The 55,735-nt window shown below is 70.9% G+C and carries 51 protein-coding genes and 1 tRNA gene (1 of these 52 cut by a window edge); 33 read left to right on the top strand and 19 right to left on the bottom strand.

Annotation, left to right across the window (positions count from 1 at the left end):
- Positions 1-253: 253 nt before the first annotated feature.
- The 3 genes from J2S22_RS21500 (at position 254) to J2S22_RS21510 (ending at position 2,806) form a co-directional block, all read left to right on the top strand.
- Positions 254-1,255, top strand: coding sequence for a hypothetical protein (locus J2S22_RS21500; protein WP_272776705.1), 1,002 nt, complete (start codon positions 254-256; stop codon positions 1,253-1,255).
- An 81-nt stretch (positions 1,256-1,336) separates the two neighbouring features.
- A complete protein-coding gene (locus J2S22_RS21505) occupies positions 1,337-1,771 on the top strand; it encodes a DUF1489 family protein (RefSeq protein ID WP_272776704.1) in 435 nt (144 codons plus the stop codon).
- 222 nt (positions 1,772-1,993) lie between these two features.
- A complete protein-coding gene (locus J2S22_RS21510) occupies positions 1,994-2,806 on the top strand; it encodes a hypothetical protein (protein WP_272776703.1) in 813 nt (270 codons plus the stop codon).
- Here the strand turns inward: J2S22_RS21510 and panC are convergent.
- Entirely contained in the window at positions 2,730-3,581 is an 852-nt protein-coding gene (panC, locus tag J2S22_RS21515) for a pantoate--beta-alanine ligase (RefSeq protein ID WP_272776702.1), read from the bottom strand. The two genes, J2S22_RS21510 and panC, sit on opposite strands and share 77 nt — an antisense overlap.
- 149 nt (positions 3,582-3,730) lie before the next feature.
- On the opposite strand from panC, the gene J2S22_RS21520 reads away from it, so the two are divergent.
- From J2S22_RS21520 to J2S22_RS21530, 3 genes are all read left to right on the top strand, one after another.
- The gene (locus J2S22_RS21520; RefSeq protein ID WP_272776701.1) at positions 3,731-4,738 is read left to right on the top strand and encodes a division plane positioning ATPase MipZ; all 1,008 of its coding nucleotides are present in this window, start codon (positions 3,731-3,733) and stop codon (positions 4,736-4,738) included.
- Between the two features lie 176 nt (positions 4,739-4,914).
- A complete protein-coding gene (locus tag J2S22_RS21525; protein ID WP_272776700.1) occupies positions 4,915-5,679 on the top strand; it encodes a vWA domain-containing protein in 765 nt (254 codons plus the stop codon).
- Positions 5,676-6,377 (top strand): DnaJ domain-containing protein, encoded by a 702-nt coding sequence (locus tag J2S22_RS21530; protein WP_272776699.1) that lies wholly within the window; start codon positions 5,676-5,678, stop codon positions 6,375-6,377. The genes J2S22_RS21525 and J2S22_RS21530 overlap by 4 nt, the downstream gene beginning before the upstream one ends.
- Positions 6,378-6,578: 201 nt before the next feature.
- Here J2S22_RS21530 and J2S22_RS21535 read toward each other — a convergent pair whose 3' ends face one another.
- Positions 6,579-8,414, bottom strand: coding sequence for a D-alanyl-D-alanine carboxypeptidase (locus tag J2S22_RS21535; RefSeq protein ID WP_272776698.1), 1,836 nt, complete (start codon positions 8,412-8,414; stop codon positions 6,579-6,581).
- 356 nt (positions 8,415-8,770) lie between these two features.
- Here J2S22_RS21535 and J2S22_RS21540 point away from each other — a divergent pair, with 356 nt between their 5' ends.
- Positions 8,771-9,130: a phasin family protein gene (locus tag J2S22_RS21540; protein ID WP_272776697.1), complete on the top strand. Its 360-nt coding sequence runs from the start codon at positions 8,771-8,773 to the stop codon at positions 9,128-9,130.
- Positions 9,131-9,338: 208 nt separating this feature from the next.
- On the opposite strand, the gene J2S22_RS21545 is transcribed toward J2S22_RS21540, so the two are convergent.
- Together J2S22_RS21545 and J2S22_RS21550 are read right to left on the bottom strand one after the other, a co-directional pair.
- On the bottom strand, positions 9,339-10,628 hold the full coding sequence (locus tag J2S22_RS21545) for a vWA domain-containing protein (RefSeq protein WP_272776696.1): 1,290 nt from the start codon (positions 10,626-10,628) through the stop codon (positions 9,339-9,341).
- A gap of 433 nt (positions 10,629-11,061) precedes the next feature.
- Positions 11,062-12,342, bottom strand: a complete 1,281-nt coding sequence (locus J2S22_RS21550) for a vWA domain-containing protein (protein ID WP_272776695.1) — start codon at positions 12,340-12,342, stop codon at positions 11,062-11,064.
- Between the two features lie 465 nt (positions 12,343-12,807).
- On the opposite strand from J2S22_RS21550, the gene clpS reads away from it, so the two are divergent.
- The 5 genes from clpS to J2S22_RS21575 all read left to right on the top strand — a co-directional run bounded on the left by clpS (position 12,808) and on the right by J2S22_RS21575 (position 18,286).
- Entirely contained in the window at positions 12,808-13,209 is a 402-nt protein-coding gene (gene clpS / locus J2S22_RS21555; RefSeq protein WP_370878234.1) for an ATP-dependent Clp protease adapter ClpS, read from the top strand.
- Between the two features lie 67 nt (positions 13,210-13,276).
- Positions 13,277-15,757 carry an ATP-dependent Clp protease ATP-binding subunit ClpA gene (clpA, locus tag J2S22_RS21560; protein WP_272776694.1) on the top strand — a complete coding sequence of 827 codons (2,481 nt, stop codon included), beginning with the start codon at positions 13,277-13,279 and terminating at the stop codon, positions 15,755-15,757.
- Between the two features lie 339 nt (positions 15,758-16,096).
- On the top strand, positions 16,097-16,834 hold the full coding sequence (locus J2S22_RS21565; protein ID WP_272776693.1) for an AzlC family ABC transporter permease: 738 nt from the start codon (positions 16,097-16,099) through the stop codon (positions 16,832-16,834).
- Entirely contained in the window at positions 16,831-17,166 is a 336-nt protein-coding gene (locus J2S22_RS21570; RefSeq protein WP_272776692.1) for an AzlD domain-containing protein, read from the top strand. Before J2S22_RS21565 ends, J2S22_RS21570 begins: the two co-directional genes overlap by 4 nt.
- Positions 17,167-17,257: 91 nt before the next feature.
- The gene (locus J2S22_RS21575) at positions 17,258-18,286 is read left to right on the top strand and encodes a lytic transglycosylase domain-containing protein (protein WP_272776691.1); all 1,029 of its coding nucleotides are present in this window, start codon (positions 17,258-17,260) and stop codon (positions 18,284-18,286) included.
- Here the strand turns inward: J2S22_RS21575 and J2S22_RS21580 are convergent.
- A complete protein-coding gene (locus J2S22_RS21580; protein ID WP_272776690.1) occupies positions 18,270-19,346 on the bottom strand; it encodes an AI-2E family transporter in 1,077 nt (358 codons plus the stop codon). The two genes, J2S22_RS21575 and J2S22_RS21580, sit on opposite strands and share 17 nt — an antisense overlap.
- A 159-nt stretch (positions 19,347-19,505) precedes the next feature.
- Here J2S22_RS21580 and J2S22_RS21585 point away from each other — a divergent pair, with 159 nt between their 5' ends.
- Both J2S22_RS21585 and J2S22_RS21590 read left to right on the top strand, forming a co-directional pair.
- Entirely contained in the window at positions 19,506-19,964 is a 459-nt protein-coding gene (locus J2S22_RS21585) for a YidB family protein (protein WP_272776689.1), read from the top strand.
- Positions 19,965-20,015: 51 nt separating this feature from the next.
- Positions 20,016-20,534: a peptidoglycan-binding domain-containing protein gene (locus J2S22_RS21590; RefSeq protein WP_272776688.1), complete on the top strand. Its 519-nt coding sequence runs from the start codon at positions 20,016-20,018 to the stop codon at positions 20,532-20,534.
- Between the two features lie 72 nt (positions 20,535-20,606).
- Here the strand turns inward: J2S22_RS21590 and J2S22_RS21595 are convergent, their stop codons facing one another.
- From J2S22_RS21595 to J2S22_RS21610, 4 genes are all read right to left on the bottom strand, one after another.
- A complete protein-coding gene (locus J2S22_RS21595) occupies positions 20,607-20,867 on the bottom strand; it encodes a hypothetical protein (RefSeq protein WP_272776804.1) in 261 nt (86 codons plus the stop codon).
- 134 nt (positions 20,868-21,001) lie between these two features.
- Positions 21,002-21,973, bottom strand: a complete 972-nt coding sequence (locus tag J2S22_RS21600) for an FkbM family methyltransferase (RefSeq protein ID WP_272776687.1) — start codon at positions 21,971-21,973, stop codon at positions 21,002-21,004.
- Positions 21,974-22,250: 277 nt separating this feature from the next.
- On the bottom strand, positions 22,251-22,751 hold the full coding sequence (locus tag J2S22_RS21605) for a copper chaperone PCu(A)C (RefSeq protein WP_307155870.1): 501 nt from the start codon (positions 22,749-22,751) through the stop codon (positions 22,251-22,253).
- Between the two features lie 88 nt (positions 22,752-22,839).
- Positions 22,840-23,220 carry a DUF2946 family protein gene (locus tag J2S22_RS21610; protein WP_272779968.1) on the bottom strand — a complete coding sequence of 127 codons (381 nt, stop codon included), beginning with the start codon at positions 23,218-23,220 and terminating at the stop codon, positions 22,840-22,842.
- Between the two features lie 833 nt (positions 23,221-24,053).
- Here J2S22_RS21610 and J2S22_RS21615 point away from each other — a divergent pair.
- The 4 genes from J2S22_RS21615 to glgA all read left to right on the top strand — a co-directional run bounded on the left by J2S22_RS21615 (position 24,054) and on the right by glgA (position 30,318).
- Positions 24,054-25,481 (top strand): bifunctional enoyl-CoA hydratase/phosphate acetyltransferase, encoded by a 1,428-nt coding sequence (locus tag J2S22_RS21615; protein ID WP_272779967.1) that lies wholly within the window; start codon positions 24,054-24,056, stop codon positions 25,479-25,481.
- Positions 25,482-25,497: 16 nt separating this feature from the next.
- Positions 25,498-26,697 (top strand): acetate/propionate family kinase, encoded by a 1,200-nt coding sequence (locus tag J2S22_RS21620; RefSeq protein ID WP_272779966.1) that lies wholly within the window; start codon positions 25,498-25,500, stop codon positions 26,695-26,697.
- Positions 26,698-27,000: 303 nt separating this feature from the next.
- Positions 27,001-29,010, top strand: coding sequence for an alpha-1,4-glucan--maltose-1-phosphate maltosyltransferase (locus tag J2S22_RS21625; RefSeq protein ID WP_272779965.1), 2,010 nt, complete (start codon positions 27,001-27,003; stop codon positions 29,008-29,010).
- Positions 29,011-29,073: 63 nt separating this feature from the next.
- On the top strand, positions 29,074-30,318 hold the full coding sequence (gene glgA / locus J2S22_RS21630; RefSeq protein WP_272779964.1) for a glycogen synthase: 1,245 nt from the start codon (positions 29,074-29,076) through the stop codon (positions 30,316-30,318).
- 215 nt (positions 30,319-30,533) lie between these two features.
- Here the strand turns inward: glgA and J2S22_RS21635 are convergent, their stop codons facing one another.
- Complete coding sequence (locus J2S22_RS21635; RefSeq protein WP_272779963.1) at positions 30,534-31,079, bottom strand: CBS domain-containing protein; 546 nt, start codon at positions 31,077-31,079, stop codon at positions 30,534-30,536.
- 111 nt (positions 31,080-31,190) lie between these two features.
- Entirely contained in the window at positions 31,191-32,480 is a 1,290-nt protein-coding gene (locus J2S22_RS21640) for a family 4 glycosyl hydrolase (RefSeq protein WP_272779962.1), read from the bottom strand.
- A gap of 350 nt (positions 32,481-32,830) precedes the next feature.
- Between J2S22_RS21640 and J2S22_RS21645 the strand changes: the two genes are divergently transcribed.
- The 3 genes from J2S22_RS21645 to J2S22_RS21655 all read left to right on the top strand — a co-directional run bounded on the left by J2S22_RS21645 (position 32,831) and on the right by J2S22_RS21655 (position 35,795).
- Positions 32,831-34,198: a GH1 family beta-glucosidase gene (locus tag J2S22_RS21645; RefSeq protein WP_272779961.1), complete on the top strand. Its 1,368-nt coding sequence runs from the start codon at positions 32,831-32,833 to the stop codon at positions 34,196-34,198.
- 19 nt (positions 34,199-34,217) lie between these two features.
- The gene (gene glk / locus J2S22_RS21650; protein ID WP_272779960.1) at positions 34,218-35,198 is read left to right on the top strand and encodes a glucokinase; all 981 of its coding nucleotides are present in this window, start codon (positions 34,218-34,220) and stop codon (positions 35,196-35,198) included.
- Positions 35,199-35,363: 165 nt separating this feature from the next.
- Complete coding sequence (locus tag J2S22_RS21655) at positions 35,364-35,795, top strand: cupin domain-containing protein (protein WP_272779959.1); 432 nt, start codon at positions 35,364-35,366, stop codon at positions 35,793-35,795.
- Here the strand turns inward: J2S22_RS21655 and J2S22_RS21660 are convergent.
- Both J2S22_RS21660 and J2S22_RS21665 read right to left on the bottom strand, forming a co-directional pair.
- Positions 35,792-36,982, bottom strand: a complete 1,191-nt coding sequence (locus tag J2S22_RS21660) for an SbmA/BacA-like family transporter (protein ID WP_272779958.1) — start codon at positions 36,980-36,982, stop codon at positions 35,792-35,794. The two genes, J2S22_RS21655 and J2S22_RS21660, sit on opposite strands and share 4 nt — an antisense overlap.
- Positions 36,983-37,070: 88 nt before the next feature.
- Positions 37,071-38,072, bottom strand: a complete 1,002-nt coding sequence (locus J2S22_RS21665) for an alpha/beta fold hydrolase (RefSeq protein ID WP_272840313.1) — start codon at positions 38,070-38,072, stop codon at positions 37,071-37,073.
- A 125-nt stretch (positions 38,073-38,197) separates the two neighbouring features.
- Between J2S22_RS21665 and J2S22_RS21670 the strand changes: the two genes are divergently transcribed.
- Positions 38,198-38,401 carry a hypothetical protein gene (locus J2S22_RS21670; protein ID WP_272779956.1) on the top strand — a complete coding sequence of 68 codons (204 nt, stop codon included), beginning with the start codon at positions 38,198-38,200 and terminating at the stop codon, positions 38,399-38,401.
- 15 nt (positions 38,402-38,416) lie between these two features.
- Here J2S22_RS21670 and J2S22_RS21675 read toward each other — a convergent pair whose 3' ends face one another.
- Positions 38,417-38,587: a hypothetical protein gene (locus J2S22_RS21675; protein ID WP_272779955.1), complete on the bottom strand. Its 171-nt coding sequence runs from the start codon at positions 38,585-38,587 to the stop codon at positions 38,417-38,419.
- Positions 38,588-38,906: 319 nt separating this feature from the next.
- On the opposite strand from J2S22_RS21675, the gene J2S22_RS21680 reads away from it, so the two are divergent.
- The 7 genes from J2S22_RS21680 to J2S22_RS21710 all read left to right on the top strand — a co-directional run bounded on the left by J2S22_RS21680 (position 38,907) and on the right by J2S22_RS21710 (position 47,252).
- Complete coding sequence (locus J2S22_RS21680) at positions 38,907-39,578, top strand: GntR family transcriptional regulator (RefSeq protein ID WP_272779954.1); 672 nt, start codon at positions 38,907-38,909, stop codon at positions 39,576-39,578.
- 85 nt (positions 39,579-39,663) lie between these two features.
- Positions 39,664-40,644, top strand: a complete 981-nt coding sequence (locus tag J2S22_RS21685) for a Bug family tripartite tricarboxylate transporter substrate binding protein (RefSeq protein WP_272779953.1) — start codon at positions 39,664-39,666, stop codon at positions 40,642-40,644.
- Positions 40,645-40,759: 115 nt separating this feature from the next.
- A complete protein-coding gene (locus J2S22_RS21690; RefSeq protein WP_272779952.1) occupies positions 40,760-42,469 on the top strand; it encodes an IlvD/Edd family dehydratase in 1,710 nt (569 codons plus the stop codon).
- Positions 42,470-42,776: 307 nt separating this feature from the next.
- Positions 42,777-43,070 (top strand): hypothetical protein, encoded by a 294-nt coding sequence (locus J2S22_RS21695; RefSeq protein ID WP_272779951.1) that lies wholly within the window; start codon positions 42,777-42,779, stop codon positions 43,068-43,070.
- 216 nt (positions 43,071-43,286) lie between these two features.
- Positions 43,287-45,797: a glycogen/starch/alpha-glucan phosphorylase gene (locus J2S22_RS21700; protein WP_272779950.1), complete on the top strand. Its 2,511-nt coding sequence runs from the start codon at positions 43,287-43,289 to the stop codon at positions 45,795-45,797.
- Complete coding sequence (locus J2S22_RS21705; RefSeq protein WP_272779949.1) at positions 45,794-47,056, top strand: ATP-dependent 6-phosphofructokinase; 1,263 nt, start codon at positions 45,794-45,796, stop codon at positions 47,054-47,056. Before J2S22_RS21700 ends, J2S22_RS21705 begins: the two co-directional genes overlap by 4 nt.
- Before the next feature lie 119 nt (positions 47,057-47,175).
- Positions 47,176-47,252, top strand: a tRNA-Arg gene (locus J2S22_RS21710).
- Between the two features lie 588 nt (positions 47,253-47,840).
- On the opposite strand, the gene J2S22_RS21715 is transcribed toward J2S22_RS21710, so the two are convergent.
- Positions 47,841-48,173: a hypothetical protein gene (locus J2S22_RS21715; protein ID WP_272779948.1), complete on the bottom strand. Its 333-nt coding sequence runs from the start codon at positions 48,171-48,173 to the stop codon at positions 47,841-47,843.
- A 99-nt stretch (positions 48,174-48,272) separates the two neighbouring features.
- Here J2S22_RS21715 and J2S22_RS21720 point away from each other — a divergent pair, with 99 nt between their 5' ends.
- Positions 48,273-48,722 (top strand): Bug family tripartite tricarboxylate transporter substrate binding protein, encoded by a 450-nt coding sequence (locus tag J2S22_RS21720; protein ID WP_272779947.1) that lies wholly within the window; start codon positions 48,273-48,275, stop codon positions 48,720-48,722.
- Positions 48,723-48,861: 139 nt separating this feature from the next.
- Here J2S22_RS21720 and J2S22_RS21725 read toward each other — a convergent pair whose 3' ends face one another.
- Complete coding sequence (locus J2S22_RS21725; protein ID WP_272779946.1) at positions 48,862-49,197, bottom strand: hypothetical protein; 336 nt, start codon at positions 49,195-49,197, stop codon at positions 48,862-48,864.
- Between the two features lie 234 nt (positions 49,198-49,431).
- Between J2S22_RS21725 and J2S22_RS21730 the strand changes: the two genes are divergently transcribed.
- Both J2S22_RS21730 and J2S22_RS21735 read left to right on the top strand, forming a co-directional pair.
- On the top strand, positions 49,432-50,148 hold the full coding sequence (locus tag J2S22_RS21730) for a PRC-barrel domain-containing protein (protein WP_272779945.1): 717 nt from the start codon (positions 49,432-49,434) through the stop codon (positions 50,146-50,148).
- 330 nt (positions 50,149-50,478) lie between these two features.
- A complete protein-coding gene (locus J2S22_RS21735; RefSeq protein WP_272779944.1) occupies positions 50,479-52,170 on the top strand; it encodes a methyl-accepting chemotaxis protein in 1,692 nt (563 codons plus the stop codon).
- A 46-nt stretch (positions 52,171-52,216) separates the two neighbouring features.
- Here the strand turns inward: J2S22_RS21735 and J2S22_RS21740 are convergent, their stop codons facing one another.
- Positions 52,217-53,260, bottom strand: a complete 1,044-nt coding sequence (locus tag J2S22_RS21740; RefSeq protein ID WP_272779943.1) for an aromatic ring-hydroxylating dioxygenase subunit alpha — start codon at positions 53,258-53,260, stop codon at positions 52,217-52,219.
- 28 nt (positions 53,261-53,288) lie between these two features.
- Entirely contained in the window at positions 53,289-54,485 is a 1,197-nt protein-coding gene (locus tag J2S22_RS21745) for an ABC transporter substrate-binding protein (protein ID WP_370878235.1), read from the bottom strand.
- Positions 54,486-54,676: 191 nt separating this feature from the next.
- Between J2S22_RS21745 and J2S22_RS21750 the strand changes: the two genes are divergently transcribed.
- Positions 54,677-55,411 (top strand): TetR/AcrR family transcriptional regulator, encoded by a 735-nt coding sequence (locus tag J2S22_RS21750; protein ID WP_272779942.1) that lies wholly within the window; start codon positions 54,677-54,679, stop codon positions 55,409-55,411.
- A 21-nt stretch (positions 55,412-55,432) separates the two neighbouring features.
- Here the strand turns inward: J2S22_RS21750 and J2S22_RS21755 are convergent, their stop codons facing one another.
- Positions 55,433-55,735, bottom strand: the 3' portion of a protein-coding gene (locus J2S22_RS21755) for a histidine phosphatase family protein (protein WP_272779941.1). 267 nt of this gene lie beyond the right edge of the window; 303 of the gene's 570 nt are visible here — the last part of the coding sequence; its start codon lies off the right edge, out of view — the gene reads right to left on this strand; it ends in the stop codon at positions 55,433-55,435.

The raw sequence follows: 55,735 nt of genomic DNA on the forward strand, positions 1-55,735 counted from the left end.
GGTCCACCCCCACGGCGCCGGGGGCGGCCCCCCCCCCCCCCCCGCCGGGGGGGGGGGGGCGCGGCGGGGGGGGCGGCGGCCCCCCCCCCCCCCCCCCGCCGCAATGCGGCATAAAATCGACAACTTTGCGGTTCGAAACCGGGATCGTCGCGTTTCGCGCGCCGGGCCCGGCGCGCGTCCGGTACGCCGCGGACCGCATGTGCCGCGGACCGCGTGCGCCATGTCCCATTCGGGCGTGCGCCGGGGAGGGAAGATGCTGGGATTCGATCCGGCCGGCGGAACGGCCTCGCTGCCCGTGTGGGCGGCCGGCGCGGTGGCTGCGGTCGCCGTGGTGGCCGCGGTGGCGGCCTGGCGGCGCAGCGGTGCCGGTGCGCTGGTGGCCGGGATCGCCGCCCTGACGGTCGCGGCCCTCGCCGCCATGGCGGCCGTGACGGCCGGCAGCATCGTGCACGAGCGGGTGCTGGAACGCCGGGCGCTGGAGAGCCGCGTCGCCGATCTCGCGGCGCGCGCCTTCGTGCCGGGCTCGCCGCTCGCCTGCCTGGACGGGCTCGCGGGGACGCCCGGCGAGGCCGCCTGCGAGGCGGCGCTGTTCGGCCGGCCCGAGCAGGCCGCGGCGGCGGTCGCCTATGTGGCGGCCCAGCTCGACCTCGTGATGGCCGCGGCTCCGGTAGCGGCCGGCGACCGCGCCGCCGCCCGCACGCTGGCGCCGCTCAAGCGGTCGCTCGCGGCCGACCGGTTCGGCCTCGTCGCCCATGTGCTGGCGGTGCGGGCGGGCTGCTCGCCGGAGGTGTGCGCTCCGCTGGCCCTGCTCGACGATCCCGACCGGGTGCGCGCGCATCTGCGCGAGCGCCCGTTCGATCTCGTTCTCGCCCGCCACGCCGCCGGCTGGCCGGCGGGCGGCGGAGCCGGTGACGAGGGCGGCGCCGCGACCGGCGCCACCGGGCCGGGGCTCGCCGGGACGTCGGCCGCCGGCAGCGCGGGCGCCTCGGGGCCGGGTTCGCCATCGGGGCCGAGCGGCCACCCGGTGTCGTCGCGCTACGACTTCCCGTCGGCCGCCTCGATCCCGCCGGTGAGCATCATGGCGCCGGAGCCGTCCACCCCGCCGCCGGCCGCCCCGCCGCGCGACCTGCCGGCCGCGGTGCCGGCCTCGCCCGGGTCGAAGCCGCAGGCTGCGCCGCCGGCCCGCCGGCCGCCGCCGGCGCGGTCCACCCAGCGCCACGCTCCGGCCGCTGGCGCGCCCGCCGGAGACGACTGACCGGCCGATCGCCGGCCGGTGTCCACAAGCGCGCCGGCAGGTCCGCTGGCCGGGCCGGGGGGAATGCGCTAGGACCGGCGCATGCCGCTTCACCTCCTCAAGCTCTGCGTCGGCTGCGACGGCATCGCCGATCTCGATGACTGGATCCGCGAGCGTCTCGCCAAGCGCCCGGCGGGCAGCCCGCGCGAGCATGTCCACGTCACCCGCATGGTCCCCAAGCGGGCCGACGAGCTGGTCGCCGGCGGCTCGCTCTACTGGGTGATCCGCGGCGAGATCGCCTGCCGCCAGGACCTGCTGCGCGTCGAGCCCTTCGTCGATCAGGAGGGGGTGGGGCGCTGCCGGCTGGTGCTGAAGCCGCAGGTGGTTCCGGTGGTGCCGCGCCCCTACCGGGCGTTCCAGGGCTGGCGCTATCTCGCCGCCGCCGAGGCGCCGCCCGATCTCGACCGTTCGGCCCCCGGCATGCTGGCGATGCCCGAGGAGATGCGGCGAGAGCTGCGGGCCCTGGGACTGCTCTGACGGTATTTCTTCCCGAACTTGTATTTCGGATGGAGGCCGAGCGCCAGCGCCCGGTCGAGCGGGGCATGATACCTTCGCGGGTACGTGAAATACTCTTCGAATTTGATCGGGACGACACGCCAACTCTTTTCCGTATCCAGTCATCTGCTGGAACATTCAGCCAAGCCGGGTCATGTGAGCCTACGTATTGTTCCTCGACTGTCCTCCGGCCCGGGATTGCCCATGTCGCATCGGAACGACCCGCCGCATACGCGGACCGCGGCCGAACGCCGCCACGACGTCCGCGTCGTGGTGAGCCTGCCGGGCCGCTACGTCCTCACGCGCCGGCGTGCCCTGGACGGCTCGAAGCCCGAGTTCGCCTGCCGGCTGGTCAACATCTCGCGGCACGGGATGGTGCTGGCCGGGCCGGTGATCGGCGCTCTCGAGGAGCCGGTCGCCGCCGGTTTCGACGAGTTCGGGAAGCTCGAGGGCAAGGTGCTGCGGCGGCTGTACGGCGGCTTTGCGATGAGCATCGTGGCCGATGCCGATCGGCTCGACCGGCTGGAGGCCAAGCTCGCCTGGCTCGACAAGCACCAGCGCGACGACACGCCCAATGCGCGCCAGCACAAGCGGATCGTGCCGGTGAACCCGCACTCCACGCTGATCCTCGCGGACGGGAGCGTGATGCCGTGCTTCGTCATCGACATGTCGGCCTCCGGCGTCGCCGTGTCGGCCGATCTGCGCCCGCCCATCGGGTCGTGTCGAGCAGCTGCTCATCAAGCCGCCGGCGCGGCCGCGCCCGGCCGCCTCCGACCTCGCCTTCCGCGAGATCGTGCTGATCGACGTCGAGGAGCCGCCGGCGAGCAGGCTTTGAGGAGGCCGGATCAGGCCTGTGGCCAGACGCACGGTGCCCGCGATACGCGGCCGGGAACCGGGACGGCGGCTTCGTCCGTCACGGCGCGCAGTGTCCCTTGGCGTTTCACACCGCCAGATTGTCGATCAGCCGCGTGGTGCCGAGCTTCGCCGCCACGAGCAGGCGGATCGGGCCGTCCTTGACGGACCTCACCGGCGCCAGCGTCTCGGCGTGGCGGGCCTCCAGATAGTCGACCGCGAAGCCGTCGCGGGCGAGCGCCTTGCGGCCGCTCTCCATCACCGCCTTGAGCGGCCGGCCGGCCGAGATCCGCGCGGCGCAGTCGGCGAGCACGCGATGCAGGGCCGGCGCGCGGGCGCGCTCCTCGGCCGACAGATACGCGTTGCGCGACGACAGCGCGAGCCCGTCCGGCTCGCGCACCGTCGGCACGCCGACGATCCGCACCCGCAGATCGAGGTCGGCGGCGAGCCGCGTGACCACCTTGAGCTGCTGATAGTCCTTCTGGCCGAACACCGCGATGTCGGGCCGCACCTGGCCGAACAGCTTGGCGACGACGGTGGCGACGCCGCCGAAGAAGTGCGGCCGGAACGCGTCCTCCAGGCCGGCGAGCGCCGGGCCTTCCGGCGACACCCGGGTGGCGAAGCCGTCCGGATACATCACCGCCGTGTCGGGCGCCCAGACGAGGTCGACGCCGGCCTCGGCGAGCGCCGCCACGTCGGCGGCGAGCCGGCGCGGATAGCTGGAGAAGTCCTCGGTCGGGGCGAACTGGGTCGGGTTGACGAAGACCGACACGACCACCCGCTCGGCCTTGCGGCGGGCCTGGCGCACCAGCGTCAGATGGCCGGCGTGCAGCGCCCCCATGGTCGGAACGAGCGCGACGCTCTCGCCCTCGGCGCGGAGATGCGCCAGGGCGCGGTCGAGAGCCTTGAGCGTGCGGGCGACGGGAAGACGGGTTTTCATGATCGCCGATCAGGGTTCGCGCGGGCGGTTCGCGGGCGCGGCCTCGGCGCCCGGCGGTCGTGATCTGTTCACGACTCCCGGTCGGCCGGAGAGATAACTTGACCCTGCCGGGCGATCAAAACAAAAATCCCCCCGGCACGGAGGCGTTTATGTGGTCTGATCCGGAACATCGGGAGTTGCGGCGGCGCGGGCCGATCTCGGCTCACGTGATCGTCGTCGGCAACGAGAAGGGCGGGTCCGGCAAGTCGACCACGGCCATGCATCTCGCCGTCGCGCTGATGAAGGCGGGCCAGCGGGTCGCCACCATCGACCTCGATTCGCGCCAGTCGACGCTCACCCATTACGTCGAGCGCCGCCGCCTGTGGGGCCACAAGATCAACCAGCCGCTCGACATCCCGCTGCACTTCTGTATCGCCCGCAGCGAGGGCGCGCGGGTCGACGAGAACGAGGCCGCCGAGTTCGGCCGCTTCGCCGACGCCATCACCGAGATCGAGCACCGTCACGACTTCCTGGTGATCGACACGCCGGGCGCCGACACGTTCCTGTCGCGGCTCGCCCATTCGATGGCCGACACGCTGGTGACGCCGCTCAACGATTCGTTCCTCGACTTCGACGTGCTCGCCGCCGTCGATCCGCAGACCTTCGAGATCACCGGGGCGAGCCACTATGCCGAGCTGGTGCGCGAGGCGCGCCGTCAGCGCCGCATCGTCGACGGCAAGGTGACCGACTGGGTGGTGGTGCGAAACCGCCTCTCGACGCTGGGCTCGCGCAACCGCAAGCTGGTCGCCGAGGGGCTCAACGTGCTGTCCGGCCGGTTCGGCTTCCGCTTCGTCGAGGGCTTCGCCGAGCGGGTGATCTACCGCGAGTTCTTCCCGCGCGGCCTCACCGCCATCGACGACATCGGCGAGCAGACGCTCGGCACCCGGCCGAGCCTGTCGCACGTGACGGCGCGGCTGGAGGTGCAGGGGCTGCTGTCGAGCCTGCGGCTGCCGCTCGACGACCGCGGCCGCAAGCGCGCCGAGGCGCGGGCCGAGTGGTTCATGAGCGCCTACCGGCCGCTCGACACCGACGATCTGCTCGACGACGGGCTCGGCGAGGAGAAGGGGCCCGTGACCCTGCCGCGGATGCCGGACCCGACCTCGCCGGTGACGCGCTGACGGTCCGCCGGCTGGCGACGGCAGGCCGACCGCCGGCCCCGACGCGGCGGCGTGTCGCCCCGAAAGGTCGGCCGCCGGCATTGCGTCCGGGCCGGTTCGCGGCCACTTCTAGGGCATGATCCGCCACAGGATTCCCGCTCCTTTCCGCCGCGGGTGCCGCAGCCACGGGTGTCGCGATGGCCAAGCCGCCTGAGCGCACCCCCGGCGACACCCCTCCGGTCGACCGCACCCAGGGCGACACCACACCCGCCACAGCCTCGTCGCGCGCCGAGATCGACGCCTTCGTGGCGCAGGTGCGGGCGCTCGGCGCCGCCCGCGAGCCGGGCGCCGCCGCCGGCCCGCGCGGCCGGCTGGTGTTCGCCCTCGACGCCACCATGAGCCGCCAGCCGACCTGGGACACGGCCTGCCGGCTGCAGGCCGACATGTTCGCCGAGACCGCGGCGATCGGCGGCCTCGACGTCCAGCTCGTCTATTTCCGCGGCCTGTCCGAGTGCCGCGCGTCGAAGTTCGTCTCCGACCCGCGGGCGCTGGGCGGCCTGATGGAGCGGATCGACTGCCGCGGCGGTCACACCCAGATCCGCAAGGTCCTGGCTCACGTCCGGCGCGAGACCGAGGCCGGCAAGGTGGCGGCGCTCGTCTATGTCGGCGACGCCATGGAGGAGCCGGTCGACGATCTGTGCGCCCGTGCCGGCGAGCTCGGCCTCGCCGGCGTCCCGTGCTTCATGTTCCAGGAGGGACACGACCCGGTTGCCGAGCAGGCCTTCCGCGAGATCGCCCGGTTGTCGGGCGGGGCGTGGTGCCGGTTCAGCTCCGGCTCGGCGCACGAGCTCGGGGAGCTGTTGCGGGCGGTCGCCGCCTATGCGAGCGGTGGCCGCCAGGCGCTGCACCGCCTCGTCGACCGGAACGCCTCGGCGGTGCGCCTGTTGGAGCAGCTTCGATGACGCTTCTGCTCGGTCTGGCCGTCCTGGTCATCCTGCTGGCGGCCGCCAAGGGCTTCGCCGGGGCCGACCCGCGCGGAGTGGCGAAGGGGGCCCGGATCGCCGGCGGCGTGGCGGCGCTCGGCGGCGCTGCCTTCCTGGTCGCCCGCGGCCAGATCGGCATCGGCCTGCCGCTCGGCCTCACCGGGCTGGGGCTGCTCGGCTGGCTGCCGTTCGGCGGCGCCACCTTCGGGCAGCGCACGCAGAAGACGCCGGGACAGGTGTCCCGGGTCCGCTCGACCTTCCTGGAGATGGAGCTCGATCACGACACCGGCGCGATGCGGGGCCGCGTCGTCGCCGGTCGGTTCGCCGGCGCCCCGCTCGACGGCCTCGACACGGCCACCCTGACGGGGCTGCTCGCCGACATGGACGAGGAGAGCCGGACCCTACTTGCAGCGTATCTGGACCGCCGCAGTCCCGGCTGGCGTGAACACGCGCAGGGTGGTTCGACAGCGGGGCAGGGCGGCGCTGCGAGTTCCGGCAAAATGACGGAACAGGAGGCCTATCAGATCCTTGGCCTTGAGCCGGGGGCGACTGCCGAGGACATCGGCCGGGCGCACCGCCTGCTCATGAAGAAACTGCATCCCGACCAGGGGGGGTCGACGTACCTCGCGGCCCGTGTGAACGAGGCCAAGGAGGTCCTGCTTCGCGGACATCGATAGAACTCCAACGCTTACGCAACGCGACTCGACGTGCACGCGCTCCGCGGCCGGACGGGCCGGAGAGCCAGGCCTCCAGAATCCCCTTTGCGGGTGGTATCGTTGCTCGACCGGCGTCCGCTCTGCCTCGAATCGGCTCCGCGGGCGCCGGCCTCCTGTCGATGGAAGTTTGTCCGCTATTTATTAAATGTCGGTTCGCGACCCTCAGTTCTTGATGGTCAGGCAGGCAAAATCATTGCGCTTGAGATACTTGCAGGCCGCCTCGGCGGAGTCCTTCTCGAACCCGGCGAAGCGGGCCCGGTAGAACGTCTTGTTGTCGCGGGTGACCGCCTCGGTGAAGGCGTCGGCATGGCCGAGCAGCGACTTGGCCTTGGCCTGGGCGGACGACAGGCGGTCGCGCGCCTCGCTCTCGGCCCCGAAGGCGCCGATCTGGATGATCCAGCCGCTGCGGGTCACCGGCTTGCGGGCCGGGTCGGCGGCGGGACGGCTGCTGCTGCTGGCGAGCGCGAAGGTGTTCTCTGTGTCGGCCGAGGCGACCGTGACCTCGGGGGCGGGCGCCGGCGCCGCGGCGGCCGGGGCCGGCGCAGCGGCCGGAGCCGGGGCGGCCGCGGCCTGGACCGGGGTCGGCACCTGACGGGCCGGCGCCGCCGCTTGGGCGGCGGCCGACGGGGTCGCGACCGCGACCTGGACCGGAGCGGCCGCGATCGCCGCGGCGGCGGCCGGACGGGCCGGCGCGGGCGCCGAAACGCGCGCCGGGGTCGGCGCCTGCAGGATGCGGGCGGCGGCGCGGGCGGCCGAGCGATCGTCCTGGGCCGGCACCACCGGCAGGTGGGCGAGCGGCGGCGTCAGCGAGGCGGTCTGCACGCCGGAGAGCTTCACCTTGATGGTCTTGACGGCGATCGGCTTGATCGGATCGGCGGCCGCGTGGGCCTTGGCCGGGTGGATCTTGCCCGGGGCCGGGCGGTCGATCTTGGCGGCGGCGACCGGGGCGCCCTTGGCCGGCATGGCCGGCGCGGCGGCCGCGGCGGTCGCCGGGGTGACCGGGACGCTGCCGGCCGAGGCGAGCATCATGCGCGGCGTCGCCGGCGTGGGCGTCGCCGCCGGTGCCGCGGCGGCGACCGGCACGTCGACGTCACGTGCCTCGGCGATCGGCGGCGCGGTGCGCCGGGTCGAGGCCTCGGCGATGTGCTTCTCGAGCAGGCTGCGCATGCGGGCGTCGCGGGCGCCGGCCGAGGCGCCGCCCAGCACCACCGCCACGAGGTGGCGGTTGTTGCGCTTCATCGACGAGACGAGGTTGAAGCCGGAGGCGCGGACATAGCCGGTCTTGATGCCGTCGACGCCCTGCACCGAGCCGAGCAGGCGGTTGTGGTTGCGGATCGTCTGGCCACGGAACGCGAAGGACGAGATCGAGAAGTAGCGGTAGTAGACCGGGAAGCGCTCCTGGATGGCGCGGCCGAGGATCGCCTGGTCGCGCGCCGAGGTGACCTGGCCGCTGTCGGGCAGGCCGGAGGCGTTGCGGTAGACGGTGCGGCTCATCCCGAGCGCCCGCGCCTTGCGGGTCATCAGCTTGGCGAAGTCGTCCTCGTCGCCGGCGATCGCCTCGGCGATCACCACGGCGGCGTCGTTGGCCGAGCGGGTGACGAGGCCGCGGATCGCCTCGTCGGCCGTGATCGTCTGTCCCGGCTTGAGGCCGAGCTTGGTGGGCGACTGGGCGGCCGCGTGGGCCGACACCTTGAGGGGCGTGTCGGCCTTGATCTTGCCCGCCTCCATCCGCTCGAAGAGCATGTAGAGGGTCATGATCTTGGTGAGCGAGGCGGGATGCCGGATGGCGTCCGGCTCGGCCGCATGGAGAACCTGGCCCGAATTGGCGTCGACCACGATGGCCGCGTAGGGCGGGCTGTAGCCGCCCCCGGACTTGGCGGCGCGCCGGCGCCCGCGGGCGTCGGCCGTGTCGACCACCAGGACGATCGCGGCGACGCCGGCGAGCAGGCCGACCGCGAGCGTGCGGAATCCACGCGTGTTCCCCAATGTCAGGAGCATTGTTTCCCCTCATCCACCGGTCGCGCTGGTCGGCGCCCGATGTGTCCCCGTGACGTCCTTGGCCGCCGGCCGTTTGCCAAACCTGCGGCGGCTCACGAGACCGTTACCGGCAAATTCGGGCGTCACCGAGACGATGCGCTCATCCAAGCTAGGAAGGGCGAGTTGCGAATTCGTTAACGAATCCTTTGATCGAACGGCAGAATTTGCCGGTTATGCTGCACTGCAAAAATTTCTCTTGTAAAATTGTGCGGTGCACACTACACTTTTGACGGTCACAGCGCCCGGATACGCGTTCACGTGGAGATCACGCAGCCGTGCGGGATGAGGCCGGAATAATGCAATCGGGAGACGTTCCAATGACCATCCGTCTCGACAACGTGCAGGGCTTCGGCAAGGACGGCATGGACGCGGCCATGAAGTCGTTCGGGGCCGTGTCGCAGAGCATGCAGGCCATCGCGGCCGAGACCGCCGACTACTCGAAGAAGACGTTCGAGCACGGCGCCGAGGTGCTGGAGAAGATTCTCGGCGCCAAGTCGCTCGACAAGGCGGTGGAGCTCCAGTCCGACTACCTGAAGGCGAGCTACGAGTCGTTCATCGCCCAGTCGAACAAGATGAGCGAGCTCTACGCCGATCTCGCCAAGGAGATCTACAAGCCGTTCGAAGGTCTGGTCGGCAAGTTCCCGGCCACCCCGTTCGCCGGTCAGACGGGCAGCTGAACGCTCCCCGCCGGGCCCGACCCGCGCCGCCGGCGCGGACGCGGCACGGCCGGTCGATCGCCGGACGGGCGCCTGGACCGGCGCCCGAGACCCCGGCCCAGAGAAAAGCCCGGCCGCGAGGCCGGGCTTTTCTGGTCTCGGGCGCTGCTCTCGCCCGAGCGCCGCTCGGTGGTCCGGGCGGTCCGCCGCGACGGCGGCCGCGCCGCCGTCACTTCGCCACGCGCAGCCGGGTGAGCTGGGTGCCGATGGTGTCGAAGGTGGTGATGATCTGGTTCGCCGAGGTCAGGTAGAAATAGTTGCTGCTGGAGCTGGCGCAGGACTGCAGGAGCGAGGCGCTGCCCTCCATGACCAGGATCGTGTAGATCGTGATGCCGGCGGCCTTGGCGGCCGTGCAGGCCGCCTTGGTGCGGGCGTCGATCTTCGAGGTCGTGCTGCTGAAGCGGTTCTGGGTGTTCTCGCCGTCGGTCAGCAGGATGATGACCTTCTGGTAGTCGTAGTTCGCGTCCTCGGCCGGCGCCGCCAGCGGCGAGCCCTGGGTCAGGGAGTGCCACGCCCACACCAGGCCGATGGTGATGTTGGTGTTGCCGACCGGAGTCATCTCGTCGATCTTGGTCTTCAGCGTCGTCCAGTCGTAGCTCAACGGCTTCAGCTCGACCGGGCAGGAGCTGTACTGCTCTGCCGGGAACAGGGTCGCGGCGGTGCCGATCACCGGCGCCGCGTTGCTGACGTCGTAGTCCTGGTCACGGTCGGTGATGCAGCCGTTCCAGGTGCTGTGATCGTTGGTTTCGTACTGGGTGCAACTGCCCCGCCTGTTCCAGGCGATGCAGGTCCGGTTGGCGCTGTCCCAGTCGGTCCACTTGACCCAGTTCTGGGTGTAGTTCGACGAGCCGCCGACATTCACGTCCTTGCTGAACGGAACGATCGAGACGTAGACGTCGCCGGCGTTGGTGGCGGACGCCTTGAGCTGGTCGATCAGGTTCTTGGCGGCGGTCTTGAGCGCCGTCATCTTGTTCGAGCCCGCCATCGAGCCGGTGTTGTCGAGGGCGAGCGCGACGCGCAGGCGGGTGTTGCCCCAGGCGGTCGTCGACGACGCCTTCAGGGTCAGGGTCGGGAAGCCGAGAAGGCCCATGAAGCGGGTCTGCATGACCGCCGTCGCGTCGACCACCAGGCTCGACACCGAGCTCTTGGTGTAGGTCGCGGTGACGCCCGTGATGTTCGCCTCCGGGTGGGTGATGAGGGCCCGGAAATAGGTGTCGGCCTCGGTCTGGATCTGGTCCGAGGTCTGGCTCGTCGCCGTCTTCGACACCGCGAGCGCCGCCGAATCCGCGGCCGCCTGCATGTTGGTGCGGATCGCGTTGGCGCGGCTGTAGTCGATCGCGGCGCCGACCAGGCCGAGCACCGGGATGAGTGTCAGCGCGAACAGGATTGCGACGTTGCCGTCCTCCGCTCCGCGGAACCTCGTCAGGAGCGATGACGCCTTGGAAGATTGGCTGCTCATGGTCTCGAACCCCACCGGATCGACACGCCCAGATCGCGCGTCCGGATCGGCACACCCGGTCCGGCGTCCCGATCGTTAGCGGTCGAGATCAAACCAATGCCTAATTTGAAACAAGAAAGCCGGCCCGATCGGGGGCTGGGGGCGGTTCCGGCCGAAACAGCGCGAAAGACGGTTTACGGCTCGTCACCGGGATCGCCGAAAACGGCCCTTGACAGCGCCGCGGAGCGCCGTGGAGCCGCGGTTCGGCCCGTTGCGGGTGCGTGGAGGTCCGACGGGAGCGTCGGGCCTCGGTCGGGGCCCGTGCGGGCGCCGAGGGGTGGGGCGGGTGGAGGAGGGCGCGCGGGACGAGGGGCGCGGGCCGATTCCGCCCCGCCGCAGGGAACGGCCGGCGGCCGGCGGCGCCCGGCGGCCGGGCGGCGGTAGCGCCGCCGGCTTACTTCGCCAGGCGCAGCTTGGAGAGCTGGGTGCCGATCGCGTCGAACGTGGTGACGAGCTGGTTCGCCGAGGTGAGATAGAAGTAGCGGCTCGAGTCGGTCGCGCAGGTCTGCAGCAGCGACGCGTTACCCTCCATCACCAGCACCGTGTAGAGCGTGATGCCGGCCGCCTTGACGTTGGCGCAGGCCTTCTCGGTGCGCGCGTCGACCGCGGTCGACTGGCTCGAGCCGTTGCCGTTCCAGCGGTTCTGGGTGTTGAGCCCGTCGGTGAGCAGGACGATGACGTCCTGGTACTCGTAATCCGGATCCTTGGCGGGGGCGGAGAGCGGTGCGCCGGTGGTCAGCGCGTGCCAGCCCCATACCAGGCCGATGGTGTTGTTGGTGCTGCCGTTCGGCGTCATCGCGTCGATCTTGGCGGTTAGCGCCGTCCAGTCGTTGCTCAGCGCCATCGCCGCGGTGGTGCAGTAGCCGTACTGCTCGGCCGGGAACTTGACGCTCGAATCGGGCGCCGTGTTGAGAACGTCCCAGTTCTGGTCGCGGTCCATGACGCAGCCGTTCCAGGTCGAGTGCGCCTTGGGCGTCCACTTGCCCCCGTTGGCCACGCAGCTCGACTGCTTGGTGTAGCTCGACTTGGTGCAGGTGCCGTTCAGCGTGTCCCAGATGGTGAAGTCCACCCAGTCCGGGATGGTCTCGCCCGGCTTGACGTTGACGTCCTTGCTGTAGGGGATGATCGCCACATAGACGTCTTCCGCCACCCGCGCCGCGTTCTGGAGCTGGGTGATCAGGCTCTTCGACGCGGTCTTGAGCGCCGTCATCTTGCCCGAGCTCGCCATCGAGCCGGTGTTGTCGAGCACCAGGGCGACGCGCAGGCGGGTGTTGCCCCAGACGGCGGTCGCGCTCGCCGCGACCGGCAGCTCCGAGAACCCCATCAGGCCCATGAAGGTGGTCTTGACCGTGCCGGTGCCGCTGATGACGAGCTGCGAGCCCTTGTTGCTCGTGTAGGAGCTCGTCAGCGCGATGTTCTGGACCTCCGGTCGTAGGAACACCGCATTGAACAGGGTCGTGGCCTTGCCCGTGATGGCGCCGGAGGCGAGCGTCTCGGTGTCCTTCGACAGGGCCAGGACGGTCGAATCCAGGGCGGACTGCATCGCGCTGCGGGCCGCCGCGGCGCGCGAATAGTCGACCGCGGCTCCCACCAGGCCGGTCAACGGAATGATCGACAGGGCGAACAGTGGCACGACGCTGGCGCGCCGGTCACGGATGAACCGCTGGAATGGCATCGCGCACCGCCAGGTTGGAGATTCCCCCCGCCATACTTGCCGGGCACCCATTCACGTTCGGTTCAACAGCTGCCGAATTTTCGCCGGTTTCCCTTCGTGTGCTGTTAACCAGGATCGGACCGTGCGTCGCTGCGTCGCCCAGATCGGCGGGGTGCTCCGCCGCGACCGGATCGTCGCACCCTGTCGTCGCACCCTGTCGTCGCCCCGGTCGCCGCGCCGTCTCGACCGGTTCGCCATGTCCGGCGTCGCGGGGGCGGCCGGGCCGGGCGTCCGGACGGGAGCCGCCGGTGCACCCGGTTCCCCTCCGCCCGGGGGGCCGAACCGGGGTGGACGGACGGTACGACCGGCTGGTGGCGAAGCGGGGCGTTGCTTATTATTTATGCTCCGGGGCCGCGCTGGGCTGCGGCATGCTCTTCGGTGCCCGTCCCGAACGGGGCCGGCCCCTTCCGTACCCGAAACGAGACCATGACGGCCTGCTCGAACGACTTTCTCCGCGATTCCGCGACCCGGTGCGCAGCGACGCCGCCGGAGGCGGCCAATGGCGACCGCAAGCGCCGCCAGGACCCCACGGGCCCGGGCACGGCGGTCATCACAAAGACGAAACCGCAGACCAAAAGACCGAACCTTTACCGGGTGTTGCTGCTTAACGACGACTACACCCCGATGGAGTTCGTCGTGCACGTGCTGGAGCGCTTCTTCAACAAGGACCGGGAGGCCGCGACCCGCATCATGCTCCACGTGCACCATCACGGCATCGGCGAGTGCGGAATCTTCACCTACGAGGTGGCCGAGACCAAGGTGACCCAGGTGATGGACTTCGCCCGCAAACACCAGCATCCTCTCCAGTGCATAATGGAGAAGAAGTGAACCGGCACCACAGGAACCAGGACGCCACAGACCGGGACGCGGCAGACCAGGACAGGACGAGACACTGATGCCCACCTTCTCGCGCAGCCTCGAGCAGTCGCTCCACCGGGCGCTCGCGCTGGCCAACGAACACCGCCACGAATACGCGACGCTCGAGCACCTGCTGCTCGCCCTGGTCGACGACCAGGACGCGGCTGCCGTGATGCGGGCGTGCAACGTCGACCTCGAGAAGCTGCGGCGCAACCTCGTCGCCTACATCGAGTCCGAGCTCGAGAACCTGGTCACCGACGGCACCGAGGATTCCAAGCCGACCGCCGGCTTCCAGCGCGTGATCCAGCGCGCCGTCATCCACGTGCAGTCCTCCGGCCGCGAGGAGGTGACGGGCGCCAACGTGCTCGTCGCGATCTTCGCGGAACGGGAGAGCCACGCGGCCTATTTCCTGCAAGAGCAGGAGATGACCCGCTACGACGCGGTCAACTACATCAGCCACGGGATCGCCAAGCGGCCGGGGCTCACCGAGGCGCGACCCGCGAGGGGGGCGTCGGAGGAGGATTCGGACGGCGCCAAGCCGAACGAGGACACCAAGAAGAAAGGTGACGCCTTGGAGGCTTACTGCGTCAATCTCAACAAGAAGGCGCGCGAGGGCAAGATCGACCCGCTGATCGGCCGCGACGGCGAGATCAGCCGCACGATCCAGGTGCTGTGCCGGCGCCAGAAGAACAACCCGCTGTTCGTCGGCGATCCCGGCGTCGGCAAGACCGCGATCGCCGAGGGCCTGGCGCGCCGCATCGTCCACGGCGAGGTGCCGGACGTGCTCAAGGGCGCGACAGTGTTCGCCCTCGACATGGGCACGCTGCTCGCCGGCACGCGCTACCGCGGCGACTTCGAGGAGCGCCTCAAGCAGGTGATCAAGGAGATCGAGGCGTATCCCAACGCCATCATGTTCATCGACGAGATCCACACGGTGATCGGCGCCGGCGCGACCTCGGGCGGTGCCATGGACGCGTCGAACCTGCTCAAGCCGGCGCTCGCCGCCGGCACGGTGCGCTGCATCGGCTCGACGACCTACAAGGAGTACCGCCAGTACTTCGAGAAGGACCGGGCTCTGGTGCGGCGCTTCCAGAAGATCGACGTCAACGAGCCGACGGTCGCCGACTCCATCGAGATCCTCAAGGGGCTGAAGCCGTACTTCGAGGACTACCACAAGCTCAAATACACCAACGAGGCGATCAAGGCGGCGGTCGAGCTGTCGGCCCGCTACATCCACGACCGCAAGCTGCCCGACAAGGCGATCGACGTGATCGACGAGTCGGGCGCGGCGCAGATGCTGCTGCCCGAGCACCGGCGCAAGAAGACGATCGGCATCAAGGAGATCGAGACCACCATCGCGACCATGGCACGGATCCCGCCGAAGACCGTGTCGAAGGACGACGCCGTGGTGCTGTCGAACCTCGAGGAGAACCTCAAGCGGGTCGTCTACGGCCAGGACAAGCCGATCGAGGCGCTCTCCGCGTCGATCAAGCTCGCCCGTGCCGGCCTGCGCGAGCCGGAGAAGCCGATCGGCTGCTACCTGTTCTCGGGCCCGACCGGCGTCGGCAAGACCGAGGTGGCCAAGCAGCTCGCGGCGACGCTCGGCGTCGAGCTGATCCGCTTCGACATGTCGGAGTACATGGAGCGGCACACGGTGTCGCGCCTGATCGGCGCACCGCCCGGCTATGTCGGCTTCGACCAGGGCGGCCTCCTGACCGACTCGGTCGACCAGCATCCGCACAGCGTGCTGCTGCTCGACGAGATCGAGAAGGCGCATCCGGACCTCTACAACGTGCTCCTGCAGATCATGGACCACGGCAAGCTGACCGACCACAACGGCAAGCAGGTCGACTTCCGCAACGTGATCCTGATCATGACCACGAACGCCGGCGCGGCGGACCTCGCCAAGGCGGCCTTCGGGTTCCACCGGCAGAAGCGCGAGGGCGACGACGCCGAGGCGATCAACCGGCTGTTCGCGCCCGAGTTCCGCAACCGGCTCGACGCCACCATCGCGTTCGGCCATCTCGACGAGTCGATCATCGCCAAGGTGGTGGAGAAGTTCGTCCTCCAGCTCGAGGCGCAGCTCGCCGACCGCGACGTCACCATCGAGCTCTCGGACGAGGCGTCGAACTGGCTGATCGTGCGCGGCTACGACCAGCAGATGGGGGCGCGGCCGATGGCCCGCGTCATCCAGGAGTACATCAAGAAGCCGCTCGCCGACGAGGTGCTGTTCGGCAAGCTGAAGAACGGCGGCCATGTTCGGGTGATCGTCACCAAGGACGAGGCGACCGGGGAGAAGCTCGGCTTCGAGTTCCTCGACGGGCCGATCACGCCGAAGCCCGAGAAGGTGCCGGCCCCGCCCAAGGCGCGCCGCAAGCGCGGCGGCGGAGGAGGCGGCGGCACCCGGCGAGCCAAGCCGTCCGGCCCCAAGGGGGAGGGCGGTCCGCCCTCCGGCGGCAACGGCTCCGGCCCGGGCGGCAAGGGCTCGGTGCCCAAGGTGCCGCTGGTCAAGGCCTGACCTCGCGCCGGCCGGCGACTCGTCCGGGCGCGAATGCTCCGGGGCGCGAATGCGAGACGAGACTGACCGACCGCCCCGGCTCGCCGGGGCGGTCGCGCGTTCAGGGGGGCGTTCGGGGCCGGGGTCGGGGGACTTGGTGGCGCGCCGGCGCGGCGCGCCGGAACGGTGGCGCCTGAACCCGTCAGCCATGTCTCCGAACGGGTGTCCGCCATGTCCTCGGACCGAACATGGGGCCGGCCCGCCCCGTCGCGTCCGGTTCGAGGCAGGCGTCGCCCGTCCGCATAGCCCGATGGCACGAAGCCGATTGCGCGGCGCCATCGGCTGTGGGACAGAGCCCCTATGGCTGAACACGAACAGGGGTCCGGCGGCTCGCCCGTGAAGGCGGGCTTCGTCGCAGGCTGGAGCGCCGGCAGCGTCTCGGTCTTCCAGCTCGTCCTGATCGGCACCTATATCAGCATCGGCGCGCTCGCCCACGATCTCGGCTTCCCGATCGCCTGGGTGGTGCTCTCGACCCTGATCGTGTGGGCGGCGCCCGCCCAGGTCATCATGATCTCGGCGCTGGCGGCCGGCGCGCCGCCCTTCGAGGTGGCGATCGCCGTGACGCTGACCGGCGTGCGGCTGCTGCCCATGGTGGTGGCGCTGCTGCCGATCCTGCGCACCCGCGCGTCGAGCTTCGCCGGCGTGCTGCTCGCCGCCCACTTCACGGCGGTGAGCATGTGGATGGAGTCGCTGCGCCTGGCGCCGCGCCGTCCGGTGGAAGAGCGCATCGCCTTCGCCAACGGCATCGGCACGGCGCTGATCGGCGGGGCGACCATCGCCACCGTGGCGGGCTACTATTTCGCCCGGGTGCTGCCGGAGCCGCTGGTCGCCGGGCTCTTGTTCCTCACCCCGATGTCGTTCCTGGTCTCGGTCGCCCGCGCCAGCAAGATGATCTCGGACCGCATCGCCGCCGTCGCCGGGCTGGTGCTCAGTCCGCTCCTGGTGGTGCTCGGGGTCGGCCTCGACCTGATGTGGACCGGGCTGATCGGCGGCACCGCCGCCTATCTGGTGCGGCGCGCCGTGAGGGCCCGGGCATGACCGAGCTGTGGCCGTACGTGCTGCTGGTGCTGGTCGGCTTCCTGCCGAACGAGGTGTGGCGCTGGCTCGGCGTGGTCTTCGCGCGCGGCCTCGACGAGACCTCCGAGGTGCTGGTCTGGGTGCGGGCGGTGGCGACCGCGATCCTCACCGGCGTCGTCGCCAAGATCGTCGTGTTCGCGCCCGGAGCGCTCGCCGGGGTGCCGCTGTGGGTGCGGCTCGGCGCCGCCGGAATCGGCTTCGCGGCGTTCCTGATCGCCCGCCAGTCGGTGTTCGCCGGGGTGGTCTCCGGAACGCTCGCCCTGATGGCGATCGATCTCCTCGTCGGCCGCTGAGCCCGGGGCGGGCTGCCGCGCTTCGCATCGCCACGCTTTCGTGCGACAGAGCAGGTCCGGGGAGGGGCCCTGGAGGGACCCGAGAGGAACCATGCGGTGCATCGTTCCTGTCCTGCTGCTCGCCGCGCTGGCCGCCTGGCCGGCGGCGGTCGCGGCCGCCACGGAGGCGCCGGCGCCGCCCTCCGCCGGGCCGGAGCCGCCTGCCGCGCCGCCGGCCGGTCCACCGGCCGGTCCACCGCCGCCGCCCGCGGCGGCCGCTCCCGCTGCGGCCACGCCGGAGAGCCCGGCCGCCGCCGCACCGTCGGGCGGTGCCATGGACTCGATCTGCCTGATCCTGGAATCGGCGGCGGCCGCCAACGGCCTGCCGCTGTCCTTCTTCGCCCGGCTGATCTGGCAGGAGAGCCGGTTCCGGCCGCATGTCGTCGGGCCGATGACGCGGCGCGGCCATCGGGCGCAGGGCATCGCCCAGTTCATGCCCTACACGGCGGAGGAGCGCGGCCTGCTCGATCCGTTCGACCCGGTGGCGGCCCTGCCCAAGTCGGCCGAGTTCCTGGCGGAGCTGCGCGAGAGCTTCGGCAATCTCGGGCTGGCGGCGGCCGCCTACAATGCCGGGCCGCGGCGGGTGCGCGACTGGCTCGCCGGCAAGGGCACGCTGCCCGGCGAGACGCAGCGCTATGTCCGCGCCATCACGGGCCTGTCGCCGGACGACTGGGCGGCCGCCGGCCGCTCCGGGAAGGACGGCATCGCCGAGAAGACCTCGTGCGCGACGCTCGCGGCGCTTCTGGGGAGCGAGCCGACCATGTTCCTGGGCGAGCTCGAGCGGCGCGTCCGCGAGGGCGCGGCGAAGCCGTGGGGAGTCCAGCTCTCCGCCGGCTTCTCGCGCGCCAAGGTGCTCGCGGCCTATGCCCGGATCGAGCGCCGGTTCCGCGACGAGCTCGACGGCCGCGACCCGATGATCATCCGCACTCTGCTGCGCAGCCGCGGCTCCAGTGCCTTCTATCAGGTGCGGGTCGGCGCCGAGACGCGCGTCGCGGCGTCGGGACTGTGCGCGACGCTGTCGAAGAAGGGCGGCGCCTGCATGGTGCTCAGGAACTCGCGCGGCGTCACCGAGACGCCGTGACGGAGTCCGGCCGCGGCCGGGCGGCGGCCGGCTCGCCGGCGTCGCCGGGGGGCTCGGCCTCGATGGTGCGGACATAGAGCTCCCGCGCGGCGACATAGGCGACCACCGTCAGCGGGGCGGCGAACAGCACGCCGGTGGCGCCGAACAGGATGCCGAAGCCCACCACGGCGAACAGCAGCAGGGCGGGCGGGACCGACACCATCTCGCGCTGGATCAGCGGCTGCAGCACATTGCCCTCGATCTGCTGGATCACCACGAACAGGCCGAGCACCCACAGCGCCAGCGTGGGGTCGACAGACAGCGCGATGATCAGGGCCGGGATCGCCGCGGCGATCGGCCCGACGATCGGCACGAACTCGGCGATTCCGGCGAACAGACCGAGCGCCAGGGCCGAGGGAACGCCCAGCGCCCACAGCCCGGCCGTGGTGACGACCCCGACCCCGACCATCGCGATGACCTGCCCCACCAGCCAGCCGCGCAGGGCGTCGCCGCAGCGGCACAGCGTCCGGTCGACGCGGTCGCGCTGGCGCGGCGGCACCAGCCGCAGCGTGCCGCTCCGGTAGAGGCCCGGCTGCGACGCGATGTAGAGCGCGCCGAACACCACCAGCACCAGATTGGTGACGGCGCCGGCGGCGAGCCCCAGGGCGCCGCCGATGCGGCTCACCAGGCCGCCGGAAAGCAGCGAGTCGGTGCCGCGGTCGATCGCGGTCTGCACCCAGCCGACGCCGTCGACACGGTCGCGCACCGCCCGCCAGGCGCTCGGCAGCTGCTCGGTCAGGGTTTCGACGTTCTGCAGGATGGCAGCCCCGAAGAACACGACCACGAGCACGAGCCCGGCGGCGATCAGCAGGATCGCGAGGAGCAGCGACAGTGCCGGCGACAGCCCGGTCGGCCCGGCCAGCAGGTCGGCCAGCGCCCGGAACAGGATCGCCCCCAGCACGGCGGCGAAGACGAGCAGCAGGAGGTCGGCGAGCTGCCAGGCGACCAGCAGCACCAGGACGGTGACGACCGTCAGCAGGAGCTTCGCCGAGAAGCTGCGATCGGTGGAGGAAATCGGCATCAGTCGGGGTCCGGATCGAGGGGCGCGGGGCCGCGCCGGTTCCTCCACCAACGCGCCGGAACCGAATACGCCGCATCGGCGTCACGAAGATGCGGTCCGATACCGTCCGGGCGGAGCACGCCCGGGATGGAACACCCGCGACATCACAAGGAGGATCCCATGGGCCTGCTCGACAGCCTGATCGCCGGCGCCGTCCAAGGCGCCTTCCGGCAGCTCGACACCTCGGCGCTGCCGTCGATTCTCTCGCAGATCCTCGGCCGCACCGATCTCGGCGGCTTCGGCGGCCTGCTCGATGCGCTGCGCCGCGGCGGGCTCGACCGCGAGGTCGGCTCGTGGCTGGGGCAGGGCTCCAACATGGACGTGTCGCCCGACCGGCTGCGTCACGCGCTCGGCGACCGCGAGCTCGGCCAGATGTCGCAGCAGGCCGGCCTGTCGATCGAGGACCTCCTGGCCGTGCTGGCCCAGCACCTGCCGCAGACCATCGACGGGCTGAGCCCGAACGGGCGGCTCGAGACCGATCCGCTGGAGATCAACCCGGACGATCCGGGCGGTGCCGACACGGGCGGCGGCTCGCTGGCCGACCAGGCGGGGCTCGACGACCTCGACCGGCTGCGCTGATCGGCGCGGCGTGAAAATCGCGTCAACCCAGGTGCTTGATGGGAGGAGCAGATGGCAATTCTCAAGCGTGGGCTCGCCGGCGAGCCGGTGAAGCTGCTGCAACGGAAGCTCGGCGTGGAGGCGGACGGGCGGTTCGGGCCGGGCACCGAGACGGCGCTCAAGGCCTATCAGACGAAGAACGGCCTCCAGGTCGACGGCATCGCCGGGCCGGACACCTTCGTCCACATGGAGCTCTACGAGCTGGTGCTGCTGCGGACCGGATCGCGCGGCGAGACCGTCAGGCGCCTGCAGCAGGCGCTCGGGGTCGCGGCGGACGGCGCGTTCGGGGCGGGCACCGAGAAGGCGGTGCGTGCCTTCCAGGAGAGGAACGGCCTCGACGTGGACGGGATGGCGGGGCCGGCGACGCTGGCGAAGACGGGCATCTTCAAGGAGATGACGCCGGACATTGTGAAGCGGTCGGAGGTCGGCGCGCCGGCCTCCGGCGGGGCGGCCCCGGGCGGCGAGGCGGCGACCGAGCCCGCCCCGTCGCGCAGCATCTGGGGCACCATCAAGAGCTTCTTCGGCGCCTGAGAAGGCCGTGGCGGCGGTCACCGGGAGCGGTCGTGCGATCGCCCCCGGGATCGCGTCAGGCGGCGGAGCGGCTCACTGGCCGACGGCGTCGGTGACGCACTTCTTGGTGAAGCTGGTCTTGGCGGCACCGGCGAGCTTCTTCTCGGCCGCCGAGGCGTCGCACGACGCCTGGGCGTCGCTCTCGCACTTCTTCAGGAAGCTGGTCAGGGCGGCGCCGTGCAGCTTCTTCTCGGTCGCCTGGGCCTTGCACGAGGCGCGCGCCGCGGGCGGCGTCTGGGCCTGTGCCGTGGCGGCGAGCAGCACGAAGGCCGTGGCGGCGGTCGCGGCGAGCATGGTTTTCACGAGCGAATCTCCCCGGTTGGTCGGCGTCGGAACGTCACGGCCGGTAATGCGAGATGATGGCGCGACGACGACGGTGCCGACGCGACGATCCCCGGTCGGGCCGCGGGGGCCCGAGCCGCGCCGGGTCAGGGCCCGGCCGAGGCGGCCCGCAGGCGCTCGGTCCAGAAGGCGCTCCGGGTGACGAACACGTTGTAGCCGACGGCGTGGTTCGTCTTGATGTGGTCGAGAAAGGCGGGCTCGCGCACCTCCTCGAACCGGCCGGTCTTGGGATCGAGGACGAACTCGCGGCAGCCCGGCTGCGCCAGCGCCCAGCGGGTGACGCCGTGGGAGCGGTCGGCGCCGTGCTCCTCGGCCAGGATCACGGTGTCGGCGGCGAGCAGCCGGGTTCCGCCGGTGAGGGCCTCGATCTCGACCCCCTCGACGTCGAGCTTGACGATGAAGCGGCCGGCCGGCTCGAGCGTGCCGTCGTCGATCAGGCTGTCGAGCGAGATCACCGGGACCTCCTCGCAGAAGTCGCCGGCCTCGGACGGCGCGATCGTGAAGGCCTCGTGCTTGCGTCCGGACAGGCGGGCGACGCCGCCGGCCGTCGCGCCGATCGCCTGATGGCGGACCGTGAAGCGGTCGCCGTTGAGGGCGGCGTTGCGGCGCAGCTTCTCGGCGTTGCGCGAGGAGGCCTCGATGGCGATGGCCCGGTGGGCGCCGAACCGCCGGCTGGTGGTCAGCACCGACCACAGGCCGTAGTTCGCGCCGCAGTCGACGAAGGTGTAGTCGACGTCGACCACCGTCTCGAGGAAGCGGGCGAGCTCGATCTCGTAGACGTAGCGGCGGTCGAGCAGGACGCTCCAGTACGGGTCGCCGAACGGAAACGCGAAGCGGGCGTCGTCGTCGAGCTGGACGATGGTCTCGCGCGGCGCCAGCGCCGTCCCGAGAATGCGGCAGCCCAGCGAGAAGCCGCGATGCGCGAAGGGCTCGGTGAGCCGGGCGCCGGCCGTGATGGCCAGCGCGGCGACGCGCTCCCGCAGCGTCGCCCCGTCGAGCCGGCCGGTGCGACGGTCGAAGGTGAGGGGGGGATCCTGCCGCGGGTCGGAACCAGTCATCCAGATGAATGCTTTCGCTTGGCCGGGCTATATTTGTTTCCGCATTGTTGCGACAAGTCACCGGAAGGTCCGGCGCGCCGCGCAGCGTCTATACGCGTGGCCGTCGGCCGAGAAAAGCCTTCCTGTCCCGGAATTTCGAGGGTGCCGGGTCCGACTTAAATTACAGTAAAATTCGAACGACTTGCGCCCGCCGAACGGCGGGCGCCGAGATCGACGACGTGCCGTGGCGGTGGGCGTCTCGGCGGGCGGCCGGTCGGGTCCGGCCGCCCGCCGGACTTCAGTGCCCGTGATGGCCGCCCATCGGCTTGCCGCCCGGGGCCGTCGCGGCGATCGCCTGCACGCTGTACGTCACCGCGACCGTGCCGGCCTTCTCGAAGCGCAGCTCGCCCGACAGCGTCTCGCCTTCCTTCAGCGGCTGCTTCAGATCCATGAACATCACGTGATAGCCGCCGGGCGCCAGCGTCACCGTCTGGCCCGGCTTGATCTCCAGGCCCTGGACGAGCGGCCGCATGGTCATGATGCCGTTCTCGGTCTTCATCTCGTGGACCTCGAAGCGGCCGGCCTGGGGCAGGCTGCCGCCGACCAGCCGGTCGGGCGTGGTGCCGGTGTTGGTGATGCTCATGTAGCCGCCCGCGACCTTGGCGCCGCCGGGGGTCGCGCGGCTCCACGGCTTCTCGATCCTGAGGGCGCCGGCCGTGAACTCCTGGGCGCCGGCGGCGAGCGGCACGGCGGCGGCGAGCGCGGCGGCGAGGGTGGCGCGCGTGATGGTGCGAATCATGAATCGTCTCCGGACGAGGGCCGCCGCGCGCTGCGGCGCCGGGCGGCGAAGGGATCGGAAGGAATGAAGCGGTGAAGCGTGGTCCGGCTCACGCCGCCGGCGGCGCCCGCGGCCGGATCGGCATGCGCTCGCTCGCGGCGACCGAGACGGGACGCAGCCGCGGCGGTGCGGACACGACCCACACCCAGTCCAGGCCGGCGAGGTCGGGCGGCGCCACGGTCGCGGCGAGCCCGGGCGTCGTGCACAGGACGCAGGAGGCGTGCGTGCCGGCCGGCGCGCCGGAGCCCGGCGCGTCCGATCCCGATCCCGTATCGCCGCCGTCCGCCGGCCGTGCCGGTCCGCCGAAGCAGAAGGCGTCGGCGACCGTCCAGCCGAGCGCTCCGGGGTCGCCGGCGCGGCCGGGCAGGGCGAGCGCCGGCAGCAGGATCTGGAGAAGCAGGGCGACCGTCACGACGACGGCAGCCGCCACCCGCAGCGTCGATGGCGCGGGGGCGGTCGGTGGCGCGGCGTGGGGGCGGCGTCTCGTCACCCGGCCTGATTAGCACGGCGCCGTTCGGCGCGACAGCCGCCAGAACGGTCGCGTCGCCATGCCCGCGTCCCCGTGCTCGCGTCGGCGCGGCCTTCGTCTCGCCCGTTGCGACGGTCGCGGCGCCACGGTCACGGCGCGACGGTCGCGGGGCCACGACCACCGCGTGATGTCGCCCGGTGAACTGCGCAGGCTTTTGCGCGCCGGATCGCGCAACGGCTTGCGCAGTCCGGCGCCGTCGTCCCGGCCCGCGGTGCGGAGTCGCGCGACGACTCGAAGGACGGCCGCCGCGCCGCCCGGGCGATCCGAAACCGCCTAAGGGAATTCCCGAATAGTATCTCTTCGGATCGACGGCGCCGGCGCGATCGCGTTCAGGCTCTGTCGCGCGGTTGCGGCCCGCCGTCCGGCGGCGGGTGTGACGCGAGCCCCGCGACGATCCGCCCGGCGCCGGGCGTACGTGGTTTTTCCGTCGTGTCTTCGACGGTTTATGTGTTTCTTATAAGATCGCCGCTAGGGTGATGTCGTGGTTCGTCGAACATCGGACTCGGTTGCATCCTATCGTGTGCTGCGAGTGGAGTGCGTGATACTCACGACGTCTCGCGCGTCGGTCGGAGGCCATGCGCGTTTGCTCACCCAGCCAAACGCCGAATTCAATTGACCCTCGCCGGGTCGGGATGTCTTTCCTGCCGCCGCGTTTCTGGAACAGGACTTGCTCCGGACCCCCAATCGAAGCCTCGGTCGGTGTCCCGTGAACACCACCGGAGATGGATACGAAAATGGCAGACGTGATCAAGAACACGACATTCGGCGAATTGAAGGTCGGCGACACCGCCAGCATCGAGCGGGTGTGCTCGGTCCAGGACCTGTATCTGTTCGCGCACGTCTCCGGCAACACCAACCCGGTCGTGGTTCCGGATCAGGCGTCGTCGGAGAACCGCGCCGTCACGGCGCCGTTCATGTGGGCCGGCTCGCTGATCTCGGCGGTGCTCGGCAATCTGCTGCCCGGCCCGGGCACGCTCTACCGGTCGCAGGACCTGCGCGCGGTGAGCCGCGTGAAGGTCGGCGACAAGGTGCGGGCGAGCGTCCGCTGCGTCGAGAAGAAGGAGTCGCCGATCGCGGTCTTCGAGACCCGGATCGAGAGGCTCGACGGAACCGTGGTGGCCGAGGGCCGCGCCCTCGTCGACGTGCCGCTCGAGCGCATCACGGTCGCGGCGCGCGAGCTGCCGACCCTGATCCTCGACGAGGGCGACCAGTTCACGCCGCTGATCGATCGCGCCAAGACGCTCCCGCCGATGGCGACCGCCGTGGTCTGCCCGGACGACCACAACTCGCTCGGCGGCGCCGTGCTGGCCGCCCGCGAGGGTCTGATCGAGCCGATCCTGATCGGCTCGCGCGCCGCGATCTTCAAGGCCGCCGAGGCCGGCGGGCTCGACATCTCGTCCTACAAGCTGATCGACGCGGCGACCGGGGTCGAGGCCTCGGCCAAGGCGGTCGAGCTCGTGCGCCGCGGCGAAGCCGCCTCGGTGATGAAGGGCAACCTGCACACCGACGAGCTGCTCGGCCAGGTGGTCAAGAAGGACGGCGGTCTGCGCTCCGGCCGTCGGATCAGCCACGTCTTCGTCATGGACGCGCCGACCCTCGACCATCTGCTGTTCATCTCGGACGCCGCCATCAACATCGCGCCCGACCTCGTCACCAAGGTCGACATCACCCAGAACGCGATCGACATCGCCATCGCCTGCGGGCTGGAGAAGCCGCGCGTCGGCATCCTCTCCGCGGTCGAGACCGTCAATCCGAACATCCCCTCGACGCTCGACGCGGCGGCCCTGTCGAAGATGGCCGAGCGCGGCCAGATCAAGGGCGGCATCGTCGACGGCCCGCTCGCCATGGACAACGCCATGGACGTGGCGGCGGCGCGCACCAAGGGCATCACCTCGCTGGTCGCCGGCCGCGCCGACGTGCTGATCGTGCCGAACCTCGAGGCCGGCAACATGATCGTGAAGGAGCTGACCTTCGTGGCGCGGGCCGAGGCGGCCGGCCTGGTGGTCGGCGCCGCGGCGCCCGTGATGCTCACCAGCCGGGCCGACAACGACCGCGCGCGCCTCGTCTCCGCGGCGCTGGCGCAGCTCTACGAGTACCGGCGCCGGACCGGCCGGGCCGTTCCGGCGCCCGGCGGCGAGACCACCAAGGTCGCGGCGGAATAAGAAGAAGGACAACGTCATGAGCGACCACATCATCACCCTCAATGCGGGGTCCTCCTCGATCAAGTTCGCGCTGTTCGCGCTGGACGGAGGCGAGTGGCCCCGCATGGTCGCGATCGGCCAGATCGAAGGGATCGGCGTCTCGCCGGAGTTCGAGGCCAAGGTCGACGGCAAGAAGTCGAAGCGAGCGCTCACCGGCGCCGAGACCCCGAAGAACCACGACGACGCGCTGAAGATCATCATCGGCTGGCTCGGCGAGACCTTCCCGGACGCCAAGATCGCCGCGATCGGCCATCGCGTCGTGCACGGCGGGCCGATCTACTCGGCGCCGATGCTGATCGACGACGCCTCCTACAAGGTGCTGGAGACGTTCTCGGCGCTGGCGCCGCTGCACCAGCCGCACAATCTCGCCGGCATCGCCGCGGCGGGACGCGCCTTCCCGGGCATTCCCCAGGTCGGCTGCTTCGACACGGCGTTCCACCGCACCCAGCCCTTCGTCAACGACACCTATGGGCTGCCGCCGGAGCACTATCAGGAGGGCGTCCGGCGCTACGGCTTCCACGGCCTGTCCTACGAGTACATCACGGCCCGGCTCGAGGAGCGCGACCCGGCGGCGCTGCGTCGCCTCGTCGTCCTGCATCTCGGCAACGGCGCCTCGATGTGCGCCATCAAGGACGGCAAGGGCCAGGCCTCGACCATGGGCTTCTCGCCGCTCGACGGCCTGCTGATGGGCACGCGCTGCGGCCAGATCGATCCGGGCGTTCTGCTGTACCTGATGCAGCAGAAGGGCATGAACGCAGCCCAGATCTCCGACCTCCTCAACAAGAAGTCGGGCCTCAAGGGCATGTCCGGCGTGTCGAGCGACATGCGGGATCTCGAGTCGTCCGACGCGCCGTCGGCCAAGCAGGCGCTCGAGTACTTCGTCAACCGCATCCGGCGCGAGCTCGGCAGCCTGATGGCGGTGACGGGCGGGGCCGACGCGCTGGTGTTCACGGGCGGCATCGGCTCGAACTCCAAGTTCGTCCGCGGCGAGGTGCTGACCGGCATGGAGTGGGCCGGCATCGCCTTCGATCCGGCCGCCAACCAGGCCGGCGCCGAGGTGATCTCGGCACCCGGCTCGGCCGTGAAGGTCTACGTCATGCAGACCGACGAGGAGGCGATGATCGCCCGCCACACCATCCGGGTGGCGAAGCTCGCCAAGGCTCCGGCGCTCGCCTGACGCCCGCGACGGGCCCGGCCCTCCGGCCGGGTCGTTCGTCCCGACCTTCGACGCCCGCGACGGCACCACCGTCGCGGGCGTTTTCGTGCGCGGCGCGGCCCGGGCCGGGCTCCGGGCGATGCCGCGGCGCGGCATCGAATGTCGCGGTGCGATACGGCCTTGCCGGCTGCCCGGAAAAGAAACATTGTGGGGGCGAGCCGTCTCCCCGCGAGGGTTGCCGGGCGCCTGCGCGCCTCTCTGCGCGACGCACCGGCCGGCCGGCGGGCTGCTCATAAGCCATCTTGATTTCTCATAAGGCAGAAGATGAATTTCCCGCGAACGCCTCGCTCGACCGTGACGTACGAGCCGCACCTGCCGACCGCGCCGGAGCCGGCACCGCTCGACTCCGACGTCCATCAGCGGCGCTTCTTCATCGAGGACGTCTTCCCGACCCTCGACGGCGGCCGCTTCGCCGTGAAGCGGATCGTCGGCGAGCCGGTCGACGTCTGGGTCGACATCTTCCGCGACGGCCACGAGGTGACCTCGGCGACGCTGCGCTGGCGGCGCGAGGGCGAGCGCGGCTGGCGCACCGCACCGCTGGTGCCGGTCGAGAACGACCGCTGGCACGGCACCTTCGTGCCGATCGAGATCGGCCGCCACATCTTCGTCGTCGAGGCGTGGACGGCCGGCTTCGCCACCTGGCGGCGCGACACGCTCGCCAAGCAGAAGGCCGGGCTCGACATCACGCTGGAGCTGAAGGAGGGGCGCGAGCTCGTCGCCGCGGCGCTGCCCCGGGCCGGCGACACGGCCGGCCGCCTGCAGGCGGCGCTCAACATGTTCGGCTCCGCCGGCGGTCCGCGGCCGCTGCTCGCCGAGGACCTCGCCGCCGCCATGGCGGCGGTCGAGCCGCGGCCCGACCTGACCTGGAGCCAGCCCTTTCCGCTGATGATCGAGCGGCCGCGGGCGCGCTCGGGCGCGTGGTACGAGGTCTTCCCGCGCAGCCAGACCGACGACGCGGCCCGCCACGGCACCTTCGACGACGTCATCGCCCGGCTGCCCGACGTCTCGGCCATGGGCTTCGACGTTCTCTATTTCCCGCCGATCCATCCGATCGGGGTGAAGAACCGCAAGGGCAAGAACAACTCGCTCAAGGCCGAGCCGGGCGATCCCGGCAGTCCCTACGCGATCGGCGGCGCCGAGGGCGGCCACGACGCGGTCCATCCCGAGCTCGGCACCATCGCCGACTTCCGGCGCCTCGTCGCCGCCGCGCGCGGGCACGGGCTCGAGATCGCGCTCGACTTCGCCACCCAGTGCTCGCCCGACCACCCGTGGATCAAGCAGCATCCGGAGTGGTTCAAGTGGCGGCCGGACGGCTCGATGCGCTACGCCGAGAACCCGCCGAAGAAGTACGAGGACATCACCAACCCGGACTTCTACTGCGCCGACCGCGCCGCCCTCTGGCAGGCCTGGCGCGACGTGGTGATGTTCTGGGCCGAGCAGGGGGTGCGGATCTTCCGGGTCGACAACCCGCACACCAAGCCGTTCCCGTTCTGGGAGTGGCTGATCCACGAGGTGCAGGGGCGCTTCCCCGACACCATCTTCCTGTCCGAGGCGTTCACCCGCCCGAAGGTGATGAAGGCGCTGGCCAAGCTCGGCTTCACCCAGTCCTACACCTACTTCACCTGGCGCACCGGCAAGGACGAGCTGTCCGCCTACATGGCCGAGCTCACCCGGCATCCCGAGCGCGAGTACTTCCGGCCGAACTTCTTCGTCAACACGCCCGACATCCTGCCCGTCCACCTGCAGTCGGGCGAGCCGTGGATGTTCAAGTCGCGCGTCGCCCTCGCCGCGACCCTCGCCGGCAGCTACGGCGTCTACAACGGCTTCGAGCTGCTCGAGCACGTGCCGGTGCCGGGCAAGGAGGAGTATCTGGATTCGGAGAAGTACGAGATCCGGCCGCGCGACTGGAACGCGCCCGGCAACATCAAGGCCTACATCGCCCAGCTCAACGCCATCCGGCGTGCCAACCCGGCCCTGCAGCAGACCGCCAATTTCGGATTCATCCAGGTCGACAGCCCCAACGTGATCGGCTTCGTCAAGGAGTCGGTCGCCCACGACAACGTCGTCGCGGTGGCGATCGCCCTGCAGAAGGGGCCGCACGACGTCTGGTTCCACTTCGGCGACATGCGGATCGGCCCGGAGGGCGCGCGCCGCCCGGTGCGGGCCGTCGAGAACCTGGTGACGGGCGAATGGCGCCTGGTCGAATGGGGCGGCGTGCGCCTGTCGATCGATCCGGACCACGATCCCGCCGTGCTGCTGCGCTGCGTCGCCTGATCCGGCGCCGCGCCGCCCGCCCGAAGACGTGCGCCGCGCCGCGCGGCGAATGGAGTGCCCGAGATGCGTGTCCTGCTCACCACCAACGAGTATCCGCCTTACGTCTACGGGGGCGCCGGCGTCCACGTGGAGTACCTGTCGCGCGAGCTCGCCCGGCTGACGCCGGTCGAGGTGCGCACCTTCCACGACCAGACGCTCGACGACGGCCAGCTCCACGTCCGCGGCGTCAAGGTCGACACCAAGATGTTCGCCGGCTGCCCGCAGACCTACGTGTCGCCCCTCAAGGCGCTCTCCACCTGCCTCGCCTTCATGGGGCAGGGGATCGGCAACGAGCTCGAGGGCAGCGTCGAGATCATCCACTGCCACACCTGGTACACGCACTTCTCAGGGCTGCTCGCGAAGATCCTCTACAACATCCCGATGGTGATCACGGTCCATTCGCTGGAGCCGCTGCGGCCGTGGAAGCGCGACCAGCTCGGCCACGGCTACGACCTCTCGCGCTGGATCGAGCGCAACGCGCTCGAGACGGCCGACGCCGTCATCGCCGTCTCCACCTCGACCCGCGACGACATCCTGCGGCTGTTCGACGTGCCGTCCGAGCGGGTCCACATCATCCCGAACGGCATCGACACCGACGAGTACAAGAAGATCCACGCGCCCGAGGTGCTGACCCGGCTCGGCGTCGACCCCGACCGGCCCTACGTTCTGTTCGTCGGCCGCATCACCCGGCAGAAGGGCCTCTATTATCTCCTGCAGGCGATCCCGCAGCTCGATCCGAGCCTGCAGGTGGTGCTGTGCGCCGGCGACGCCGACACGCTCGCCCTGCAGCGCGAGACCGAGGAGATGGTGGCCGAGCTGCAGCGCACCCGCGAGGGCGTGATCTGGCTCTCCAAGATGCTGCCGCGCGCCGACACCATCGCGCTCTACTCGCACGCCACCGTGTTCTGCTGCCCGTCGATCTACGAGCCGTTCGGCATCATCAACCTGGAGGCCATGGCCTGCGGCACGCCGGTGGTCGGCAGCGCGGTCGGCGGCATCAAGGAGGTGGTGGTCGACGAGGTCACCGGCATCCTGGTCGAGCCGAACCTGTCGCCCGAGCCGCCGCACGATCCGGTCGCCCCGGCCCGCTTCGAGCGGGGCCTCGCCGACGGCATCAACCGCATCGCCGGCGACCCGGAGCTGCGCGCCCGCATGGCCGAGGCCGGCCGTGCGCGGGTGGAGCAGAACTACTCCTGGCGCAGCGTCGCGCGGCAGACCTACGATCTCTACCTGCAGCTCCGCGCCTCCCGCAAGGCGACGAGCCAGTAGGGGGCGGCACCGCAGGAAGTCCCGCAGCCGGCAGGTGGGTAGCCGCACCGCAGCGTGGCGTGCGCCCCGGTTCCCCTCGCCGTCACGGCCGGGCTCGTCCCGGCCACCCCGCGAACAGACCCGCGACCTCCGAAGACGTGGATGCCCGGCACAAGGCCGGGCATGACGGCGTCGCGAGTCTGGCGAGGCCCGCCAGGTCCGCGCGGCGAACGGTTCTACTTCGGCCCGCGGGTGCGCTGCAGCCAGTACTGGCGTTCGAGCTCGATCAGCCGCTCGTCGGTCATCGGAGCGTCGTGGCGGGCGGCGGCTTCGGCCTTGCCGAGCGCCCGGGGCAGGGCGCGCAGCAGGTCGGCGCGCGACAGGACGCCGACCACCCGCGCGTCGCGCACCACCGGCAGCCGCTTGATGCGGCGGCTCTCCAGGAGCCGGCCGGCCTCCTCGAGCGGCGTGCTCTCGGTCACGGCGAGCGGCGCCGTCGTCATCACGTCGCCGACCGTGAGGGTGTGGAAGCGCTCCGGCTCCTGCTCGAGCGCGCTGCGCTCGGTCATCAGCTGCAGCCAGTGCGGCCGGCGCGGCGGGTCGCCGTCGGAGCGGCGGCGCAGGAGGTCGCGCTCGCTGACGATGCCGACCAGCCGTCCGGCCGGATCGACCACGGGCAGCCCGCTGATGCGGTGGTCGATCATCAGCTGCGCCGCGTCGGCGATCGGCCGGTCGGGCGTGATCGTCACCACGGGGCTCGACATGAAATCCCTGACCCGCACCGGACCTCTCCGATCCCGGCCGCGGCCGACTCGCCGGCCCGCGGCATCGTGCCCGATCACCCTAGTCCAACCGGTCCGCCGCCGTCGAGGCGTCCCGCCGTCGGCCCGGCCTCACACACAGGCACGGATGTAGGGTCGGTTCACCTCCCACAGCTCGTCGAGCACCGCCGTCGCGGCGGCCGTCGACGCGACCACCGGATCGATCAGCAGCGCCTCCAGGGCGAGCTCCCGGGAGCCGTGCACGGCGGCCTCGACGGCGAGCTGCTGGACCCCGGCCTGGACCGCGAGCAGCCTGGCGATCGGCTCGGGCAGGGGGCCGAGCGACACCGGATGGATGCCGGCCGCGTCGGCGACGATCGGCACCTCGACGGCGAGATCCGCCGGCAGGTTGGGGATGACGCCGCGGTTGTAGACGATGCCCGACTCGATGAACCGCTTCTCGTTGTGCACCACGCCGGCGATCACGGCGGCGCCGCGCTCGCCGGACGGCTGCATCCACCAGTTCGGGATCGCGGCGGTGCCGGCCAGCACGCCCTCGACAGTCGCCCGGAACTCGGCCCGCACCCGCTCGTCGCCGGCGAAGTCGTAGCCCCTGTCGTCGCCGCCGTCGGCCTCCCAGCCATAGGGCAGGAACTCGCCGGTGTGGCTGTCGCCGCAGGTCGGCCACAGCCCGAAGCTGCGGAACAGCGTGCGGTCGAGCGGGATGAAGGCGGGGTCGTGCGCCGCCTCCTTCTCGCGCAGCAGCGGATAGAGGTCGGCGCCGCTGTCGTGGTCGCGGATGTGCAGGAGCCACTGGAAGTGGTTGAGCCCGGCGCCCCAGACGTCGATCGTCTCGGCCGGCCGCCCGAGGATGTGGGCGACCTGGCTGCGGGCGCCGAAGATGCCCTCGCACAGGCCGAGGGTTCGCACCTTCGCGTACTTGCCGAGTGCCATGACGATGCGGCTCTCGGGGTTGGAGAAGTTGATGAACAGCGCGTCCGGGCACAGCGCCTCGATGTCGCGCACGAAATCGAACACCATCGGCAGCGTGCGCAGCGTGAAGAACAGCCCGCCCGGGCCGCCGTTCTCGCCGAGCGTCTGGCGGATGCCGTGCTTCTTCGGAATCTCGTAGTCGAGCCGCCACAGCCGCAGCCGGTCGATCGCCGTGGCGTTGACGACGAAGTCGGCCCCGGGCAGTGCCGTGCGCCGCTCGGTCGTCGTCTCGATGACGACGCCGGCGCCCGCCGCCTCGGCGAGCCGGCGGCCGAGCGCCGCCATCCGCTCCAGCGCCACCGGGTCGGTGTCGACCAGCACCAGGGTGGAGCCGTGCAGATCCTCCGAGAAGAACATGTCGCGGAACATGGTCAGGCCGAACGACATGCTGCCGGCCCCGATGAAGACGATTTTCGCGGACTTGGACATGACCACCTCGACGCCGGACCGTCACGCGATCGGCGTTCGTGAGGCGGGCCCGCGCGCAGGGGAGGCGTCGCGCGGATGAGGAACGGTCGGGCCCGCGTCGTCGAGGCGGCGGTCCGCAGCCGAAGTGTCCGCCGAACCGGGCCGCGACGGAACTCCGATAAGTTGCGTAAGGAGTGCTCCGATGGCGCCGGCCGGGCGGCGGCCGCCGTCGCGGGACGACCGTCGTCGCCTGCGACCGTCGTGCTTGACGGCCATCAACATATCGGAAAGGGCGCGGGCGTAGCGTTCACGGGTCACGAGGCCTGCGAAGGCTCGCCCTTCGCAGGCGGCACTGCGAAGGAAGGACGATCATGAGCACGCGCGCGCCCGCCACGGCCGCGGCCGCATCCGCCCCCGCGTTCCTGTGGGGCGTGTCCACCTCCAGCTATCAGATCGAAGGCGCCGCATCCGAGGACGGCAAGGGTCCGAGCATCTGGGACACCTATTGCCGGCAACCGGGCCGCGTCACCAACAACGACACCGGCGACGTCGCCTGCGATCACTACCACCGCTACGCCGAGGACGTGGCGCTGATGAAGCGCCTCGGGGTCGGCGCCTACCGGTTCTCGGTGTCGTGGCCGCGGGTGCTGCCGAAGGGCCGGGGCGCCGCCAACGAGCCGGGCCTCGCCTTCTACGACCGGCTGATCGACGCGCTGCTCGAGGCCGGCATCGAGCCGTGGCTGTGCCTCTATCACTGGGATCTGCCGCAGGCGCTCGGCGACCTCGGCGGCTGGGCGAACCGCGACTGCGCCTTCTGGTTCGCCGACTACGCCGCCCTGATCGCGCGCCGCACCGGCGACCGGGTGAAGCGCTTCGCCACCTTCAACGAGTCCTCGGTGTTCACGCTGTTCGGCTTCGTGATGGGCGGGCAGGCGCCCGGCATCGTCGACCGCAACATGTTCCACCGGGCGATCCACCACGTGAATCTCGGCCATGGCGCGGCGATCGACGTGCTGCGCTCGCACGTGAAGGACGCCTCGCTCGGCATCGTCCACAACATCCAGCCGTGCCGGCCGGCGACGCCGGCGCCCGAGGACGTGAAGGCGGCGGCGCTGTTCGACGCCTATTGGAACGGCGCCTTCGCGGATCCGCAGATCCTCGGCGCCTATCCTCCGCTGCTCGCCGACCTGATGGAGCCCTGGATCCAGGCCGGCGACATCGCGAGGATCTGCCGGCCGATCGACTGGTTCGGCCTCAACCACTATTCGCCGCACTACATGAAGGCGTGGGACGGCAATCCGCTCGGGGTCGGCTGGGGCCCGTCGCCCGAGAACGTCCGGCGCACCAGCATGGGCTGGCCGATCGAGGCGGACGCCTTCCGCGACACGCTGATCGGCCTGTCGAAGCGGTACAAGCTGCCCGTCTACGTGCTGGAGAACGGTACCGCCAACCCCGACGTGGTCGACGACAAGGGCGAGGTGAACGACCCGTCCCGCATCGACTATCTCAAGTCCTATATCGACGCGCTCGGCGAAGCGCGGGCGGCGGGGGCGGACGTGCGCGGCTACTTCATCTGGTCGCTGCTCGACAACTTCGAATGGGGTTCGGGCTACAGCCAGAGGTTCGGCATCGTCTATGTCGACTACGCGACCGGACAACGCATCCCCAAGGCGTCGTATCACTGGTACGCCGACCTGATCCGTTCGACCGCGGCGCGTCCGCTGGCGGCGGCGAGCTGAAACGCAGGAGGTGGATCGCGTGAGTGCCGGTGCCTTGGACTCCCGCGTCGGCGACGCGATCCTGCTCGCCGACATCGGCGGCACCAATGCCCGCTTCGCGCTGATGACGGATCGCCTCGGCGCGATCCGTCACCTGCCGGTCGCGGAGTATCCCGGCCCGAAGGACGCGATCGCCACGTTCCTGCGGGCCGATGCGCCGGGCGCGACGCTCGCCGGGGCCGTGCTGGCCGTGGCGGCGCCGGTCGAGGGCGAGACCGTCCGCTTCACCAACAGCCCTTGGGTGATCGACGTCGCCGAGCTGCGCGCCGCCTTCGGAATTCCGCGCGTCGTGCTGGTCAACGACTTCGAGGCGGTCGCCTGGTCGCTGCCGAGCCTGCGGCCCGAGGATCTGCGGCCGGTGGGCGGCGGCGTCGCCGTGCCGGGCGGCCCCATGGTGGTGCTCGGCCCCGGCACCGGTCTCGGCGTCGCCGGCCTGGTGCCGGACCTTCACGGGCCTGTCGTCGTGCCGACCGAGGGCGGCCACGCGACGCTGGCCACCACGACCGAGCGCGAGGCCGAGATCGTCGCGGTGCTGCGCCGGCGCTACGGTCACGTCTCGAACGAGCGGGCCCTGTCCGGACCGGGGCTCGAGGCGCTCCACGCCGCCGTCGCGGCCGTGGACGGTGTGACGGTGCCGGAGCGGCGCGCCGCCGAGATCACCCGGCTCGCCGAGCAGGGCGGCTGCCCGGTCTGCCGCGCCGCCGTGGAGACGTTCTGCGCCATGCTGGGCAGCGTCGCCGGCGACCTCGCCCTGATCTTCCGGGCGCGCGGCGGGGTGTTCATCGCCGGCGGGATCGTGCCGCGCTTCGGCGACCGTTTCCGTGCGACCGGGTTCCGCTCTCGCTTCGAGTCCAAGGGCCGGTTCGAGCCCTACCTGGCCGAGATCCCGACCGCCGTGATCACCCATTCCGACGTCGCGTTCCTCGGCCTGCAGGCGATCGCCGCGCGGCTGCGCGGGTGACCATCGTCCATCGGCGGCCCGCCGGACGGTCGGCTCCGCTCACGTGCACGTGTAGACGGAGCGCCGAGGACAACCAGGCCTCGCAAGCCCGCAGGGCCCACGCTACCATCACGGCCTGTTCCGCCCGGGCCGGGCGGCACCATCCGGTCATCGTGGGAGGCTGGCGTGAGCGCTGTTTTCGTGGTTCAGACGAATGATCTGCCCCGTGCCAAGGTCGGTGGCGTCGACGACCCGGCGGTCCGATGGGCCGGCGCCTTCGCCGCCTATGGTGGTCACGGGACGACCCAGTCCGCGACGATCGTCTACGAGATCGAGCCGGGCGGCCGGCTCGGCTGGCACACCGACGCCACCGAGGAGACGCAGTACATTCTCGCGGGAAGCGGCGAGCTGCGGCTCGAGGACGGCACCACGCACGCCGTCGGGCCGGGCAGCGTCTTCGTTCTGCCGACGCCGGTCCGGCACGATCTCGCCAACACCGGCAGCGACACCCTGCGCGCCGTGGCGTTCTTCGCCGCGCCGATGTTCACCCAGACGTTCGACAACGCCATGCTGCCGCCCGACGTGCACGTCCTCGGCACGCCGAATCGCGAGGGCTAGAACGCCTTCGTCGCGCCGTCGTCGACGCGGGGCCGCCCGGGTTCCGGCGAGGCCGAGCGCTGCGGGCGGATCACGCGGTCCGGATCGGGCTCGATCGCGCGACGCGTCGGCAGGCCGTCGGCGTCGTCGAGGGCGTGCAGCAGGGTGGCGACTCGGTTGACCGAGGAGCGCCATTCGGCGACCCGGTGATAGTTGTCGACGAACCAGTTGAAGGCGAGCTGCACCGAGACGAAGGCGGCCGCCGCCTGGGTGAGCTCGCCGAGCGACATCTCGCCGGCCAGGAACTTCGGAGCGCACAGCAGCCAGGCGCACACCGGGGCGAGCAGGCCGTCGGTGTGCGACACCATGGTGGTGCCCATCAGCTGCCAGCAGAGATCGCGCCAGCGCTTCAGCACCTGGCCGAGCGCGACGCGGACGCCCTTGAGGTCGGTCACGTCGAGCGCCGCGGGCGGCACGCGCTCGCCGAGCTCGCGGATCTCGTTGGTGGCGGCGCGCAGCTCCGCCTCGGCCTGGTTCTCGGCCTGGATCACGGGGGTGAGCTTGCGGCCGACGAACGCCATCGCGGTCGTGAAGATCAGCGTGTAGGCGATCACGGCGACCACCAGATAGGCGTGGATCGTCACCACGTGGCCGGCGAGGCGGAGGTGGAAGTCGCCGCCGACCGTCCACAGCACGTTGATGAAGACCAGCGCCGTCACCACCGCGTTGAGGAGGCCGTTCGCCATGTCGATCGGCGCGTCGGTGGCGATGCGGGCGTCGAAGGAGATGCGGTACTCGGCGTTCTGGTGCTCGCCGTCGACCGAGCCGAGGCGCTGGTAGCGGCGCTCGTCCACCCACAGCACCACGAGGTGCCGGGTGAGCCACTCGCGCCACTTCCGCTGGGTGGTCATGCGGGTCCACACCGAGCCGACGGCGAGCCCGATGCTCAGCAGCGCGAGCGGGGCGAACAGGCCCGCCTGGGTCCACAGCGCGGCGGCGTCGCGGCGCTCCAGCGCGTTGAAGAAGTCGCGGTTCCAGTAGTTGAGCTGATACTGGACCGTGATCTGCGAGAGGACGACGAAGACGAGCCCGACGGTGAGGGGCCAGCTCACCCGGGCGGAGCGGCCTTTCCAGAAGCCGGATGCGCTCGCCCAGTAGCGCCCGAACAGGGATCGTCGCCGGCCGTCCGCTCCGTTCGGCTGAGACATGCGGGTCCGCTCCGCGCCGGCACCCGGCGGGACCGATCTGGCCGGCGCGCGGCGCGTTCGGCAAGGGAAGACCTCCGGCGCGCCGAGATCAAGTTCGGGCGATCCGGGATGGCGGCGGCGGATTTGAATCGAAGGCGCCCGGCTCGGAGCGGGGCCTGGATTCGGACGTCCGGTCGCGCCGGCGACCGGACGGGCGCAGGGCGCGGGTCCAGGTGGCGAAGCCGCGCCTCAGGGCGTGCAGATCGCCGACCCGTCGGTCGGCCCGCAGCACCCGGTCGACCGCGTGGGCGACGGCGCTCGGGCGGACGTGATGGATCATGTGGCCGGTCTCGCGGAAGCGGACCATCGTGCAGTCAGGCAGGCGCTCGCGCAGCCATTCGCCGTGGTCCGCGAACGGGGCGATGCGGTCGCCGTCGCCGCCGATCACCACGATCGGGCAGGCGATCTCGTGCAGGCGATCGGCCGCGCGTTCCATCGCGTCGTTGAAGCCGAGCAACTCGGCCGCCATGGCGAGCACGGCGCCCGGCTGGGCGACCGTGGCGAAGGGAAGCCGGTGCATGTGGGCCGGCACGTCGTCGGGCGCGAAGGTCGCGGTCAGCATGGGACCGGCGATCAGCGGCGCGACCTGCGGCAGGGCCCAGCGGAGCGGCCGTCCGAGCCTCCGCATCGACGCCATGCGCAGCAGCGGGCGCGCTTCCGGCGGGGTCGGGCGGCAGAACGGCCCGAGCAGCACCAGGCCGGCCACCCGGTCCGGACAGGCGAGGGCGTAATGGAGCGCGATCGCGGTGGCGAACGAATGCGCCACGATCACGGGCCGGTCGGCATCGAGCGCGTCGATCACCTGGGCCAGCCAGGCCGCCTGGGCATCCGGCGCCATCCGGTCGGGCGGCTGCGGCGACGAGCCGCCGTAGCCCGGGCGGTCGACGGCCAGCACGCGATGCGTCGCGGACAGCTCCGTCAGCGGCGCCATGATCTCCTCGGCCAGGCCGCCGAGCCCGTGCAGAAGCACCACCGGCCGGCCGTCGCCGGCGGCGATCACATGAGCGGCGCCGGCATCGGCGTCGACCGTGAGGTGGTGAAATGCGACCATCGTGGCTCCGCGGATCGGCTCTGCGGAGGAAATCGGCGGGGCGGGAGAGGGTTCCGGGATGGCCGCAGGGGGGTGGCCGGTCCCCGACAAAGGGAACTCCGGTGGCGGAGCCCGATTGGTCCGGTATGGCACCCGATCCGAAGACACGACGCGACGAGGCGGGACGAAACGAGGCGGGGCGCGAGGACGCCGCGGACGACCGGCTTCCCGCGGCCGGACCGCACGCCGACCCGGGCCTCACCGATCCGGACAAGACGCCGGGCAGCGGCATCCTGCCGAGCGAGGACCCGGACGCGGCCGGCGACGCCACCGAGTCGCCGACCGGCTGACGCCGGCGACTCCGGTCAGGCGCGATCGATGCGTCGTCCGGGGCGATTCCGGACCGGGATCGGCACCGGCCGCGATGCCCCGAGCCGTGCGAGCTCGCGGAGGCCGAGCCCGAGGGCGATCGCGGCGACGAGCGGCATCGCGAGCATCAGCCCGGCTTCGACCAGCATCAGCGCATCCGCACCCATGACCCTCTCCCGGTTTCGGTTCGTCGTCCTCGGTACGACCCCGGCGGCGACGTGGATCACCACGTCCGAGTTCCTCGCCGGGGCGCGTCATCATCGATAATCCGACCCAGGATATGGGCCGAACGCCAAGAATGTGAAGGGCAGGGCAGCGATTATTGACAATCGAGCTGGAGCGGGGGACGCTGCAGCCATCTCTCGCCAGCCTCGCCGGGCGGCCCTCATGCGCCTCCGATCCTCCCGGTCCGCCGGACCGCCGCCGACCTCCGCGTCCGCCGCGACGGCGGCCGCACCGTCGCCCTCGACGGCCCGCGACCTCGCCTTGCGCGAGGTCGTCCGCCGCATCGAGGAGGACGTCATCTTCGGCCGTCTCGCGCCCGGCGCCCGGCTGGTCGAGGACCGGCTGATGGCGCGGTACGGGGCGAGCCGCCACTGCATCCGCCAGGCGCTCGCCCAGCTCGAGCAGGCCGGGCTCGCACACCGCGAGAAGAACGTCGGCGCGACGGTGCGCTCCTACGCGGCCGAGGAGGTGGCGAAGATCTACGAGGTGCGCGAGCTGCTCACCCGCCAGGCGGCGCTGATGATCCCGCTGCCGGCGCCGGCCGACCTGATCGTCCGCCTCGCCGAGATCCAGGGCCGCTACCGCGCCTGCATCGACGCCGGCGATCTGCGCGGCGTCCACGAGGAGAACGATGCGTTCCACCTCGCGCTCTTCTCGGCCTGCGGCAACCCGTATCTGGTGCGAACCCTGCAGGACTACATGAACCTGACCCTGCCGATGCGGGCCAAGAATCTCGCCGACCGGGCCGGGCGCGACGTCTCGGTGCGACAGCACGACATGATGATCGAGCTCCTGGGCGGCCGCGACTCCTGGGCGCTCGCCCAGCTCTGCGTCGCCCATCTGCAGGCCAGCAAGGCCGACTATCTGGCCCGGGTCGCCGCCGGCGCGCCGGGCCCGCGCGCGATCGTCGGGGAGGGCCCGGCCGACCGATGAGACGGCGGCGCACCGCGCCGGAGAAGGCTTCCACCACGACCCACCAACGACAAGTCAATCAACGACGACCCAAGGGAGCGAAGACATGCGGACGACGATCGCCCTCGCGGCAGGCCTGCTGCTCGCGACGGGCCTGACGACCTCGACCCGGCCGGCGGACGCCCAGGAGGCCTGGCCGTCCCGCAACGTCACCGTCGTGGTGCCGTTCGCGGCCGGCGGCACCACCGACATGTTCGGGCGGCTGTTCGTCCAGGCCATGCAGGACAAGTACAAGACGCCGTTCGTGATCGAGAACAAGGCCGGCGCCGGTGGCACGCTCGGCGCCGCCTGGGTGGCGCGCGCCAAGCCCGACGGGTACACGCTGCTGGTCGGCACCGCGAGCACCCAGGCGATCGCCCCGTTCGTCTACAAGGATCCGCGCTACGACGCCGAGAAGGACTTCGTCGCGATCAGCCTGTTCGCCAAGGTGCCGAACCTGCTCACCGTCACGCCCAAGCTGCCGGTGAAGACCGTGCCCGAGCTGATCGCCTACGCGAAGTCGCGGCCGGAGCCGCTGGTCTACGGGTCCTCGGGCGTCGGCAGCGCGACGCATCTGCCGGCCGAGCTGTTCCAGATGATGGCCGGGATCAAGCTCGTCCACGTGCCCTACAAGAGCTCGAACGACGTCGCCGCGGCGCTGTCCGGCGGCCACGTCGACCTCGCCTTCGACAACATCACCTTCGCCTGGCCGCTGGCGCAGTCCGGCACGGTGCGGGCGCTCGCCGTCACCAGCACCGAGCGCAGCCCGACCGCCCCCGACCTGCCGACGATCGCCGAGACGCTGCCGGGCTTCGACGCGCCGTCCTGGCACGGCCTGTTCGCGCCGGCCGGCACGCCGCGCCCGGTGGTCGAGCAGATCGCCGCCGACATCGCCCGGGTCTTCGGCACGCCCGAGATGGCGGCGAAGCTGAAGGAGATCGGTGCCGTGGCCGCGCCGATCACGCCGGACGCCTTCGCGGCATTTGCGACGGCGGAGAGAAAGCGCTATCGCGAGATCGTCGCCAAGGCCGGGCTGCAGCCTCACTGACCCGGCGTTCCCGGACACGATCGCCCCACCGCCGCGCGCCGCCCCTCCGGGCGGCCGCGGATCACCACGACGGATGTCGGATCGGGCCCGCCGCGGGCCGCGAGGAGAACGAACGATGAGCAAGGGCCTGCGCAAGGGTCTCACCAGCTACGGCGACGCCGGCTTCTCGCTGTTCCTGCGCAAGGCCTTCATCAAGGCGATGGGCTACTCGGACGACGCGCTCGACCGGCCGATCGTCGGCATCACCAACACGGGCAGCGACTACAATCCGTGCCACGGCAACATGCCGGCGCTGGTCGAGGCGGCCAAGCGCGGCGTCATGCTGGCCGGCGCCATGCCGATGGTGTTCCCCACCATCTCGATCCACGAGAGCTTCGCCCACCCGACCTCGATGTTCCTGCGCAACCTGATGGCGATGGACACCGAGGAGATGATCCGGGCCCAGCCCATGGACGCCGTCATCGTCATCGGCGGCTGCGACAAGACGCTGCCGGCCCAGATCATGGCGGCGGCGAGCGTCGACCTGCCGACCGTCGTGGTGCCGGTCGGTCCCATGGTGGTGGGCCACCACAAGGGCGAGGTGCTGGGCGCCTGCACCGACTGCCGGCGGCTGTGGAGCGCGCATCGCGCCGGCGACATCGACGAGCAGGAGATCGGCGAGGTCGAGGGGCGGCTCGCGCCCTCGGTCGGCACCTGCATGGTGATGGGCACGGCCTCCACCATCGCCTGCATGACGGAGGCGCTCGGCCTGTCGCTGCCGATGAGCGCCACGGTGCCGGCGCCGCATGCCGAGCGGGTCCGCATCGCCGAGGCGAGCGGACGGCGGGCCGCCGAGATGGCCCGCACCGGCGGGCCGCGGCCGAGCGAGATCCTCACCCCCGCGGCGTTCCGCAACGCCCAGGTCGTGCTGCAGGCGATCGGCGGCTCGACCAACGGCATCGTCCATCTCACCGCCATCGCCAACCGCACGCCGCACCGGATCGACCTCGACACCTTCGACACCATCGGGCGCGAGGTGCCGGTGCTGGTCGATCTCAAGCCGTCCGGCGACCACTACATGGAGCACTTCCACCACGCCGGCGGCATGCCGAAGCTGCTGCAGCAGCTCGGCTCGCTGATCGACCTCGATGCCGCGACGGTGGCGGGCGGAACGCTGCGCGACGTCGTCGCGCAGGCGGAGGAGGTGCCGGGCCAGACCGTGATCCGCTCCGCCGCCGACCCGATCAAGCCGATCGGCGCCGTCGCGGTGCTGCACGGCAACCTGGCGCCGCGCGGCGCCGTCATCAAGCATTCGGCGGCGACGCCGTCGCTCCTCCAGCACACCGGCCGCGCCGTGGTGTTCGAGTCGACGGCCGACATGGCGGCCCGCATCGACGACCCGGATCTCGACGTCCGCGCCGACGACGTGCTGGTGCTGCGCAACACCGGCCCGAAGGGCGCCCCGGGGATGCCGGAGGCCGGCTATCTGCCGATCCCCCGGAAGCTCGGGCGGCAGGGCGTCAAGGACATGGTGCGCATCTCCGACGCCCGGATGAGCGGCACCGCCTTCGGCACCATCGTGCTGCACATCACGCCGGAGTCGGCCGACGGCGGACCGCTCGCGCTGGTCGAGACGGGCGACATGATCCGGCTCGACGTCGCCGGCCGCCGCATCGACGTGCTGGTCGACGACGCGGAGCTCGCGCGCCGCCGGGCGGCGCTCGGCGCCCCGACGGAACCCGAGTGGGCGGCGCGCGGTTACGCCCGTCTCTACTGGACCTCGGTGCTGCAGGCCGACGAGGGCTGCGACTTCGACTTCATGCGCCGCGCGCCCGACCGCCCGTGAGGCGAGCGCGCTCGCGCCGTTTCGCGTTCCGAGGACTCGCCTGATCGGGCTAGAGGCCAGTACGTATACAAAGCGCCGGAGCGGCCGTGCTAACTCGGTCGCGGCAACCCTCGCCGGGCATGGAGATGGCGGGGTGGGTGCCGGGCGGGCGGTTCGCCTCCATGCGGTCGCTCGTCGACAGTTCTCCTGCCGAGCCGTCACGCCGTCCTCTCCGACCAGAACCTTCCTGCTTCGACATCGTTTCCATCACCGGCGGCCGCACCCCCCGGGCCGCTCGCTCATTGCTCCAGCGTGTCCGATGTCCGTCGTGGACGATCCGATCATCGCCGCCATCGAAGCGCATCGCGCCGTCCATTCGGCCTGGCGGCACGCCGCCGCCGACGCGCCCGCTCCGGACCACGACCGCGGCACCGCGGCCGATGCGCTGCACGCGCGGGCGGAGGCGGCCGCCTGGGCGCTTCTCGACGTGACGCCGACCTCGCCGGCGGGCCTGCTGGCGCTGGTGACCTATGCGGCCGATTTCGTCGTCGACGGCAACGACTGGCCGGACGGCTGGGACCGCCGCTTCTACGCCGTCGTGGTCGGCTGGCCCGGCGCCTGAGCCGCGTCCGCGCGGCCGGCGCCGTCCGCCGGCACGCCCCGGAATGGTGATCTCGGGCTCCGCAACTTCGTATTAGCCCTCGGGTCGGGGCGCCACGGCGTCCGATCGGGCTTCATCAGGGCATGCTATACGGAACCGGAGTCGGTCGTCCGGCTCGATCGCGACGGATTCGCCGGCCGCCGGGGCGGCGCATCCGACCACAGGAGCTAGGCTTCGATGTTTCCGTCCGTCTCCGCACCTGAAGTCTCGTCGGAATCGGGTCACGACGTCCGCACCGGCCTCGATGCGGCCAGTCTGTCGCAGGCCGTCTGCGACTATCTCTACTACTTCCAGGGCCGCCACCCGGCGACGGCCTCGCGCAACGACTTCTATCTGGCGACCGCCTACGCGGTGCGCGACCGGCTGTTCCAACGCGGCGTGCAGTCGCTGGACGCGCTGCTGCACCGGCCGGACGGGCGCACCGTGGCCTATCTCTCGGCCGAGTTCCTGATGGGGCCGCAACTCGCCGCCAACCTGGTCAATCTCGGGATCCACGACGCCATGCGCGAGGCGCTGTGGCGGATGGACATCCGGCTGGAGGACATGATCGAGCACGAGGTCGAGCCCGGCCTCGGCAATGGCGGCCTCGGCCGGCTCGCGGCCTGCTATCTCGACTCCCTCGCCACCCTCGAGATCCCGGCCATCGGCTACGGCATCCGCTACGAGTTCGGCATCTTCAGCCAGCAGATCCGCGACGGCTGGCAGGTCGAGCTCACCGACAAGTGGCTGCATCTCGGCTATCCGTGGGAGCTCGCCCGGCCCGAGCGCGCCGTCGCGGTGCGGTTCGGCGGCTACACCGAGCCCTACACCGACGAGGACGGCCGCTACCGGGTCCGCTGGATTCCGGGCGAGATCGTCAAGGGCGTGCCGCACGACACCCCGATTCTCGGCTACCGGGTGAAGACCTGCAACCTGCTGCGCCTGTGGCGTGCCGAGGCGGTGCAGACCTTCGACTTCTCCGCCTTCAACATCGGCGACTACGCCCGCGCCGTGGAGGAGCAGGTCACCTCGGAGACCATCTCCAAGGTGCTCTATCCCAACGACGCCTCGCCGCAGGGCAAGGCGCTGCGGCTCAAGCAGCAGTACTTCTTCGTCGCCTGCGCCATCCAGGACATGCTGCGGGCGCATCTGCGCTTCGGCGGCCGCCCGGAGACCTTCCACAAGCGCTGGGCCGCGCAACTCAACGACACCCATCCGACCGTCGCGGTGCCGGAGCTGATGCGCCTCCTGCTCGACGACCACGGGCTCGAATGGGAGGAGGCCTGGGACGTCACCCAGAAGACCTTCGGCTACACCAACCATACCCTGCTGCCCGAGGCGCTGGAGACCTGGCCGATCGACCTGTTCGGCGCGCTGCTGCCGCGTCACCTGGAGATCGTCTTCGAGATCAACCGGCGCCTGTGCGACGGCATCCGCCGCGTCTATCCGGGCGACGAGGACCGGGTGCGCCGCATGTCGCTGATCGAGGAGCAGGGGCGGCGCTCGCTGCGCATGGCCAATCTCGCCTGCGTCGGCAGCCACGCCATCAACGGCGTCGCGGCGCTCCACACCGAGCTGCTGAAGAGCCAGGTGCTGTCCGACTGGGTGGCGATGTTCCCGGAGCGCTTCTGCAACGTGACCAACGGGGTCACGCCGCGCCGTTTCGTCGTCGTCGCCAATCCGGGCCTGTCGGGCCTCCTCGACCGGACCACCGGCGACGACTGGCCCGTGCATCTCGACGCCCTGCGGCGGCTCGAGCCGCATGCCGAGGACGCCGAGTTCCGCCGGCGCTGGCGCGAGGTGAAGCGCGAGAACAAGCGCCAGCTGGCCGCCGTGATCAGGGATCGCACCGGCATCGCGGTCGATCCGGACTCGCTGTTCGACATCCAGGTCAAGCGGATCCACGAGTACAAGCGCCAGCACCTCAACGTGCTGCACATCCTGACGCTCTACCGGCGCCTCAAGCAGAACCCGGACCTCGACGTGGTGCCGCGCACCTTCGTGTTCGGCGGCAAGGCGGCGCCGGGCTATCACGTCGCCAAGCTGATCATCAAGCTGATCACCGCGACCGGCGACCTCGTCAACGACGATCCCGACGTCCGCGGCCGGCTGAAGGTGGTGTTCTTCCCCAACTTCAGCGTCAAGAACGGCGAGATGATCTACCCGGCCGCCGACCTCTCCGAGCAGATCTCGACGGCCGGGCAGGAGGCGAGCGGCACCGGCAACATGAAGTTCTCGCTCAACGGCGCGCTGACCATCGGCACGCTCGACGGCGCCAACATCGAGATCCGCGACGAGGTGGGGGCCGACAACTTCTTCCTGTTCGGGCTCACGGCCGACGAGGTTCGCAGCGCCAAGGCGGGCGGCTATCATCCGCGCGGCGTCTACGAGCAGAACGAGGAGCTGCGTGCCGTCGTCGACCTGATCGCTTCGGGCGCGCTCGCCGGCGGCGACGCCGCCCTGTTTCGCTCGCTCGTCGACGGGCTTCTGTGGCACGATCCGTTCATGGTGCTCGCCGACTACCAGTCCTATGTCGATTGTCAGACCCGGGTCGCCGCGCTGTGGCGCGACCCCGACGCCTGGAGCCGCATGTCGATCCTCAACGTCGCCCGGATGGGCAAGTTCTCGTCCGACCGCTCGATCCGCGACTATTGCGAGCGGGTCTGGCACGTCGGTCCGCTCGGCGTCCCGACGGAGGGTGCGCCGTGACGGTCACGACGCTCGGTCCCTGCAAGTATCCCTCGCCGCGCTCGGGCTTTGTCTCCGACGACGAGAAGATTCCGGCCAACATCATCCGCGCGCCCGACCGCCCCGACGACCCGGGGCCGCTGTTCGAGATCGCCGGGCCGCGCGAGCGGCTCTACTTCGATCCGCCGCGGGTGCGCGCCGGCATCATCACCTGCGGCGGCCTCTGCCCCGGCCTCAACAACGTGATCCGCTCGCTGGTGCGCGAGCTGCACGGCGGCTACGAGGTCCGCGAGGTCATCGGCTTCCGCATGGGCTATGGCGGCCTCGATCCGCGCAACCACCACGAGCCGATGGTGCTGGTCCATTCCAGCGTCGACGACATCCACCAGCAGGGCGGCACGATCCTCGGCACGTCGCGCGGCCCGGTCGACGTCGGCGCCGCGGTCGAGAACCTGATCCGGCGCAAGATCGACATGCTGTTCTGCATCGGCGGCGACGGCACGCAGCGCGGCGCCTATGCGCTCTACGAGGCGTGCAAGGCGCGCGGCCACGCGCTCGCCGTCGTCGGGGTGCCGAAGACCATCGACAACGACGTCCTCTATGTCGACCGCACCTTCGGCTACCTGACCGCGCTCGAGGAGGCGCGCCACGTCATCGACGCCGCCCACAACGAGGCGCGCAGCGTCGAGAACGGCGTCGCGCTGGTCAAGGTGATGGGCCGGCATGCCGGCTTCATCGCGGCCGGCGCCACCATCGCCAGCCAGGACGTCAATTTCACCCTGGTTCCCGAGGTGCCGTTCCGGCTGGAGGGGAAGGGCGGCTTCGTCGCCGCGCTGACCGAGCGGGTGCGCGACCGCGGCCACGCCGTGGTGGTGGTCGCCGAAGGGGCCGGGCAGGACCTGTTCCCGTCCGAGCCGCACATCACCGACGCCTCCGGCAACGTCAAGCTCAAGGACATCGGCCCGTTCCTGGCCAAGGCCATCGCGGACGGCTTCGCGGCCGAGAAGCTGCCGCTGACGCTGCGGTATTTCGATCCCGGCTACCAGATCCGCAGCCGGCCGGCGAACTGCGAGGACGCGGTGCTGTGCGACATGTTCGCCCGGCAGGCCGTGCATGCCGCCATGGCGGGCAAGACCGGCATGGTGGTCGGGCTCCTGCACGGGACCTTCATCCACGTGCCGACGTCGCTGATCGTCGCCGGGGCGAAGCGGCTCGATACCGACGGCCTGTTCTGGCATTCGGTGCTGGCCGCCAACCAGCAGCCCGACCGCTTCGGGTGACGGGCGGCCCCGTGCGGCCGGTGCAGCCCCGGCTGGCGCGCCCCCGGGCGGATCGGCTATAGGGACTGTCGCCGATCCGGAGGACCCGCAAAGCCGGTTCCGCGCCGGTCGAGGCCCGCGGCCCCGTAGCTCAGTCGGATAGAGCAGCAGCCTTCTAAGCTGAAGGTCCCTGGTTCGAGTCCAGGCGGGGTCGCCAAGTCTTTTCAATAGCTTGGCTCGAGGGTTGCCGGTGTCGGCCACGGCGGTCGCGTCCTCGGACCGAACTCCTGTAACCCGCAAGATCATCTGGCAGAGGCGGGATCAGGCGGGATTGTCCGGGATTCGGCGGAAATCGACGAGGAAGGCGGGGTTTAGGGGTTGCCGGCGGGGCGATCGGCGCCACGGCGGCGCGTAAGATCGGATGGCAGGGGCGACGGGCGGCGGCGGAAATTCTCGTTTCCGCTCGGTGCGAACTCCGAACCGGATTCGGAGTTCGATGAGGGCGGCGCGTGCGGGCCAAATCGTACGGAAAACCAACCGGATGGCCGGGCTGCGCCGGGCGGATGCGCCGGCGCGAACTCCGAAAGCCCGGCGGCACGGCAAGCGGCGGAACCGCAAACTCGGTTTACGGTTCCGGGAGCCGAGCCGGAATCCCAGCATCACATTGTATCGTCAGGGAATATCCTGCCCGCAGCGAGATCGGGCAGGAATCGGAACCGTAAACTTTCAGCCAGCCACTCCGGGCGCTCGAAAACACCCTTCGAACACCGTTCGATGCAGCTCGAGCCGAGCCGCGCATCGTCCTCTACTCGCTCAACGCCACATCGCCCTCACGGCAGAGGATGTGCACGCGCTTCGCCTCGTCTAGGGCGGGGTCGAAGCGTACGTCGTTGCGGGTCATGAAAGCCGGCCAGCGAAATTCCCGCCCTGAGACCGGGATATCGACACCGCGCAGTTCGAACCGGCTGTTGACGTAGATATTGCACGCCGTCAGTGAACCGCCGGTATTGTTGCGGATGATCAACACCTTGTCGGTGATGCCGGCGGTAGCCTTCAGGGTGCCGACGTCCTTCGCGATCACTAGAGCGGCCCCTGGGTAGACCAGGGTGACGAAAGCCAATAGGACCAGCCTGTGCATGAGGTGCCTCAAATCGTCTGGCCGAACCACCTTATCCGCCCCTCGACCTCGAGGTCCGGCAGCTCGTCGGCCGGCACCACCTCATTCTCGTACCGTTGGTTGTCCGAGAGCAAGACGACACTGCCGTTCCGCGGCGCCGGCCCCGTAGTGCAGTCGGTCGCCGGCGGCCACAATCCGCTCGCCTGCGTGGCGCTCGCGCCGGCCGTGCCGCTGATCCAGAACGGCCAGCTCCGCGGCCTGGGGCTGACCAGCGCGAAGCGCTTCTCCACCGTGCCGGGCGTCCCGACCATGGCCGAGCAGGGCATCGCCGGGCAGGAGTCGACCACCATGCAGGCCTTCCTGGCGCCGGCCAAGACGCCGAAGCCGATCGTCGATCTGCTGCATCGGGAGATGATCAAGGTCGTCAAGTCGCCCGGCATGGAGGAACGCTTCACCACCCTCGGCTTCACGCCGATCGGCAACTCGCCGGCGGAGTCCGCGGCTCAGATCCAGACCGAGCTGGCGCGCTGGGCGAAGGTGATCGGCGAGGCCCACATCGCCAAGATGTGACGTGCCGGGATGTGACGGCCGGCCGGCTGCGAGGCGAGCAGGGCGCCGCCCGCCCGGGCGGGCCCTCGATGTGGCGGACGGCCTCGGGAGGCGGGACGGCCCGGGGCGTCGCGCGCGGCGTGGCCGGCGCAAGGCTCGGTCAGCGGATCTCGAGATCGCTGCAGGCCACCCACCACTCGGTCGGGATGGTGGCGTCGGCGAGGCGGTCAAGCAGTCCCGGATCGCGGCCCGACTTGAAGTTCAGCACGCAAAGCCTCTGTCCGGAGGTGCGGACGGGCGTGACGGTCAGGTGCCGGCAGCTGTCGGGAACGAATTTTCCGCCGCTGCCGAGCATCTGCTCCAGCGCCTGCTGCGAGGGACAGGCCGCGATCGAGCGAGCATCCTTGGGATCGGCGCTCGGGGTTGCGGTCTGGGCCGCGGCCGGCGACACGGCGGCCAGAAGCACCGCGGTCGTGATCAGGGCAGTGACGTGCATCGGTCCTCTCCGGTGGTGACGGACCTTCGGGTAACGCGCGCCGGCAGGAGCCGGTTCGTCGCGCGCCGGTCCGCCCGGCAGGCGCGGACGCCGGCGCATTGTTCGTACGAAAGCGGACGCCGCCTTCCCCGCGCCGGAGCGGCTCGCGAACGGCCGCCGGTCTCGCTCATTGGTTCGTCACCGGGACGAAGCGAGACCACCTCGACGAGACCACTCGGGACAGGGAGCAACACCATGCGACACGGCCTTCTCGTGGCGGCTGCAGTTCTGACACTCGGCGGCGGCGCGGTCGCGCAGAATGCCGCGCCGGCTTCGCCCGGAAGCGGAACGAGCGGCGCGACAGGCGCTCAGCAGCGGCCGGCGACCGGATCGCAGGCGGGCCAGACGCCGTCCGGCCAGGCCCAGACCGGCCAAGCCCAGACCGGTCAGGCCCAGCCGGGCCAGGCCGGGTCCGGGCAGGCTGGAACCGGGCAGGCCGCCTCGCAGCCCGGACTGCGCGCGGTCGATCCCGCCGGCAGCGTGCGCCTGAGCTTCTACACGGTCGAGGCGACCGACATGCGCGTGTCCAAGCTGATGGGCGCCGAGGTCTACAATCTCGACAACGAGAGCATCGGCGAGGTCGAAGACCTGATCCTCGACGGTGGCAAGACGATCAAGGCCGTCGTCGTCAGCGTCGGGGGCTTCCTCGGCATCGGCGAGCGGAACGTCGCGCTCGATCCGAGGTCGGTGGTGCTGACGGAGCGCGGTGACGGCAATGCGCGCCTGGTCGTCAACACGACCCGGGAGGACCTGAAGAAGGCGCCGCCGTTCGACTTCGCCGAGGTCGATCGGGCGGGCGGTCGCGCCGAGACGAGCGGGGCGAGCGGCTCCGGCCCGGCCCTGCGGCCGAACGCCGACCGGGGGAGCTCCGCCGACCAGCGCGAACGGGCCGGGAGCGGCACCGCGCGCTGACCGGCCATCGCGGCCGCGACGACGGCAGGCGCGACGGCACCCGGCGTGCCGTCGCGCCTCGGTCCGAATCGAGCGGCCCATGAGAAGAGCCATTCGGCGGCATAGTTCATTCCTACTATGCTTTGTGCCTGACTGGTATTAAGACCGAAGTCTACCGCCGTGCGCGGCGATGAAGACGTATTTCTTAAGAATTATCGCGCAATCTTCTGCACAGCAGATTCCCTCAGTCGCCGTTCGACTTGCGTCGCGCCGGCCCCTCTGGTCGGTCCATGACTGCTGCCCATGTTCATCGGGTCGAGCGCGATCTTCCTCCTCGAAGGAGACGACCGGATGCACATGCGCTTCGACATGACCATCGGCCGCAAGATCTATGCGCTGATCGGGCTGGCCTTCGCGGGCCTGCTCGGCGTCGCCATGCTCGACTCCCGCGAGCTGGCGTCGAGCCTGAAGGAGCAGAAGCAGATCGAGCTGCGGCATCTGGTCGAGCTCGCGGTCGGCGTGGTCAAGGAGGAGCATGCCGCGGCCGAGAAGGGGACCGTGAGCGTGGAGGCCGCCCAGAAGCGGGCGCTCGAGCGTCTCTCGACGATGCGGTACGGCAGCAACGACTATTTCTTCGTGCAGAACATGAGCAACACCATGCTCATGCATCCGCTGTCGCCGCAGATCGTCGGCAAGGACCTGTCCAATCTCAAGGATCCGAACGGAGTCCTGATCACGGTGGCGCTGAACGAGGTGGTCCGCAAGGACGGCGGCGGCGTCCTCGAATACATCTGGACCAAGCCCGGCTCGACGACGCCGCAGCCCAAGATCACCTACGCGATGCGCTTCGCGCCGTGGAGCTGGGTGGTCGGCACCGGCGTCTATATCGACGACCTGGAGGCGCAGACCTGGGCCGCGACCAAGCGGTCGCTGATCGCCGCCGCCGTCGTCCTGCTGATCACGCTCGGCGTCTCGGTGTTCATGGCGGGGCGGATCACCAGGCCGCTGCAGCGGATGACCGGGACCATGAAGGACCTCGCCGCCGGCAAGCTCGACGTCGAGATCCCGGGCGTCGGGCGGCACGACGAGGTCGGCGCCATGGCCGAGGCCGTCGCGGTGTTCAAGACGAACGCGATCGAGCGCACCCGCCTGGAGGCCGAGCGGAAGGCGGCGGAGGCGCATGCCGCGGCGCAGCGCAAGGCCGACATGGTCCGCTTGGCGGATCGGTTCGAGGCCGCGGTCGGCGGCATCATCGCGACCGTCTCCTCGGCGGCGACCGAGCTGGAGGCGACCGCCACGACCCTCACCCGCACGGCCGACACCACCCAGCAGATGTCGGCCACGGTCAGCTCCGCCTCCGAGGAGGCCTCGACCAACGTCCAGGCGGTCGCCGCGGCGACCAACGAGATGTCCTCGTCGATCGGCGAGATCTCGCGGCAGGTGCAGGCGTCGAGCCGCATCGCCGACGACGCGGTGAGCCAGGCGGCGAAGACCGATGCCCGCGTCGGCGAGTTGTCGGTGGCGGCGAACCGGATCGGCGACGTGGTCAAGCTGATCACCGACATCGCCGAGCAGACCAACCTGCTGGCCCTCAACGCCACCATCGAGGCGGCGCGCGCCGGCGAGGCGGGAAAAGGCTTCGCCGTGGTCGCGAACGAAGTGAAGGCGCTGGCCGGCCAGACCGCCAAGGCGACCGGGGAAATCTCCTCGCAGATCGCCGCGATGCAATCCGCGACCCGGGACTCGGTGGCGGCCATCAAGGAGATCTCCGGCACCATCGGGCAGATCGCCGAGGTGGCGTCGGCGATCGCCGCCGCCGTGGAGGAGCAGGGCGCCGCCACGGCGGAGATCTCGCGCAACATCCAGCAGGCGGCGGCGGGGACCACCCAGGTGGCGCAGAACATCGTCGAGGTGAGCCGCGGTGCCGAGGAGACCGGTGCGGCCTCGGGCGAGGTGCTGAACGCCGCCGGCCAGCTCGCCGCGGAAAGCAATCAGCTCCGCAGCGAGGTGGCCAGGTTCCTCGACACCGTGCGGGCCGCCTGACGGCCGCGGTCGGGCCCGACGGCCGGAGGCGGCCTGCCGGGCCAGCCTACTCGGCCGCGAGCGGGGCCCTCTCGGCGTCGATCATGCGCTGGACGCTGCGGCGCATCTTCTTCGGGGCGGCGTCGATGGCGAGCCCGATGCGTCGTGCGTCCGGCCGCGTCCGTTCGACGCGGTCGATCTCCTCCAGAATCTCCTTGTCCTCGTTGAACGCGACGCGGAAGTCGTCGTGCAGGCGCCGGTCGACGTCGGCGTCCGAGAGGGCGAAGTTGCGCACATGCAGCCAGTGGTCGATGCAGTGATGCGCGTCCACCGGCGTGATGAAGTGGCAGGCGAAGATGCGCAGGCCGCGGTCACGCTCGGCCGGGTCGAGCGCCGCCGCCACGTCGGCGCTGCCGAAGTCGATCACCGCGATGCAGGGGGCGTCGTAGTGATAGTAGTGCCAGCGGTCGACGTGACCGGTGAAGCCGCCGTACTTGGCGAACAGGGGGATCGGCGGCGCGTCGCGGATCCAGCGCCAGACCACCACGCCGGTGTCGGTGACCTCGTGCTGCACCGGAATGTCCTCGCTCGCCGCATTGCCGAGCGTCGACAGGTGGACGAAGCTCACATGCGCCGGGTCGCAGAGATTGTCGGCGAGGTTGAGATAGCTCGTGCCGATGTGCAGGGCCTCGCCCTCGACCGCGTGCCACTGCGGCGAATGAAACTGCGGCAGGTCGTAGACCGGGACGGTGTCGGCGCGGGCGGGGTCGCCCGGCCAGATCCAGACGAGGCCCATCTGCTCGCGCAGCGGATAGGCGCGCACCCGCGCGCTCGCCGGGACGGTCGCCTGGCCGGGGATCCGGACACAGGTGCCGTCCGGCCCGAAGGTCATGCCGTGATAGCCGCATTCGACGGCGTCGCCCTTGAGTTTGCCGCACGACAGCGGCGCCAGCCGATGCGGGCAGAGGTCGTCGAGCGCCACGGGCTCGCCGCGCTCGGTGCGGTAGACGACGAGGTCGAGGCCGAGAACCTTGTGGCGCGCGAGCGTGCGACCGACGTCGCGCGACCAGGTCAGCGGGTACCAGGCGTTGCGGGGAGCGTTGTCCAGCATGGGTCACCCTTGCGTGTCGGGAGCGGGGTCACTGCGGGCGGCGCGCCGCCACGACATTGTCGGGCGCCTGGAAGTCCTTGCCGTCGACATAGCGCCAGTCGACCATCACGCCGCGGCCGTCCTTCAGCGCCAGCCGGCCGAGATAGACGCCGAGCGTCGACTGGTGATCGAGGGCACGGAACGAGATCGGCCCGACCGGCGTGCTCTCGATCCGCAGGCCTTCGGTGGCCCTGATCAGGTCGTCGGTGCGCGTGCTGCCGGCCTTCTCGATCGCCGCGGCGAGCACCAGCGTGTTGATGTAGCCGATCAGCGCCCCGATCGTCGGCGGCTCCTTGAAGCGTTCCCGGTAGGCGGTCAGGAACGCGTCGTGCTCGGGGCTGCGGATCGTGTCCCAGGGATAGCCGGTCACCAGCCAGCCGGCCGGCACCTCGTCCTTGAGCGGCGCGAGATATTCGGGCTCGCCCGTCATCAGGCTGACGACGCTGCGCCCCTCGAAGGCATGGCGGGTGTTGGCCTCGCGCACGAGCTTGACGAGGTCGGGCCCGAAGGTCGCGTTGAACACCGCGTCCGGCTGCGCCGCCATCATGGCCAGCACGGTGGCGCCGGCGTCGATCTTCCCGAGCGGCGGCCATTGCGCGTCGACGAACTCGACGTCGGGGCGCAGGCGCCGCATCTCGGCCCTGAAGCTCGCGACCGCCGACTGGCCGAACTCGTAGTTGGGCGCGATGGTGGCCCATCGCTTCGCCGGCAGCTTGGCGGCCTCGCGCGCCAGGATCGCCGTCTGGGTGAACGTGCTCGGCCGCAGCCGGAACGTATAGCGGTTGCCCTTCTCCAGGATCAGCGCATCGGTGAGCGGCTGCGACGCCAGGAAGTAGATCTTCTTCTGGTTGGCGAAGTCGGCCAGGGCGAGCCCGACATGGGACAGGATGCCGCCGGTGAGGAGGTCGACGCGCTCGGACTCGACGAGCTGCACCGCCTGGGTGATGGCGTCGGCGGGCTTGCCGGCGTCGTCGCGGGCGACGATCTCCATCCTGCGGCCGAGCACGCCGCCGCGGCCGTTGATCTGGTCGCGCGCCAGCTCCCAGCCCTGGCGATAGCCGCGGGTGCCGATCGGAAGCGCGGAGTAGCTGGAGATGTCGCCGATCCGGATCGGCGGCTCGGCCCGGGCGCCGACGGGCGCAGCGAGCAGCATGCACAGGAACAGCAAGACGACGCGACGGCGCATGGTGACCTCCTGCCGGGGGAACTGGCGGTCAGATTGATGGTTGCGATGACTGTATGTAGTACTTACTACATCAGTGCAGCGGAGGACCGCTTGTCTGTCAAGGTTCAAAACTAGGCACGGATCGCCGATAATCGGGCCACACGGGCGCTCGGGCGAGCGAAGTTCTCGGGCGAGCGAGGGGAGGACGCGGAATGAGTGGTGAACTGGTCGAGCCGAGGTCACGACGACGGCCGCAGCGACACCGGGGAACGGCGGCCGCCGCGTCCGGACCGGCCGAGCCGGTCTCCGTCGCCGCGGCGCCGCCGAAGCGCCGGCGCCGCACCCCGCAGGACACCCGCGCCGCGCTCCTGAAGGCCGCGGTCGCCGAATTCGCCCGCGAGGGCTACGGCGGCGCGCGCGTCGACCGCATCAGCAAGGCGGCGCGCAGCAACGACCGCATGCTCTACTACTACTTCCACAGCAAGGAGGAGCTGTTCCGTCAGGTCATCGAGCACTGCTACGCCCGGCTGGTGGCGGAGGAGGAGGCGCTCGAGCTCGACGTGACGCGGCCGCGCGAGGCGCTCACCGCGCTCGTCGCCTTCAACTGGGCCTACTACTGGGACCATCCCGAGCTGATCAGCATCCTGGCCTCCGAGAACCTGTTCAAGGGCCGGCACGTCAAGAACAAGATCCGTGCGGCGTTCGCCTCGTCGCAGTTCTTCACGCTGGAGCGCATCCTCGACCACGGCGCGAAGAGCGGCGTGTTCAGGCCGGACTGCGACAGCTTCCTGGTCTACATGTCGATCCTGTCGCTGACCTATTTCTACCGGTCGAACCTCCACACCCTGTCGAACTACATGCAGGTCGACCTCGCCGAGCCGGCGCGCCGCGACGCCTGGCTCGCCCATGTGCAGCGCATGATCGACGACCTGGTGCGGCGGCGCTAGGTTCGAAGCCGGCGGGGCCGCTCAGCGGCGGTTGACGAAGCGGATGCGCCAGCTCGCCGCGACCCGGTCGATCCGGGTCAGCGACAGCGGTGCGACCACGAAGCGCAGCGCGCTTTCCGGCGTGAGATCGAGGGCGATCGCCAGGATCGCCCGGATGGTGCCGGAATGCACCACCAGCACCGCGTCGCCGGCCGGCAGCTGCACGAGCCCGCGGCGCACCCGCTCGATCTGGTCGACGAAGCTCTCGCCGCCGGGCGGCCGCCGGCGCGCCGGCGAGCGCCAGAAGGTGGCGTAGGCGAGGCCGAGCTCGGCCTCCAGGTCGGC

Source organism: Rhodoplanes tepidamans (assembly GCF_030813915.1).
Taxonomy (GTDB): Bacteria; Pseudomonadota; Alphaproteobacteria; order Rhizobiales; family Xanthobacteraceae; genus Rhodoplanes; species Rhodoplanes tepidamans.

What these genes read in the sequence shown, in the direction of transcription:
- J2S22_RS21500 (WP_272776705.1), top strand. Translation starts at nt 254, where the DNA reads ATGCTGGGATTCGATCCGGCCGGCGGAACGGCCTCGCTGCCCGTGTGG.
- J2S22_RS21505 (WP_272776704.1), top strand. Translation starts at nt 1,337, where the DNA reads ATGCCGCTTCACCTCCTCAAGCTCTGCGTCGGCTGCGACGGCATCGCC.
- J2S22_RS21510 (WP_272776703.1), top strand. Translation starts at nt 1,994, where the DNA reads ATGTCGCATCGGAACGACCCGCCGCATACGCGGACCGCGGCCGAACGC.
- panC (WP_272776702.1), bottom strand. Translation starts at nt 3,581, where the DNA reads ATGAAAACCCGTCTTCCCGTCGCCCGCACGCTCAAGGCTCTCGACCGC.
- J2S22_RS21520 (WP_272776701.1), top strand. Translation starts at nt 3,731, where the DNA reads ATGTGGTCTGATCCGGAACATCGGGAGTTGCGGCGGCGCGGGCCGATC.
- J2S22_RS21525 (WP_272776700.1), top strand. Translation starts at nt 4,915, where the DNA reads ATGGCCAAGCCGCCTGAGCGCACCCCCGGCGACACCCCTCCGGTCGAC.
- J2S22_RS21530 (WP_272776699.1), top strand. Translation starts at nt 5,676, where the DNA reads ATGACGCTTCTGCTCGGTCTGGCCGTCCTGGTCATCCTGCTGGCGGCC.
- J2S22_RS21535 (WP_272776698.1), bottom strand. Translation starts at nt 8,414, where the DNA reads ATGCTCCTGACATTGGGGAACACGCGTGGATTCCGCACGCTCGCGGTC.
- J2S22_RS21540 (WP_272776697.1), top strand. Translation starts at nt 8,771, where the DNA reads ATGACCATCCGTCTCGACAACGTGCAGGGCTTCGGCAAGGACGGCATG.
- J2S22_RS21545 (WP_272776696.1), bottom strand. Translation starts at nt 10,628, where the DNA reads ATGAGCAGCCAATCTTCCAAGGCGTCATCGCTCCTGACGAGGTTCCGC.
- J2S22_RS21550 (WP_272776695.1), bottom strand. Translation starts at nt 12,342, where the DNA reads ATGCCATTCCAGCGGTTCATCCGTGACCGGCGCGCCAGCGTCGTGCCA.
- clpS (WP_370878234.1), top strand. Translation starts at nt 12,808, where the DNA reads ATGACGGCCTGCTCGAACGACTTTCTCCGCGATTCCGCGACCCGGTGC.
- clpA (WP_272776694.1), top strand. Translation starts at nt 13,277, where the DNA reads ATGCCCACCTTCTCGCGCAGCCTCGAGCAGTCGCTCCACCGGGCGCTC.
- J2S22_RS21565 (WP_272776693.1), top strand. Translation starts at nt 16,097, where the DNA reads ATGGCTGAACACGAACAGGGGTCCGGCGGCTCGCCCGTGAAGGCGGGC.
- J2S22_RS21570 (WP_272776692.1), top strand. Translation starts at nt 16,831, where the DNA reads ATGACCGAGCTGTGGCCGTACGTGCTGCTGGTGCTGGTCGGCTTCCTG.
- J2S22_RS21575 (WP_272776691.1), top strand. Translation starts at nt 17,258, where the DNA reads ATGCGGTGCATCGTTCCTGTCCTGCTGCTCGCCGCGCTGGCCGCCTGG.
- J2S22_RS21580 (WP_272776690.1), bottom strand. Translation starts at nt 19,346, where the DNA reads ATGCCGATTTCCTCCACCGATCGCAGCTTCTCGGCGAAGCTCCTGCTG.
- J2S22_RS21585 (WP_272776689.1), top strand. Translation starts at nt 19,506, where the DNA reads ATGGGCCTGCTCGACAGCCTGATCGCCGGCGCCGTCCAAGGCGCCTTC.
- J2S22_RS21590 (WP_272776688.1), top strand. Translation starts at nt 20,016, where the DNA reads ATGGCAATTCTCAAGCGTGGGCTCGCCGGCGAGCCGGTGAAGCTGCTG.
- J2S22_RS21595 (WP_272776804.1), bottom strand. Translation starts at nt 20,867, where the DNA reads ATGCTCGCCGCGACCGCCGCCACGGCCTTCGTGCTGCTCGCCGCCACG.
- J2S22_RS21600 (WP_272776687.1), bottom strand. Translation starts at nt 21,973, where the DNA reads ATGACTGGTTCCGACCCGCGGCAGGATCCCCCCCTCACCTTCGACCGT.
- J2S22_RS21605 (WP_307155870.1), bottom strand. Translation starts at nt 22,751, where the DNA reads ATGATTCGCACCATCACGCGCGCCACCCTCGCCGCCGCGCTCGCCGCC.
- J2S22_RS21615 (WP_272779967.1), top strand. Translation starts at nt 24,054, where the DNA reads ATGGCAGACGTGATCAAGAACACGACATTCGGCGAATTGAAGGTCGGC.
- J2S22_RS21620 (WP_272779966.1), top strand. Translation starts at nt 25,498, where the DNA reads ATGAGCGACCACATCATCACCCTCAATGCGGGGTCCTCCTCGATCAAG.
- J2S22_RS21625 (WP_272779965.1), top strand. Translation starts at nt 27,001, where the DNA reads ATGAATTTCCCGCGAACGCCTCGCTCGACCGTGACGTACGAGCCGCAC.
- glgA (WP_272779964.1), top strand. Translation starts at nt 29,074, where the DNA reads ATGCGTGTCCTGCTCACCACCAACGAGTATCCGCCTTACGTCTACGGG.
- J2S22_RS21640 (WP_272779962.1), bottom strand. Translation starts at nt 32,480, where the DNA reads ATGTCCAAGTCCGCGAAAATCGTCTTCATCGGGGCCGGCAGCATGTCG.
- J2S22_RS21645 (WP_272779961.1), top strand. Translation starts at nt 32,831, where the DNA reads ATGAGCACGCGCGCGCCCGCCACGGCCGCGGCCGCATCCGCCCCCGCG.
- J2S22_RS21660 (WP_272779958.1), bottom strand. Translation starts at nt 36,982, where the DNA reads ATGTCTCAGCCGAACGGAGCGGACGGCCGGCGACGATCCCTGTTCGGG.
- J2S22_RS21665 (WP_272840313.1), bottom strand. Translation starts at nt 38,072, where the DNA reads ATGGTCGCATTTCACCACCTCACGGTCGACGCCGATGCCGGCGCCGCT.
- J2S22_RS21670 (WP_272779956.1), top strand. Translation starts at nt 38,198, where the DNA reads ATGGCACCCGATCCGAAGACACGACGCGACGAGGCGGGACGAAACGAG.
- J2S22_RS21675 (WP_272779955.1), bottom strand. Translation starts at nt 38,587, where the DNA reads ATGGGTGCGGATGCGCTGATGCTGGTCGAAGCCGGGCTGATGCTCGCG.
- J2S22_RS21685 (WP_272779953.1), top strand. Translation starts at nt 39,664, where the DNA reads ATGCGGACGACGATCGCCCTCGCGGCAGGCCTGCTGCTCGCGACGGGC.
- J2S22_RS21690 (WP_272779952.1), top strand. Translation starts at nt 40,760, where the DNA reads ATGAGCAAGGGCCTGCGCAAGGGTCTCACCAGCTACGGCGACGCCGGC.
- J2S22_RS21700 (WP_272779950.1), top strand. Translation starts at nt 43,287, where the DNA reads ATGTTTCCGTCCGTCTCCGCACCTGAAGTCTCGTCGGAATCGGGTCAC.
- J2S22_RS21715 (WP_272779948.1), bottom strand. Translation starts at nt 48,173, where the DNA reads ATGCACAGGCTGGTCCTATTGGCTTTCGTCACCCTGGTCTACCCAGGG.
- J2S22_RS21725 (WP_272779946.1), bottom strand. Translation starts at nt 49,197, where the DNA reads ATGCACGTCACTGCCCTGATCACGACCGCGGTGCTTCTGGCCGCCGTG.
- J2S22_RS21730 (WP_272779945.1), top strand. Translation starts at nt 49,432, where the DNA reads ATGCGACACGGCCTTCTCGTGGCGGCTGCAGTTCTGACACTCGGCGGC.
- J2S22_RS21735 (WP_272779944.1), top strand. Translation starts at nt 50,479, where the DNA reads ATGCACATGCGCTTCGACATGACCATCGGCCGCAAGATCTATGCGCTG.
- J2S22_RS21740 (WP_272779943.1), bottom strand. Translation starts at nt 53,260, where the DNA reads ATGCTGGACAACGCTCCCCGCAACGCCTGGTACCCGCTGACCTGGTCG.
- J2S22_RS21745 (WP_370878235.1), bottom strand. Translation starts at nt 54,485, where the DNA reads ATGCGCCGTCGCGTCGTCTTGCTGTTCCTGTGCATGCTGCTCGCTGCG.
- J2S22_RS21750 (WP_272779942.1), top strand. Translation starts at nt 54,677, where the DNA reads ATGAGTGGTGAACTGGTCGAGCCGAGGTCACGACGACGGCCGCAGCGA.